This is a genomic window from Azospirillum sp. ST 5-10 (assembly GCF_051225715.1).
Classification (GTDB): domain Bacteria; phylum Pseudomonadota; class Alphaproteobacteria; order Azospirillales; family Azospirillaceae; genus Azospirillum.
Genome location: NZ_JBPJSP010000011.1, coordinates 89463 through 147133 on the forward strand (window position 1 = coordinate 89463; position 57671 = coordinate 147133).

The 57671-nt window shown below is 72.6% G+C and carries 44 protein-coding genes, 1 tRNA gene and 1 pseudogene; 20 read left to right on the forward strand and 26 right to left on the reverse strand.

What is annotated here, in order from left to right; translation table 11 throughout:
* The 10 genes and pseudogenes from ACSBPG_RS14600 to ACSBPG_RS14645 form a co-directional block, all read left to right on the forward strand.
* Positions 1 to 280, forward strand: a pseudogene (locus ACSBPG_RS14600) (ornithine cyclodeaminase); the annotation flags it as partial.
* A gap of 199 nt (positions 281 to 479) precedes the next feature.
* Complete coding sequence (locus tag ACSBPG_RS14605) at positions 480 to 1082, forward strand: helix-turn-helix domain-containing protein (RefSeq protein ID WP_435537909.1); 603 nt, start codon at positions 480 to 482, stop codon at positions 1080 to 1082.
* A 47-nt stretch (positions 1083 to 1129) separates the two neighbouring features.
* Positions 1130 to 1903 (forward strand): ABC transporter ATP-binding protein, encoded by a 774-nt coding sequence (locus ACSBPG_RS14610; protein WP_435537910.1) that lies wholly within the window; start codon positions 1130 to 1132, stop codon positions 1901 to 1903.
* A gap of 67 nt (positions 1904 to 1970) precedes the next feature.
* Complete coding sequence (locus tag ACSBPG_RS14615; protein WP_435537911.1) at positions 1971 to 2735, forward strand: transporter substrate-binding domain-containing protein; 765 nt, start codon at positions 1971 to 1973, stop codon at positions 2733 to 2735.
* 4 nt (positions 2736 to 2739) lie between these two features.
* Complete coding sequence (locus ACSBPG_RS14620) at positions 2740 to 3429, forward strand: ABC transporter permease (RefSeq protein WP_435537912.1); 690 nt, start codon at positions 2740 to 2742, stop codon at positions 3427 to 3429.
* The gene (locus ACSBPG_RS14625) at positions 3426 to 4115 is read left to right on the forward strand and encodes an ABC transporter permease (RefSeq protein WP_435537913.1); all 690 of its coding nucleotides are present in this window, start codon (positions 3426 to 3428) and stop codon (positions 4113 to 4115) included. The genes ACSBPG_RS14620 and ACSBPG_RS14625 overlap by 4 nt, the downstream gene beginning before the upstream one ends.
* A gap of 52 nt (positions 4116 to 4167) precedes the next feature.
* A complete protein-coding gene (locus ACSBPG_RS14630; protein WP_435537914.1) occupies positions 4168 to 5133 on the forward strand; it encodes an arginase family protein in 966 nt (321 codons plus the stop codon).
* 168 nt (positions 5134 to 5301) lie between these two features.
* The gene (locus ACSBPG_RS14635) at positions 5302 to 6492 is read left to right on the forward strand and encodes an efflux RND transporter periplasmic adaptor subunit (RefSeq protein ID WP_435537915.1); all 1191 of its coding nucleotides are present in this window, start codon (positions 5302 to 5304) and stop codon (positions 6490 to 6492) included.
* The gene (locus ACSBPG_RS14640; protein ID WP_435537916.1) at positions 6489 to 9572 is read left to right on the forward strand and encodes an efflux RND transporter permease subunit; all 3084 of its coding nucleotides are present in this window, start codon (positions 6489 to 6491) and stop codon (positions 9570 to 9572) included. Before ACSBPG_RS14635 ends, ACSBPG_RS14640 begins: the two co-directional genes overlap by 4 nt.
* Positions 9573 to 9702: 130 nt before the next feature.
* The gene (locus ACSBPG_RS14645) at positions 9703 to 10515 is read left to right on the forward strand and encodes a MipA/OmpV family protein (protein WP_435537917.1); all 813 of its coding nucleotides are present in this window, start codon (positions 9703 to 9705) and stop codon (positions 10513 to 10515) included.
* Positions 10516 to 10569: 54 nt separating this feature from the next.
* Here ACSBPG_RS14645 and ACSBPG_RS14650 read toward each other — a convergent pair whose 3' ends face one another.
* The 5 genes from ACSBPG_RS14650 to nirB all read right to left on the reverse strand — a co-directional run bounded on the left by ACSBPG_RS14650 (position 10570) and on the right by nirB (position 18506).
* Positions 10570 to 11910, reverse strand: coding sequence for a sensor histidine kinase (locus ACSBPG_RS14650; protein ID WP_435537918.1), 1341 nt, complete (start codon positions 11908 to 11910; stop codon positions 10570 to 10572).
* Entirely contained in the window at positions 11910 to 12581 is a 672-nt protein-coding gene (locus ACSBPG_RS14655) for a response regulator transcription factor (protein ID WP_435537919.1), read from the reverse strand. The genes ACSBPG_RS14650 and ACSBPG_RS14655 overlap by 1 nt, the downstream gene beginning before the upstream one ends.
* Before the next feature lie 330 nt (positions 12582 to 12911).
* Positions 12912 to 15518 carry a molybdopterin-dependent oxidoreductase gene (locus tag ACSBPG_RS14660; RefSeq protein WP_435537920.1) on the reverse strand — a complete coding sequence of 869 codons (2607 nt, stop codon included), beginning with the start codon at positions 15516 to 15518 and terminating at the stop codon, positions 12912 to 12914.
* 178 nt (positions 15519 to 15696) lie between these two features.
* The gene (gene nirD, locus ACSBPG_RS14665) at positions 15697 to 16047 is read right to left on the reverse strand and encodes a nitrite reductase small subunit NirD (protein ID WP_435537921.1); all 351 of its coding nucleotides are present in this window, start codon (positions 16045 to 16047) and stop codon (positions 15697 to 15699) included.
* A 5-nt stretch (positions 16048 to 16052) separates the two neighbouring features.
* A complete protein-coding gene (nirB, locus tag ACSBPG_RS14670; protein WP_435537922.1) occupies positions 16053 to 18506 on the reverse strand; it encodes a nitrite reductase large subunit NirB in 2454 nt (817 codons plus the stop codon).
* A gap of 653 nt (positions 18507 to 19159) precedes the next feature.
* Here nirB and ACSBPG_RS14675 point away from each other — a divergent pair.
* The 5 genes from ACSBPG_RS14675 to ACSBPG_RS14695 all read left to right on the forward strand — a co-directional run bounded on the left by ACSBPG_RS14675 (position 19160) and on the right by ACSBPG_RS14695 (position 25292).
* The gene (locus tag ACSBPG_RS14675; RefSeq protein WP_435537923.1) at positions 19160 to 20548 is read left to right on the forward strand and encodes a CmpA/NrtA family ABC transporter substrate-binding protein; all 1389 of its coding nucleotides are present in this window, start codon (positions 19160 to 19162) and stop codon (positions 20546 to 20548) included.
* A 38-nt stretch (positions 20549 to 20586) separates the two neighbouring features.
* Entirely contained in the window at positions 20587 to 21681 is a 1095-nt protein-coding gene (locus tag ACSBPG_RS14680) for an ABC transporter permease (protein ID WP_435537924.1), read from the forward strand.
* A gap of 12 nt (positions 21682 to 21693) precedes the next feature.
* The gene (locus ACSBPG_RS14685) at positions 21694 to 23370 is read left to right on the forward strand and encodes an ABC transporter ATP-binding protein (protein WP_435537925.1); all 1677 of its coding nucleotides are present in this window, start codon (positions 21694 to 21696) and stop codon (positions 23368 to 23370) included.
* A gap of 166 nt (positions 23371 to 23536) precedes the next feature.
* Positions 23537 to 24124, forward strand: coding sequence for an ANTAR domain-containing response regulator (locus ACSBPG_RS14690; RefSeq protein ID WP_435537926.1), 588 nt, complete (start codon positions 23537 to 23539; stop codon positions 24122 to 24124).
* Positions 24125 to 24137: 13 nt separating this feature from the next.
* A complete protein-coding gene (locus tag ACSBPG_RS14695) occupies positions 24138 to 25292 on the forward strand; it encodes a CmpA/NrtA family ABC transporter substrate-binding protein (protein ID WP_435537927.1) in 1155 nt (384 codons plus the stop codon).
* A gap of 276 nt (positions 25293 to 25568) precedes the next feature.
* On the opposite strand, the gene ACSBPG_RS14700 is transcribed toward ACSBPG_RS14695, so the two are convergent.
* The 6 genes from ACSBPG_RS14700 to ACSBPG_RS14725 form a co-directional block, all read right to left on the reverse strand.
* Positions 25569 to 25919, reverse strand: a complete 351-nt coding sequence (locus ACSBPG_RS14700; protein WP_435537928.1) for an HPF/RaiA family ribosome-associated protein — start codon at positions 25917 to 25919, stop codon at positions 25569 to 25571.
* Positions 25920 to 25952: 33 nt separating this feature from the next.
* Positions 25953 to 26393 carry a DUF3775 domain-containing protein gene (locus ACSBPG_RS14705; protein ID WP_435537929.1) on the reverse strand — a complete coding sequence of 147 codons (441 nt, stop codon included), beginning with the start codon at positions 26391 to 26393 and terminating at the stop codon, positions 25953 to 25955.
* Between the two features lie 38 nt (positions 26394 to 26431).
* Entirely contained in the window at positions 26432 to 26938 is a 507-nt protein-coding gene (locus ACSBPG_RS14710) for a BCAM0308 family protein (protein ID WP_435537930.1), read from the reverse strand.
* Positions 26939 to 27044: 106 nt separating this feature from the next.
* On the reverse strand, positions 27045 to 27602 hold the full coding sequence (gene hpt, locus ACSBPG_RS14715; RefSeq protein WP_435537931.1) for a hypoxanthine phosphoribosyltransferase: 558 nt from the start codon (positions 27600 to 27602) through the stop codon (positions 27045 to 27047).
* A 105-nt stretch (positions 27603 to 27707) separates the two neighbouring features.
* Positions 27708 to 28691, reverse strand: a complete 984-nt coding sequence (locus ACSBPG_RS14720) for an alpha-ketoacid dehydrogenase subunit beta (RefSeq protein ID WP_435537932.1) — start codon at positions 28689 to 28691, stop codon at positions 27708 to 27710.
* Between the two features lie 10 nt (positions 28692 to 28701).
* Positions 28702 to 29679, reverse strand: coding sequence for a thiamine pyrophosphate-dependent dehydrogenase E1 component subunit alpha (locus ACSBPG_RS14725; protein WP_435537933.1), 978 nt, complete (start codon positions 29677 to 29679; stop codon positions 28702 to 28704).
* Between the two features lie 224 nt (positions 29680 to 29903).
* Here ACSBPG_RS14725 and selA point away from each other — a divergent pair, with 224 nt between their 5' ends.
* The 4 genes from selA (at position 29904) to ACSBPG_RS14745 (ending at position 33917) form a co-directional block, all read left to right on the forward strand.
* Positions 29904 to 31310, forward strand: a complete 1407-nt coding sequence (selA, locus tag ACSBPG_RS14730; RefSeq protein WP_435537934.1) for an L-seryl-tRNA(Sec) selenium transferase — start codon at positions 29904 to 29906, stop codon at positions 31308 to 31310.
* On the forward strand, positions 31307 to 33232 hold the full coding sequence (gene selB, locus ACSBPG_RS14735) for a selenocysteine-specific translation elongation factor (protein ID WP_435537935.1): 1926 nt from the start codon (positions 31307 to 31309) through the stop codon (positions 33230 to 33232). The genes selA and selB overlap by 4 nt, the downstream gene beginning before the upstream one ends.
* 173 nt (positions 33233 to 33405) lie before the next feature.
* A tRNA-Sec gene (locus ACSBPG_RS14740) sits at positions 33406 to 33498 on the forward strand.
* A gap of 122 nt (positions 33499 to 33620) precedes the next feature.
* Positions 33621 to 33917, forward strand: coding sequence for a HigA family addiction module antitoxin (locus ACSBPG_RS14745; protein WP_435537936.1), 297 nt, complete (start codon positions 33621 to 33623; stop codon positions 33915 to 33917).
* Between the two features lie 16 nt (positions 33918 to 33933).
* Here ACSBPG_RS14745 and ACSBPG_RS14750 read toward each other — a convergent pair whose 3' ends face one another.
* The 14 genes from ACSBPG_RS14750 to argE form a co-directional block, all read right to left on the reverse strand.
* Positions 33934 to 34251, reverse strand: a complete 318-nt coding sequence (locus tag ACSBPG_RS14750) for a hypothetical protein (protein ID WP_435537937.1) — start codon at positions 34249 to 34251, stop codon at positions 33934 to 33936.
* Positions 34252 to 34255: 4 nt separating this feature from the next.
* A complete protein-coding gene (gene nrfD, locus ACSBPG_RS14755) occupies positions 34256 to 35143 on the reverse strand; it encodes an NrfD/PsrC family molybdoenzyme membrane anchor subunit (RefSeq protein ID WP_435537938.1) in 888 nt (295 codons plus the stop codon).
* Positions 35140 to 36054 carry a 4Fe-4S dicluster domain-containing protein gene (locus ACSBPG_RS14760; RefSeq protein ID WP_435537939.1) on the reverse strand — a complete coding sequence of 305 codons (915 nt, stop codon included), beginning with the start codon at positions 36052 to 36054 and terminating at the stop codon, positions 35140 to 35142. The genes nrfD and ACSBPG_RS14760 overlap by 4 nt, the downstream gene beginning before the upstream one ends.
* Positions 36055 to 36271: 217 nt before the next feature.
* Positions 36272 to 39421, reverse strand: coding sequence for a formate dehydrogenase (fdh, locus tag ACSBPG_RS14765; RefSeq protein WP_435537940.1), 3150 nt, complete (start codon positions 39419 to 39421; stop codon positions 36272 to 36274).
* Entirely contained in the window at positions 39418 to 39648 is a 231-nt protein-coding gene (locus ACSBPG_RS14770; protein WP_435537941.1) for a hypothetical protein, read from the reverse strand. Before ACSBPG_RS14770 ends, fdh begins: the two co-directional genes overlap by 4 nt.
* A 160-nt stretch (positions 39649 to 39808) precedes the next feature.
* Positions 39809 to 41935 (reverse strand): selenide, water dikinase SelD, encoded by a 2127-nt coding sequence (selD, locus tag ACSBPG_RS14775; RefSeq protein ID WP_435537942.1) that lies wholly within the window; start codon positions 41933 to 41935, stop codon positions 39809 to 39811.
* A gap of 168 nt (positions 41936 to 42103) precedes the next feature.
* Positions 42104 to 42724 carry a YdeI/OmpD-associated family protein gene (locus ACSBPG_RS14780; protein ID WP_435537943.1) on the reverse strand — a complete coding sequence of 207 codons (621 nt, stop codon included), beginning with the start codon at positions 42722 to 42724 and terminating at the stop codon, positions 42104 to 42106.
* Between the two features lie 23 nt (positions 42725 to 42747).
* Positions 42748 to 44166, reverse strand: coding sequence for a dipeptidase (locus tag ACSBPG_RS14785; RefSeq protein WP_435537944.1), 1419 nt, complete (start codon positions 44164 to 44166; stop codon positions 42748 to 42750).
* An 11-nt stretch (positions 44167 to 44177) separates the two neighbouring features.
* Positions 44178 to 45362 carry an amidohydrolase family protein gene (locus ACSBPG_RS14790; protein ID WP_435537945.1) on the reverse strand — a complete coding sequence of 395 codons (1185 nt, stop codon included), beginning with the start codon at positions 45360 to 45362 and terminating at the stop codon, positions 44178 to 44180.
* 141 nt (positions 45363 to 45503) lie between these two features.
* Positions 45504 to 47237, reverse strand: a complete 1734-nt coding sequence (locus ACSBPG_RS14795; protein WP_435537946.1) for a dipeptide ABC transporter ATP-binding protein — start codon at positions 47235 to 47237, stop codon at positions 45504 to 45506.
* 10 nt (positions 47238 to 47247) lie between these two features.
* Entirely contained in the window at positions 47248 to 48177 is a 930-nt protein-coding gene (locus tag ACSBPG_RS14800; RefSeq protein ID WP_435537947.1) for an ABC transporter permease, read from the reverse strand.
* A 13-nt stretch (positions 48178 to 48190) separates the two neighbouring features.
* A complete protein-coding gene (locus ACSBPG_RS14805; RefSeq protein WP_435537948.1) occupies positions 48191 to 49168 on the reverse strand; it encodes an ABC transporter permease in 978 nt (325 codons plus the stop codon).
* 115 nt (positions 49169 to 49283) lie between these two features.
* On the reverse strand, positions 49284 to 50891 hold the full coding sequence (locus ACSBPG_RS14810) for an ABC transporter substrate-binding protein (protein ID WP_435537949.1): 1608 nt from the start codon (positions 50889 to 50891) through the stop codon (positions 49284 to 49286).
* 57 nt (positions 50892 to 50948) lie between these two features.
* Complete coding sequence (argE, locus tag ACSBPG_RS14815) at positions 50949 to 52103, reverse strand: acetylornithine deacetylase (protein WP_435537950.1); 1155 nt, start codon at positions 52101 to 52103, stop codon at positions 50949 to 50951.
* Positions 52104 to 52264: 161 nt separating this feature from the next.
* On the opposite strand from argE, the gene ACSBPG_RS14820 reads away from it, so the two are divergent.
* Positions 52265 to 53200, forward strand: coding sequence for a LysR substrate-binding domain-containing protein (locus ACSBPG_RS14820; RefSeq protein ID WP_435537951.1), 936 nt, complete (start codon positions 52265 to 52267; stop codon positions 53198 to 53200).
* Here ACSBPG_RS14820 and ACSBPG_RS14825 read toward each other — a convergent pair.
* On the reverse strand, positions 53175 to 57476 hold the full coding sequence (locus ACSBPG_RS14825) for a response regulator (RefSeq protein ID WP_435537952.1): 4302 nt from the start codon (positions 57474 to 57476) through the stop codon (positions 53175 to 53177). The two genes, ACSBPG_RS14820 and ACSBPG_RS14825, sit on opposite strands and share 26 nt — an antisense overlap.
* Between the last annotated feature and the right edge of the window lie 195 nt (positions 57477 to 57671).

Below are 57671 nucleotides of genomic sequence, written 5' to 3' on the forward strand. Positions count from 1 at the left end.
CATCGAAGGGGAAATCCAGCAACTGGCGCAGGACCATCCCGTGACCGAGCTGTGGCGCGTGATCGCCGGCGAGGTCCCCGGCCGGCAGGACGGCCGCCAGATCACCCTGTTCGACTCCGTCGGCTTCGCGACGGAGGACTTCTCCGCCCTGCGCTACGTCCGCTCCAAACTCGGCGGCACCGCCTTCTACGAGGACCTCGACCTGCTGGCCGACCCCGACGACCCGCGGGACCTGTTCGGCATGCTGCTTCGCCGCGCCGCCTCGTTGCCCGCCGCGTAACCGCGCGCCCGGCAGAGTCTGCACACGGCGCGGGCAGTCCGCCGGGCAACCGCCCAATTCCCGGCCATATGTTGCTTATTCAGAAACCCCATTCCCTGGAAAACGGCGCATTTTTGTCTGGCATGGCGATTGCGAGTTTCGCATCATGCAACACGACACGCCGCCATCAGACATCGACGATCGGGGAGCGCGACCGGCCGTGACCGCCGACTCAAACGACGAACGCATGACGGGCGACGCCCCTGCGCCCTCCTCGCCCGACTTCAACGTCGGCGCCAGACTGCGGGCCTTCCGCCTGCAGAGCAAGCTGTCGATGGACGAGGTCGCGGCGCGGGCCGGAGTCAGCAAGTCCTTCCTCAGCCGCTTCGAGCGCGATCTCGTGCAGTCGTCCATCGCGACCTTGCTGCGCATCTGCGACGCGATCGGCGTGAAGCCGGCGGCGATCTTCGAGCCGCCGCGGACGAACTTCGTCCGCGCCAACGAGGGGGCTCCCATCAATCTCGGCGGCGTCGGCATGCGCGAGCGGATCATCGGCGGCGTCGACAACGAGCACATGATGGCCCTCCACTCCACCATCGAGCCCGGCGGCGGTTCGGGTGACGAGGCCTATTCCCTGCGGGCCGACCAGGATCTGGTCCACATCCTGACCGGCCGGCTGACCGTCACCGTCGGCGACGAGACCTACCTCCTCACCGCCGGCGACACCCTGAGCTTCGACCCCAAGACGCCGCACACCTGGTGCAATCCGTCGGAGACGGAAGCCTGCACGGCGATCTGGATGATCGTGCCGCCCCCCGGCTGACGCCGCCGATCGACCGCCGCCGCCCAGCCCCCGCGAGAACGCCCCCCATGCAGAAACTCTACGTCAGCGACATCCACAAGCGCTACGGCTCGACCGAGGTGCTGAAGGGCATCGGCTTGGAGGCCTCGGCCGGCGACGTCATCAGCATCATCGGCTCCAGCGGCTCCGGCAAGAGCACGTTCCTGCGCTGCATCAACCTCCTCGAGCGGCCGAACGCGGGCACCATCGTCGTCCACGGCGAACGGCTGGCGCTGGTCCCCGATCCCCGCGACGGCACCTTGAAGGCCGCCGACGCCAAGCAGCTCCAGCGCATCCGGGCCCGGCTGGCGATGGTCTTCCAGAACTTCTGCCTGTGGTCGCACATGAGCGTCCTGGACAACGTCGTCGAGGCGCCCATCAGCGTCCTCGGCGTGCCGCGCAGGGAGGCCGTGGAGCGGGCCAAGGAAAACCTCGCCAAGGTCGGGCTGACCGCCAACCGCTTCGACGCCTATCCCTCGCACCTCTCCGGCGGCCAGCAGCAGCGCGTGGCCATCGCCCGGGCGCTGACCATGGAGCCGGACGTCATGCTGTTCGACGAGCCGACCTCGGCGCTGGACCCGGAGCTCGTCGGCGAGGTGCTGCGCGTCATGCAGGCGCTGGCCGAGGAAGGGCGGACCATGGTCGTCGTGACGCACGAGATGGGCTTCGCCCGCCACCTCTCCTCCAAGGTCATGTTCCTGCACGCCGGCCGCGTCGAGGAGGAAGGATCGCCGACCCAGGTGTTCGACCATCCCGCAAGCGACCGGCTCCGCCAGTTCCTGGCGGGACGCCTGCACTCCTGACCGCCGCCGCGGCCCGCCGCCTACGGCGCCGCCGCGGCCCCTCCCCCCAGCCCCCATGAGACCACCCATGGCCAATTTCCGTTCCCTGTTCCTCGGCGGCCTCCTGGCCGTCGGCACGCTCTCCGCCGCCGCCGCCGACACCGTCAAAGTCGCGACCGACGCCACCTTCCCGCCCTTCGAGTACGTCGACGACAGCGGCAAGCTCGTCGGCTACGACGTCGAGCTGATGAACGCCGTCTGCGCCGCCGCCGAGCTCGACTGCGAGATCGTCGCCGCCGCCTGGGAGGGCATGATCCCGAGCCTGACGACGGGCAAGTACGACGCCCTGATCTCCCAGCTCACGGTGACCGACGCCCGCCGCCGGATCATGGCCTTCAGCGACATCTACGAACGACCGGTCTTCCGCTTCGTCGCCCGCAAGGACGCCGGCCTGGAGATCTCGCCCGACGGTCTGGCCGGGAAGGTCATCGCCGTGCAGACCGGAACGCCGATGGACGCCTTCGTCACCAAGACCTTTCCCAAGGCGACCATCAAGCGCTACGAGAGCGGCAGCGCGCCCTACCTGGAGCTGACGTCCGGCCGCGCCGACCTCCACATGAGCTACGAGGCGCAGATCAGCCACAGCTTCCTCGGCGCCGACAAGGGCCGGGACTTCGCGCTGGTGGGGCCGCGCTACACCGGCAAGGACGCGCCGGAGCTGGGCGAGGGCGTCGCCATCGCGGTGAACAAGAAGAACACCGAGCTGCTGAAGCGCATCAACGCCGGCCTCGCCAAGATCCGCGATGACGGCACCCTCGAGGCGCTCAACACCAAGTATTTCGGCGAGAACTGAAGCCATGTGGGACGGCTACGCCGGTTCGGTCCTGGCCGCGGGGTGGGTGTCGCTAGCGCTGGCGTTCGCCTCGCTTCTGCTGGCCGTCCTCATCGGCGTCGCCGGTGCGTTGGCGAAACTCTCCCACTCCAGGGTGCTCCGGGCGACGGCGGCGGTCTACACCTCCGTCGTCCGGGGCATTCCCGATCTGGTGATGATGCTGCTGGTCTTCTATTCGCTGCCGGCGCTGCTGAACCAGACCGCCCAGGGCATGGGGTTCGACGTCTATGTGGAGTTCAGCCCCTTCGTCGCCGGCACGGTCGCGCTGGGGCTGATCTTCGGGGCCTACATGACCGAGACCTTCCGCGGCGCGCTGATGAACATCCCCAAGGGCGAGATCGAGGCGGCCAAGGCCTACGGCCTCGGCCCGGGCCGCATCTTCTGGCGCATCCTGGCGCCGCAGATGGCCCGCCTCGCCCTGCCCGGCTTCACCAACAACTGGCTGGTGATGGCCAAGGCGACGGCGCTGGTGTCGCTGATCGGCCTCCAGGACGTCATGTTCCGGGCGCGCGGCGCGGCCGAGGCGACGGCCCAGCCCTTCACCTTCTATCTCCTGGCCGGCGCCTTCTATCTGACCCTGACCGCGGTGTCCCTGGCGGTCCTGCGGCGCGTCGGCAAGCGCTTCGACGCCCACATCCGCGAGGCCGCCCGATGAGCTGGGACATCATCGCCGACAACCTCGACCTGTTCGCCGAAGGCGCCCGGCTGACCCTGCTCCTGACGGCGGCGTCGCTGGCGATCGCCTTCGCCCTGTCGCTGCCGCTGGCCCTGGGGAGAAACTCCCATCACGCGCCGCTGCGCCACGCCATCGCCGCCTACACGCTGGTGTTCCGCGGCACGCCGCTGCTCGTCCAGCTCTTCCTCATCTACTACGGTCTGGCCCAGTTCGATTGGATCCGGACCAGCGTCGTCTGGCCGTGGCTGTCCAGCCCTCTGGTCTGCGCCCTGCTGACGTTCGTCCTCAACACCACCGCCTACACGACCGAGATCTTCGCCGGCAGCCTGCGTCACCTGCCGCCGGGCGAGATCGAGGCGGCCCGGGCCTACGGCATGGGCCCGTGGACCCGGGCGCGCCGCATCCTCCTGCCGGCGATGCTCACGCGCTCGCTGACCCTCTACGCCAACGAGGCGGTGATGATGCTGCACGCCACCTCGCTCGCCAGCACCGTGACGCTGCTGGAGGTGACGGGCGTCGCCCGCAGCATCACCCTCAACCACTACATCATGTTCGAGCCGTACGCCACGGCGGCGGGGATCTACCTCGCCCTGACGCTCGTCCTCGTCCTGCTCTTCCAATACGCGCAGGCCCGCTGGGCCCGCTACCTCCTGCCACGGCTGTGACCCGGCGTCCCGTGGCCGCATGTCCTCACGCCTCCTGAACCGGAAAGACCGCATGTCGACGACATCTTCCCCCGACCTGGGCGCCCTCTTCGGCGCGGCCGCTCAGACCGAAACGTTCCTGGGACTGGACGCCTGCCGGTCTCTCGGCGATCTGACCGCGCCGGTCGCCCTGATCGGCGCGCCGTGCGCCAGCCCCTATCCGTCGGTGGGAGCCTACTGCCGGAACGCTCCGGACGCCCTGCGCCGCGCCACGGCCGCCTTCACCGCCAACATCGACCGGCACGACTTCGAATTCGGCGGGCCGCTCTTCCCCGACCGCCGGCTGCGCCCGGTCGATTGCGGAAACCTGCCCTACGACGAGGCCGACGGCGCCGGCAACCGGGCCGTCATCCGGGACGCGGTGAAGACGATCGTCGGTCGCGGAGCGGTGCCCGTGGTGCTGGGCGGCGACGATTCCATCCCCATCCCGATGCTGGAGGCCCTGGCGCGCGACGATGGCCGGCGCTACACGGTGCTGCAGATCGACGCCCACATCGACTGGCGGGACATCCACATGGGCGAGCGCCAGGGCCTGTCCTCGACCATGCGCCGGGCCTCGGAGATGCCGCACATCGAACGCATCATCCAGGTCGGGGCGCGCGGCATCGGCTCGGGCGCTACGGCGGACTACAACGACGCCGTCGCCTGGGGGGCCCGCTTCGTCACCGCCCGCGAGGTGCACCGCGGCGGGGTCGGGCAGGCGCTCGCCCTCATCCCCGAGGGCAGCGAGATCATCGTCTGCTGCGATATGGACGCCATGGAGCCGACACAGGTGCCCGGCGTCATCGCCCGCTGCCCCGGTGGCCTGACCTATTTCCAGGTGGTCGACCTCATCCAGGGCGCCGCCGAGCGCGGCCGCATCGCCGCCATGGATTTCGTCGAGTTCATGCCCGAACGCGACATCGACGGCATGGGGGCGCTGACCGTCGCCCGGGTCGTCATGACGGCGCTGGGCACCCTGGCCCGCCAGGCGTCCTGAACCGCGCCGCCTTGCCCCGCGACGGCGCCGCGGGGCAAGGCGCAGCGATCGTGACGGCGTCCTGTTCGCAAAACCCGCCGTCGCCGGCACGGGCCCCGCCCCGTGCCAGACTGCCGCAACGCAGCCCGCCCATTCTCCGGCAAGGTGATACGAGCTGGAGAGAGAGGCATGACCCGCGCCACCCCCCGTCCTGCGGCCGTTGGGACGGGCGACCCCGCGCCCGGACGGCGGCGCCGGCCCTATGCCGTGTTCCTGGCCGGCCTGGGAGTCGGCATCGCCACGGGCGTGGCCGCGGGCGCCATCGCCACCGCGCCCGTCGCCGTCCATCCGCCGCCCGTCGCCGAGGCGACATCCTCCCCGCCGGCGTTGACGGTCACCGCGACGTCGCCGCGCCGCGTCGTCTGGCCCGTGACCATCGCGGCCTCGGGCACGATCGCCGCTTGGCAGGAGGCCAGCGTCGGGGCGCAGATCGGCGGCTACCGGCTGGTGGACGTGGCCGTGAACGTGGGCGACCGCGTCACCAAGGGGCAGGTGCTCGCCCGCTTCGACGACGCCCTGCTGCGCGCCGAGGAGGCCCAGCTGGCGGCCAGCCACGACCAGGCGGAGGCCGACCGCCGCCGCGCCCTCGCCCTGGAGCGGCGCGGCAACATCAGCGACAAGGATCTCCTGGGATACGACACGCGGGCGCGCGTCACCGCGGCGCAGCTCGCCGCCAAGCGGCTCCAGCTCGCCTACGCCGAGGTGGTCGCCCCCGACGACGGGGTGATCAGCGCGCGCGCCGCCACCCTCGGCGCCGTGGTCCCGGTCGGCGAGGAGCTGTTCCGGCTGATCCGCCAGGGCCGGCTGGAGTGGCGCGGCGAGCTGACCGCCGCGCAGCTCGCACGGGTGGCCCCCGGCCACAGCGTCGCGCTGGTCCTGCCCGACGGCGGCAGCGCGACCGCGACCATCCGGCAGATCGCTCCCGCGCTGGACGAACGGTCGCGGCTGGGCGTCGTCTACGCCGACCTCGCGCCGGGCGGTTCGGCCCGCGCCGGGATGTACGCCGACGGCCGCATTGCGGTCGGCCGGCAGCCCGGCCTGGCGGTTCCGGCGGAGAGCGTGGTGATCCGCGACGGGCGCGCCTATGTGGCCGCGCTCGATCGGGACGGGGACGGGGACGGGGCGTCGCCCGCCGTGTCGTTGCGCGCGGTCGCCACCGGGCGCCGCCAGGGAGACGACGTCGAGATCGTCGGCGGCGTCTCGCAGGAGGACCGCCTGGTCGTCCGCGGCGCCGGCTTCCTCGACGACGGCGACACCGTGCGGCTCGCCGGGCCGGAGCGCGGGAGCGAGGTCGCCGGCCGGGAGGGCGCGCGGCCATGAACTTCGCCACCTGGTCCATCCGCAACCCGATTCCGGCGGTCCTGCTGTTCGTCCTGCTGACCCTGGCCGGCCTCTCGGGCTTCCGTTCGCTGCCGATCCAGCGCCTGCCCGACCTCGACCTGCCGCGGGTCAGCGTGACCCTGAGCCAGCCCGGCGCGGCGCCCGCCCAGTTGGAGACGGAGGTGGCGCGTCCGGTCGAGGATTCGCTGGCGACGCTCGCCGGACTGAAGCACATCCGCACCGCGATCACCGACGGGCAGGTGGCGGTCGACGTCGAGTTCGTCCTGGAGAAACCCCTGTCCGACGCCCTGGTCGAGGCCAAGGACGCGATCGACCGCGTCCGCTCGGACCTGCCGGCGGACCTGCGCGAACCCACGGTCAGCGCCGTCACCATCGGCAGCCGCCCGATCCTGGTGTTCGCCGTCGCCTCGGACCGGCTGGACGAGGAGGCGCTGTCCTGGTTGGTCGACGACAGCGTGGGCAAGGCCGTCCTGGCGGTGCCGGGCGTCGGCCGTTTCGAGCGGGTCGGCGGCGTCCAGCGCGAGGTGCGCGTCGACGTCGATCCGGTGCGCCTCGCCGCCCTCGGCGTCACCGTCGGCGACGTGTCGCGGGCGCTGCGCCAGACCCAGCAGGAGTCCTCGGGCGGCCGCGGGCAGCTCGGCGACGCCGAGCAGTCCGTGCGCACGGTGGCGACGGTGCCGCAGGCCGCCGACCTCGCGGCTCTGCCGGTCGTGCTCGGCGACGGCCGGCACCTCCGCCTGGACCAGGTGGCCGTGGTCGGCGACGCCGTCGCCGACCGCACCCAGGCGGCGTTGCGCGACGGCGTTCCCGTCGTCGGCTTCAAGGTGTACCGCGCCAAGGGCTTCGACGAGGCGGGCATCGCCGACGGCGTGGCGCGCGCGCTCGCACGGCTGGCGGCGGCCGATCCGTCCCTGCGCGTCTCGCTCGTCTCCAGCACGGTCGCCGACACGCTGGAGCAGTACGACGGCTCGATGGACATGCTGTACGAGGGCGCCATCCTCGCCGTGGTGGTCGTCTGGTGGTTCCTCCGGGACTGGCGGGCGACGCTGATCGCCGCCGCCGCCCTGCCGCTCTCCATCCTGCCGGCCTTCGCGGCGATGGCGTGGCTCGGCTACTCGCTCAACACGCTGACCCTGCTGGCGCTGGCCGTCGTCGTCGGCATCCTGGTCGACGACGCCATCGTCGAGATCGAGAACATCGAGCGCCATCGCCGCGCCGGCACGCCGATGCCGCAGGCCGCCGCCGACGCCGTCACCGAGATCGCGCTGGCGGTGATCGCGACGACGCTGTGCCTCGTCGTGGTGTTCCTGCCCACCGCCTTCATGAGCGGCGTGCCCGGCCTGCTGTTCCAGCAGTTCGGCTGGACCGCGGTCATCGCCGTGCTGGCCTCGCTGCTGGTCGCGCGCCTGCTGACGCCGATGATGGCGGCCCACCTCCTCGTCCCGCACGCCAAGGACGAGCCGGAAGACGGCCGCGTCATGGGGTGGTACCTCGGTGCCGTGCGCTGGTGCCTCGCCCACCGCGCCGTCACCATCGCCGCCGCCGTCGCCTTCTTCGTCGCGTCGCTGGCGCTGCTGCCGCTGATCCCCCGCGGGCTGATCCCGCCGGCGGACGGCGGCTACGTCACCGTCGACTTCGAACTGCCGCCGGGCAGCGCGCTTGAGAACAGCCTCGCGGTGGCCGAGGAGGCCCGTGCGGCCCTGGCCGACGTCACCGGCGTCGGGAGCGTGTTCGCCACGGTCGGCGATGCGCAACAGGCGGGGGGCGGGTCCAAGGCGGCGGGCGAGGTGCGCAAGGGCAGCCTGACCCTGACGCTGGCGCCGCGCGACGAGCGCCCGCGCCAGGGGGAGGTCGAGGCGGCCGCGCGCATCGCCCTGCAGCGGGTGCCGGGCGCGCGCTTCGCGGTCGGCGAGGGAGTCGGCACCAAGCTGGAGCTCATCCTCGCCAGCGACAACGCGGCGACGCTGACGGCCAGCGCGCGGGCCCTGGCGCGCGAGCTGCGCGGCGTCGACGGCCTGTCGAACATCGCCTCGAGCGCCAGCCTGGAGCGGCCGGAGATCCTCGTCCGGCCGGATCCGCAGCGGGCCGCCGAACGGGGGGTCACCACCGCCGCCATCGGCGAGGCGGTGCGCATCGCCACCAGCGGCGACTTCGACGCCCAGGTCGCGCGGCTCAACCTCGACACCCGCCGCGTCTACATCCGCGTGCGGGTCGCCGAGGCGGCACGCCGCGACATCGACGTCCTCGGCAACCTGCGGCTGAGCGGACGGGGTGGCGCCCTGGTCCCGCTGTCCAGCGTGGCGTCCTTGTCGGTGGCGAGCGGGCCGACCCGGATCGACCGCTACGACCGCCGCCGCTACGTGACGGTGGACGCCGACCTCGGCGACCTGCCGCTGGGCACGGCACTCGCCACCGTCGGCGGGCTGCCGTCGGTGCGGGGGATGCCGTCGGGCGTGGCACTGATCGAGGCCGGCGACGCCGAGATCGCGGGCGAGCTCGCCGCCGGCTTCGGCATGGCGATCGTCGTCGGCGTGCTGTGCGTGCTCTGCGTGCTGTGCGTGCTGTTCAGCGACGTCTTCCAGCCGCTCACCATCCTGTCGGCCCTGCCGCTCTCGCTCGGCGGCGCCTTCGTGGCCTTGCTGGCGGTGGGCAGCGAGCTCGACGTCCCGTCGATGATCGGGCTCGTCATGCTCATGGGGATCGTCACCAAGAACTCGATCCTGCTGGTGGAATACGCCATCACCGGGCGGCGCGACCGCGGCCTGTCGCTGCACGACGCGCTCGTCGACGCCTGCCACAAGCGCGCCCGGCCGATCGTCATGACCACGGTGGCGATGGCCGCGGGCATGCTGCCGATCGCGCTCGGCCTCGGCGCCGACGCCAGCTTCCGTCAGCCCATGGCGGTGGCGGTGATCGGCGGCCTGCTGACCTCCACCGCGCTCAGCCTGCTCGTGGTGCCCGTGGTGTTCGTCCAGGTCGACCGTGCCGAGCATGCCCTGGCGCGTCTCGTCCGCCGCGCGCGGCACGGCGGGACGGACGCCCGCGGCGCCCTGCCCTGAGGCGCCGGCGCCGCCCGGCCGACGGAAAAAGATGCGGCGGCGCCCGCCCTGCCAGCCTGCGGCAATGTGGCAAGCGTCAACTGCACGGGATCGGGAAGCCGTTCCCACCACCGCAGAGGACACCAACCGTATGCCGTTGCACCACACGCGTGCCCCGGGCCGGGCGCTGACCGGGCTCGCCGCCGTGATCCTCACCGCCGGCGCCGCATGGGCGCAGGACAAGCCGAACGAGATGGCGCCCGGCGACTGGTCGGCGAGCCTCGGCGTCGGCGGCGTCGTCGCCCCGGAGTATCTGGGCAGCGACGAGATGTCCATCTCCCCGGTCCCGCTGGTCGATCTCCGCTACCGGCTGGGATGGACCGGGCTGGACACCGTCTTCCTCAACACCGGCGACGGCCTCGGCGTGACCGTGCTGCGCCGGGGGCCGTTCTCTGCGGGCGTCAGCGTCAACTACGCGTCCGGCCGCGACGAGGACGACGGCGACCGGCTGCGGGGCCTCGGCGACATCGACGGCGCGGCGCGCGGCCGGCTGTTCGTGCGCGCCGACTTCGGTGCGCTCGGCCTGTCGCTGGACGCCGACCGCGCCTTCGGGGCGCAGGACGGCACCACCCTCACCATGGAGGCGTCGTACAGCGTCGACGTGACGGAGGCGCTGACGGTCACCGGCCGCGTCGGCGCCACCTTGGCCGACGAGGACAGCCAGCGGCAGTGGTTCGGCGTCACCGCCTCCCAGGCCACCCGGTCGGGCCTCGCCGCCTACCAGCCCGACGGCGGGCTGCAAAGCGGCGACGTCAGCATCACCGCCGCCTACGCGCTGACGCCGCACTGGAAGCTCACGGCCCGGGTGGGCGCCGTCCGGCTGCTGGGCGACGCCGCCGACAGCCCGATCGTCGAGGACGAGACGCAGCCCTACGGCTTCCTCGGAGTCTCCTACCGCTTCTGATCCGCTGCGGCAGGCCGGATCCGTTCGCGGCCGGCCTGCCCGACCCCCGCGACGTCAGGCACCCTTCCCCAGGACGTCCGCATCCGCGGAGGGTGGCGGGAAGCGTATGCGGAACACGGCGCCCGGCCGCCCGTCCCGCAGATCGATCGACGCCCCGTGCGCCCGCAACACCTCGCGGACGATGTACAGGCCGAGTCCGGCGCCGCCGCCGCCGCCGGACCGCTGGAAGGCCTCGAACACGCGGTCCCGCGCATCGGCGCCGACGCCGACGCCGTTGTCCGCCACCTCGACCGCCCCGTCGGCGCGGACGCGCACCTCGATCGCGACGTTCGCCCCGCCGTGGGTCAGCGCGTTGCTCACCAGGTTCAGGAAGACGCCGCGCAACGCCTGCTCGTCGCCGCACAGTTCCAGCCGCGGCAATGCGGTATCGAACGCAAGGGCGCTGCCGAGGCCGATGGCCAGCGGCCCCATCTCGGCCACCACGTCGCGCGACAGCGCCACGACGTCGACCGGCCGGCGCCCGTCGCCGCCGCCGTGGTGCAGACGCTCCACGTCGAGAAGCTGGTCGGCCAGCATGGACAGCCGCTTCACGTCGTGGCGCAACGCCAGCTTCGCGGCACTCTCCGGCAGCTCGTCCAGCCGGACGCCGAGGATGGCGATCGGCGTGCGCAGCTCGTGGGCGGCGTTGGCGATGAAGCGACGCTGGCGCTCGTGCTCCTCGTCCAGCCGGGCGAAGGCGGCGTTGGTGGCGGTGACCAGGGGAAGGATCTCCGCCGGCACGCCCTCCTCCGGAAGCGCCGGCACCGGCTGCCCGGGCGTCAGCGCGGCGGCGGCCTGGGCCGCGCGCTGCACCGGCCGCAGCAGGAAATGAACCAGGCCAATGGTGACCAGCGTGGTGCAGACGGCCACCACGATCAGTGCCCGAAGCCACCGCCCCAGCCGATCCGTCAGCCAAGCCTGCACGCCGTCCCACAGGTCGCCCTGATATCCGCCGAACAGCACGCCGACCCGGCCGTGCCGGGTGAAGATGTGGAAGATCGCGCCATGCGAATTGGCCCGGTCGCCGTCGAACACTTCGATCGAAGAGGCTGCCCCCCCTTTGGTCTTCGTGACCCCGTCGGTGGCCAGGAACCAGAACCCGGGATTTTTCTCCATGTACGCGGCCATGCCCGGGGACGGGACCAGGACGAGTTGGCCGGTCGCGTCGTGGACGAGGGAGGCGGCCAGCAGCGGCTTGACCTCCTCGCTGGCCAACCACTCGGCGACGGACACCCGGTCCGCCGTCACCGGCTCGGCCAGCATCACCAGCAGCCCGATCAGGGCGACGAACGCCACCAGCCCCAGGATCATCCGGCGGGCGAGCGATGGCGCGCGGCGGCCCCTCGCGGCCCCCATCACTCCGCCTTCGCCATGTAGCCGACGCCGCGCAGGGCGTGGATCACCACCCCGGCACCGCAGTCCGCCAGCCGGCGCCGCAGGCGCGACACGTGGGAGTCCACCGTGTTGGAGGTCGGCGCGTCGTCGAATCCGAACAGCGCCGCCTCGATGGTCTCGCGCAGGACGACCCGGCCGGCGCGCCGCAGCAGGAGGTCGAGCAGCGCCAGCTCGCGCCGCGGCAGCGACAGGGGCACGCCGCCGACCAGCGCCTCCCGGTGCACGGGGTCGAAGGTGAGGGCGCCCAGCACCAGCGGCTCCGCCGGGACGCCCGCCCGCCGCCGGGTCACCACGCGCAGCCGTGCCAGCAATTCGTCCAGCTCGAAGGGCTTGGCGAGATAATCGTCCGCCCCGGCGTCCAGGCCCTCCACCCGCTCGCCGGTCTGACCGCGGGCGGTCAGGACGATCACCGGCGGCGGCTCCGGGAGCTGGCGCAGCGCCGGCAGCAGGTCGATGCCGTCGCCGTCGGGCAGCCGGCGGTCCAGCAGCACGGCGCGCAGCCCGGCATCACGGACCGCCTCCCGGGCGTGCGCCAGATCCGCCACCCAATCGACGACAAACCCGCGCCGGCCGAGCGCGGCGCGCAGAACGGAGGCCAGCTCGACCTCGTCTTCAACGAGCAGGATTCGCATCGGGCCCAAAATCCGGTCACACGCCACGACTGTGCCAGCGGAACATTGCCACAGTCTGACGGAGGGGCCCAGGTTGTCGGATTCACACGTTTGGGCCGGGAGGGTGGGGGCAAGGTGTCGGCGAGTGAGCCGGCGTTCCCGCTGCGAACCGATGGGCGTTCGATCGTCTTGCCGGACCTTGCCCCCACCCGGCCGCTGGCGCGGCCACCCTCCCCCGGCGAAGCCGGGGGAGGGTCAATCCGGATCGCCCGTCAGGTGATGCGTGAAGACGATGGCGAGGGAGAGGGAGGAAAACGACCGCATGCGGCCACGCTGCGATTCCGCCCCCTCTTACCCGGCACCCGCCGCCTGGGCCAGCACCTCCTTCAGCTCGGGCACGCAGGACCCGCAGTTGGTACCGGCGCGCAGGCTGCCGCCGATCGCCTCGACGCTGGTCAGGCCGCCGTCGCGGATGGCGTCGAGCAGGCGGTTGACGCCGACCCGGAAGCACGCGCAGACGATGCGCCCCTCCTCGGCCACCGGCACCGGCGCCCGGCCCGACAGCACGGCGAGCCGGGCGGCCAGGTCCAGCGACTCGCCGGCCAGCAGGCGCAGCAGCCAGTCGCGCGGCGGCAGGGCGCCGTCGGACGCCACGAACAGGCAGGCGGCCAGGCGGTCGCCCGCGATCCAGGCGCGCCGCAGCACGCCGCGCCCGCGGTCCTGGTAATCCACCGTCTCGGCGTCCGCGCCGACGAGGCCGGGAAACAGCGCGTCCACCATCGCCGCGTCGGGAGCGTCCCCCTCCCCCGCCAGCAGCACGGCGTGGCCGCCCGGCACCGCGTGGCGGGCCCAGTAGCCGCCGTGGCGCGGCTCCACCGGGGCGCGGCTCAGCAGGCAGGCGGCCCAGCGGGTCGCCACCGGCTCGACCCGGGCCGGCATGGCCTTGGCCTCGGGCTGGCCGGACAGGGGATCGACGACGCCGTCGATCAGGGCGCCGACGACGCAGCCGGCGGTGAAGCGGTCGGTCCAGTGCATGGGTAGGAACGCCTCGCCCGGCCGCAGTCCCGGCCGGAGCGCCGCCCGCGCCAGGGCCGAGCCGGCGGCGGTGACGATGCGCACCAGCCCGCCCTCGGCGATCCCGTGGCGCGCCGCGTCGTCCGGATGCAGCTCCAGACAGGGCTCCGGCGCGTGGGCCGACAGGCGGGGCGCCCGGCCGGTGCGCGTCATGGTGTGCCAGTGGTCGCGGCTGCGCCCGGTGTTGAGCCGCAAGGGGAACGCCGTATCGCAGGCCCGCGCCGGCCCGCGGTGGCGGACCGGCAGCAGGCGCGCCTTGCCGTCCGGCGTGTGGAACCGGCCGTCGGCGAACAGGCGCGCCGCCGGCTCCTGCCCGGCGCGGCGCGGCCAGGGCGCCGGCTCCAGCGCATCGTAGGCGGCGTCGCCGATGCCGGCCAGCGCGCCCAGGTCGAAGTCGCGGGTGCCGCCGTTCTCGAAGGCGGAGAGGGCGGCGTGCTCGCGGAAGATGGCGGCCGGGCCGTCGTAGGCGAAGGCGTCCGCCCAGCCCAGGGCGCGGCCGACGGCCGAGACGATCCACCAGTCCGGCCGTGCCTCGCCGGGCAGCGGCAGCACCGCGCGCTGGCGCGAGACGGTGCGGTCGGAGTTGGTGACGGTGCCGTCCTTCTCGGCCCACAGGGCGGCGGGCAGCTTCAGGCGGGCGAGCCGCGCGGTGTCGGTGTCGGCGAAGCCGTCGGAGACGGCGACGAAGTCGCATTTGGCGAGCGCCGCGCGCAGGCGGCCGGCGTCGGGCATGCTGACCGCGGGGTTGGTCGCCATGATCCACAGCGCCCTGATCCGCCCCTCCTCGACCGCGCGGAACAGGTCGACGGCCTTCAGCCCCTCGGCAGCCGCCACCCGCGGGGCGTTCCAGAAGCGGCGCACCCGGTCCACCTCGTCGGGGGCGAAGCCCATGTGGGCGGCGAGCTGGTTGGCGAGCCCGCCGACCTCGCGCCCGCCCATGGCGTTGGGCTGTCCGGTCACCGAGAACGGCCCCATGCCGGGCTTGCCGACGCGCCCGGTGTAGAGGTGGACGTTGAGGATGGCGTTGACCTTGTCGGTGCCCGCGGACGACTGGTTGACGCCCTGGGAGAAGACGGTCACCACCCGTTTGGTCGCGGCGAACAGCTCGTAGAAGCGCTGCACCGCCGCCGGGTCGAGGTCGCACAGCGCGGCGGCGCGCTCCACCGTCGGCGTGTCCGCCAGGGCGGCGGCCAGCGCCGCCCGGGTGCCGTCGGCATGGGCCTTGAGGAAGCCGGCGTCCTCCCGCCCCGACAGGTAGAGATGGGCGAGCAGGCCGTTGAACAGGGCGACGTCGCTGCCGGGCCGCAGGGCCAAGTGCAGGTCGGCCTCGTCGCAGGTCGGGGTGCGGCGCGGGTCGACGACGACGATCGTCGTGCCGTGGGCGCGGCGCGCCGCCAGCAGGCGCTGGTGCAGCACCGGGTGGCACCAGGCGAGGTTGGAGCCGACCAGCACCACCAGGTCGGCCAGCTCCAGGTCCTCGTAGGTGCCGGGCACGGTGTCGCTGCCGAACGCCCGCTTGTGGCCGGCCACCGTGGAGGCCATGCACAGGCGCGAGTTGGTGTCGATGTTGGCCGAGCCGACGAAGCCCTTCATCAGCTTGTTGGCGACGTAGTAGTCCTCGGTCAGCAACTGGCCGGAGACGTAGAGCGCCACGGAATCGGGGCCGTGCCGCTCGATCGTGTCGCGCAACGCGCCGGCCAGGGCGGCGACGGCCTCGTCCCAGGACACCCGGCGGCCGTCCAGCTCGGGGTGCAGCAGGCGCCCCTCCAGGCCGACCGTCTCGCCCAGCGCCGCCCCCTTGGAACACAGCCGGCCGCGGTTGGCGGGGTGGTCGGGGTCGCCGCGCACCTCCAGCGTGCCGTCCGCCGCGCGCCGCGCCAGCACGCCGCAGCCGACCCCGCAATAGGGGCAGGTGGTGCGGACGGCGGTCGCTGCGGTCCCCCCTCCCGACCTCCCCCCATCTTCGACGGGGGGAGGAACAAGGCCCTCCCCCGCGACGTGGGGGAGGGTTGGGTGGGGGCCCGACGCGGCGACGTCCGCCTCCACCACGCCGCGCAGCTCGTCAGGCACCCGCCGCCTCCGCGTAGAGGGGGTTCTCGATCTGGATCGTGCCGTCGACCACCCGCACCGGCACGGTGGTGGCCACACAGCGATCCGGCCCGACCGCTTGGCCCGTCGCCAGGTCGAACACCATGTTGTGCAGCGGGCAGGTGACGCGGCTGCCGTGGACGATGCCGTTGGACAGCGGCCCCGCGGCGTGGGGACAGCGGTCGCGCAGCGCATAGACCTCGTCGGCGCCGGTGCGGAAGACGGCGATGTCGCCGCCCGGCGCCTTGACGACGCGGGCGCCGCGCGGCGGGATGTCGGCGACCGTGCCGACGGCGATCCAGGTCTGGGCGTTGATGGCGTTCATGACGGTCACTCCGCGGCGGCAGCGTACTGGGTGAGGTTGGCGAGCGGCGCGAACTCGTTGGCGTCGACGCCGTCGGAGGCGCGGGCGGCCCAGGGGTCGTCCTGGACGAAGCTCTGGGAATGCAGGAAGCGGGCGTGCAGCGACCGGCGGCTCTGCTCGTCGAACAGGCGCTCGCGGACGTGGTCCATGCCGACCCGCTCGATCCACGGCGCCGTGCGCTCGAGATAGCGGGCCTCCTCGCGGTAGAGCTGGAGGAAGGCGCCGGTGTACTCGAACAGCTCCTCCTCGGTCTCCACCTTGCACAGGAAGTCGGTGGCGCGGACCTTGAGGCCGCCGTTGCCGCCGACGTGGATCTCCCAGCCGCTGTCGACGGCGATGACGCCCAGGTCCTTGATGGTGGCCTCGGCGCAATTGCGCGGGCAGCCGGAGACGGCCATCTTGAACTTGTGGGGGGTCCAGGTGCCCCAGCACATCTTCTCCAGCTTGACGCCCATGGCCATCGACGCCTGGGTGCCGAAGCGGCACCATTCGGAGCCGACGCAGGTCTTCACCGTGCGCAGCGCCTTGCCGTAGGCGTGGCCCGACACCATGCCGGCCCTGTTGAGGTCGGCCCAGATCGCCGGCAGATCCTCCTTGCGGGCGCCCAGCATGTCAATGCGCTGGCCGCCGGTGACCTTGAGGGTGGGGATGGCGAACTTCTCGGCGACGTCGGCGATGGCCCGCAGCTCGCGCGGGTTGGTGAGGCCCCCCCACATGCGCGGCACCACCGAGAAGGTGCCGTCCTTCTGGATGTTGGCGTGCACCCGCTCGTTCACGAAGCGGGACTGGCCGTCGTCCACGTACGTGTCGGGCCAGGCGCACAGCAGATAGTAGTTGAGGGCCGGCCGGCAGGAGGCGCATCCCTCGGCCGTGCCCCATTCCAGCGTCTGCATCACCTCAGGGATCGACGTCAGCCCGTTGGCGGCGATCAGGCGGCGGACGTCGTCGTGGCTGTGGTGGGTGCACTTGCACATCGGCTTCGGCCCGGCGTCGGCCACGTAGCCGTCGCCGAGCGTCATCGCCAGCAGCTTCTCCACCAGCCCGGTGCAGGTGCCGCAGGACGCCGAGGCCTTGGTGTGGGCGCGCACGTCGTCGATCGAGGCGCAGCCCTTCTCGCGGATGGCGCCGACGATGGTGCCCTTGCACACGCCGTTGCAGCCGCAGATCTCCGCCGTGTCAGGCAGCGCGGCCAAGGCCGCGAAAGGGTCCTGGGCGCCGGCCCCGGCCCCCTGCCCGAAGATGAGGGTGTCGCGGAACCCGGCGATGCTCTCGCCGTCCTTGAGGAGCTGGAAGTACCAGGAGCCGTCGGCGGTGTCGCCGTAGAGCACGGCGCCGACGATCCGGTCGTCGCGCAGCACCACGCGCTTGTAGACGCCGCGGGCGGCGTCGCGGAAGACGATGTCCTCGGTGCCGTCGCCGCCGAAGGCGCCGGCGGAGAACACCTCGACCCCCGTCACCTTGAGCCGGGTGGCGGTGACCGTGCCGGTGTAGGCGCTGCCGTCCTCGCCGGCCAGCCGGTCGGCGCAGACCTTCGCCATGTCCCACAGCGGCGCCACCAGCCCGTAGACCTGGCCGCGGTGCTCGACGCACTCGCCCACCGCCAGGATGGCCGGGTCGGAGGTGGTCATGGCGTCGTCGACGACGACGCCGCGCCTGACCTCGAGCCCCGCTGCCGCGCCGAGCGCCGCGTCGGGGCGGATGCCGACGGCCATGACCACGAGCTCGGCCGGCAGCTCGCGCCCGTCGGCCAGCCTCACCCCGCGCGCCCGCTCCTCGCCGAGGACGGCCTCGGTCTGGGCGCCGGTCAGCACGGTGATGCCGCGGCCTTCCAGTTCGCGCCGCAGCAGCCAGCCCGCCGCCTCGTCGAGCTGGCGCTCCATCAGCGTGTCCATGAGATGGACGACGGTGACGTCCATGCCGTGCACCCGCAGGCCGTTGGCCGCCTCCAGCCCGAGCAGGCCGCCGCCGATGACCACGGCGCGCGCCCCGGGCCGGGCGACCGCCAGCATCGCCTCGACGTCGGCGAGGTCGCGGAAGCCGACCACGCCGGGCAGGTCGCGGCCGGGCACCGGCAGGATGAAGGGGGTGGAGCCGGTGGCGAGCAGCAGCCGGTCGTAGGCGACGGTGCGTCCCGACACGGCGGTCACCGTGCGCGCGGCGCGGTCGATGCTCTCCACCCGCTCGCCGGTGTGCAGCGCGATGCCGTTGGCGTCGTACCAGGCGCGGTCGTTGAGGACGATCTGTTCGAACGTCTTCTCGCCGGCCAGCACCGGCGACAGCATGATCCGGTTGTAGTTGGGATGGGGCTCGGCGCCGAAGACGGTGATGTCGTAGCGGTGCGGCGCCCGCGCCAGGAGCTCTTCGACGGTGCGGATGCCGGCCATGCCGTTGCCGATGACGACGAGGCGTTCCTTGGTCATGCTCGATTCCCTCGCATAGAGGCGGTTCCATCGGGCTCGGGCCTCCGGGGCGGCACGGGCAACAAAAAAGGCGTCCGCGACGGCCCGGGGCTTGAGCCCCGGTCGTCGTGGACGCCTTTGTCCGGTTCGGTCCGGCATCGGACCCGGAACGGCGCGGCACCCCGGTGCCGCCCGTCGACATCTTCGGCAGCGACGCCATTGCCGCTGCGCTGCACCCGGATCTATCGCAAGAAACGGGCCAAGCGGCGGCAACCGCGCGAAACCCTTGCGCGGCGGGACGTGGCCGGCGGTCCGCCGGTTTGTTGAGGGGGCCAACGACCGCGTCCGGATGCCCAAATCGTCGGCACCACGGTTGCAGGGCGCCAATTTTTGTGCAGTCGCAGCACGGCGTGCCAAGCATCGGAGGGTCGCACCCCGCGCATTCCGCGGATTCCGGCGGTTGGCACGTGAATTGCGAATAGTGGGTCAGCTTGCGTCAACGATGGCGCACCCCATCAATCGCCCACCGTCGGGCCGCTCGGCAACGCCGCTGACCATGACCTCCCAGTCCGGGGATCTGGCGCGTTGCCGTTTGCGCCATCGTGTCCGGCAGGCGAAGCACCGGTCCTGGTCAGCACAGCCGAGGGGTTCGGCCGACCGCAAGGAGTGACCCGGTGATTCGACTCCCCCAAGCCGCTCTCTCCGCCGTGTGCGGCGCCGCCTGCGCGCTGCTGCCGCTGGGCGGCGTCGCGGGCGCCGCCCCGCTCGACCTGGAGAAGGAAGAGCTCAAGCTCGGCTTCATCAAGCTGACCGACATGGCGCCGCTGGCCATTGCCTACGAAAAGGGCTTCTTCGAGGACGAGGGGCTCTACGTCACCCTGGAGCCCCAGGCCAACTGGAAGGTGCTGCTCGACCGCGTCATCTCCGGCGAGCTGGACGGCGCCCACATGCTGGCCGGCCAGCCGCTGGGCGCCACCATCGGCTTCGGCACCCAGGCCCACGTCGTCACCGCCTTCTCCATGGACCTCAACGGCAACGGCATCACCGTCTCCAACGAGGTGTGGGAGAAGATGAAGCCGCACGTGCCCATGGGGCCGGACGGCCGGCCGGTGCACCCGATCAAGGCCGACGCCCTGAAGCCGGTCGTGCAGCAGTACCGGGCGGAGGGCAAGCCCTTCACCATGGGCATGGTGTTTCCGGTCTCCACTCACAATTACGAATTGCGCTACTGGCTGGCCGCCGGCGGCATCAACCCCGGCTACTACAGCCCGGACAACGTGACCGGCCAGATCCAGGCCGACGTCCTGCTGTCGGTGACGCCGCCGCCGCAGATGCCGGCGACCATGGAGGCCGGCACCATCTTCGGCTACTGCGTCGGCGAGCCGTGGAACCAGCAGGCGGTGTTCAAGGGCATCGGCGTGCCGGTGGTCACCGACTACGAGATCTGGAAGAACAACCCGGAGAAGGTGTTCGGTGTGACCGCCCAGTGGGCGGAAGCGAACCCCAACACCCACCTGGCCGTGGTCAAGGCGCTGATCCGCGCCGCCCAGTGGCTCGACGAGAACGACAACGCCAACCGGCCCGAGGCGGTGAAGATCCTGGCGAAGTCGCAGTACGTCGGCGCCGACGCGGCGGTGATCGCCAACTCCATGACCGGCACCTTCGAGTACGAGAAGGGCGACAAGCGGCCGGTGCCCGACTTCAACGTCTTCTTCCGCCACCACGCGACCTATCCCTACTACTCCGACGCCGTCTGGTACCTGACGCAGATGCGGCGCTGGGGCCAGATCGCCGAGGCCAAGCCGGACTCCTGGTACGACGAGGTCGCCCGCAAGGTCTACCGCCCCGACATCTACCGCCGGGCGGCGCAGATGCTGGTGGACGAGGGCAAGATCAAGAAGACCGACGTGCCCTGGGACAGCGACGGCTACCGCGCCCCGCAGAGCGAGTTCATCGACGCCATCCCCTTCGACGGCCGCACGCCCAACGCCTACATCGACTCCCTGCCGATCGGCCTGAAGGGCAAGCAGACGATCGCCGGCAACACGGTCGCCGGCGGCTGATCCCCGCCCCTGCCGCCCCCGAAGAGACGGACACCGCCATGAGCAGCATCAGCGACGCCGCCGGTCCCGCCGCCGGCGCCCCCTCCCTCCCCGAGCGCCTGCGCGCCCGGCTGGCCCAGGCCACCGCCCGCGCCGCCGGCCCCCTCACCGCCGTCGGCCTGGCCTGGCTGGTTCCTCTGCTGCGGCTGGCGGCGGGCGAGAGCCCGGCCCAGCAGGCCAAGGAGCTGTGGCGCCTGCTGGGCGTGCCGCTGGTCGCCATCCTCCTGTTCCTGGCCGCCTGGGCGCAGCTCGCCCCGCAGGTGCAGACCAGCCTGGGCGCCGTGCCCGGCCCCGCCGAGGTGTGGGAGCAGACCCGCGTCCTGTGGGCCGACCACAAGGCCGAGCGCGCCAAGGAGGCGGCCTTCTACGAACGCCAGGAGGAGCGCAACGCCGCCACGCTGGCCAAGGACCCGGGCGCCGAGGTGAAGATCCGCGCCTACACCGGCAAGCCCACCTACGTCGACCAGATCGTCACCAGCCTGCAGACCGTGTTCCTGGGCTTCCTGCTGGCGGCGGCGGTGGCGGTGCCGCTCGGCGTCGCCTGCGGCCTGTCGCGCACCGCCAACGCAGCCCTCAACCCGCTGATCCAGGTGTTCAAGCCGGTGTCGCCGCTGGCCTGGCTGCCGATCGTCACCATGGTGGTCAGCGCCGTCTACGTCTCCGACGACCCGATGCTGTCGAAGTCGTTCCTGACCTCGGCCATCACGGTCACGCTGTGCTCGCTGTGGCCGACCCTGATCAACACCGCGGTCGGCGTCTCCTCCATCGACCGCGACCTGATGAACGTCGGCCGGGTGCTGCGCCTGTCGGCCCCGACCATGGTGCGCCGCCTCGTCCTGCCGTCGGCCCTGCCCTACATCTTCACCGGCCTGCGCCTGTCGCTGGGGGTGGGCTGGATGGTGCTGATCGCGGCGGAGATGCTGGCGCAGAACCCGGGGCTCGGCAAGTTCGTCTGGGACGAGTTCCAGAACGGCTCCTCCTCCTCGCTCGCCCGCATCATGGTGGCGGTGTTCACCATCGGCATCATCGGCTTCCTGCTCGACCGCCTGATGCTGGCCCTGCAGGCCCTCGTCACCCACGCCCCCAGCCGCTGAGGACGACGACCCATGCCCATTCTCGAACTGTCCGGCGTGTGCAAGGGCTACGGCGCCGGGGCCGCCCGCACCGAGGTGCTGCACGGCATCGACCTCGCCATCGAGGACGGCGAGTTCGTCGCCATCGTCGGCTTCTCCGGCTCGGGCAAGACGACGCTCGTCAGCCTGCTGGCCGGCCTGATCGCTCCCGACGCCGGCACCGTCGCCATGAACGGCGCGCCGGTGACCGGGCCGGGGCCGGAGCGCGGCGTCGTCTTCCAGAACTACTCCCTGATGCCCTGGCTGACGGTGGAGCAGAACGTGGCGCTGGCCGTCGACGCCGTCATGGCCGGCCGGCCGCGCGCGGAGCGGCGGGAGCGGGTGCGCCACTATGTGTCCATGGTCGGCCTCGCCCATGCCGCCGAGCGCCGGCCGGCCGAGCTGTCGGGCGGCATGCGCCAGCGCGTGGCGGTGGCCCGGGCGCTCGCCATGAAGCCGGACGTGCTGCTGCTGGACGAGCCGCTGTCGGCGCTGGACGCCCTGACCCGCGCCAAGCTGCAGGACGAGATCGACGCGATCCGCGCGGTGGAGGGCAAGACCATCGTGCTGGTCACCAACGACGTCGACGAGGCGATCCTGCTGGCCGACCGCATCATCCCCCTGACGCCGGGGCCACGCGCCACGCTCGGGCCCGCCTTCGCGGTGGACATCCCGCGCCCGCGCGCCCGCACCGGCATCAACCACGACCCCGCCTTCAAGCGCCTGCGCGCCGCGGTGACGGGCTGCCTGATGGACCTCGGCCGCTCGCGCGCCGCGGCGGCGGCGGACGAGGGCCTGGTGCTGCCCAACATCGTGCCCATCGACGTGATGGAGCCGCCCCGGGCCTACCGCAAGGCCCAGGCCAGCCCGCTCGCCGACCGCTACCTGGAGTTCAGCCGGGTCGACAAGGTCTACCCCACGCCCAAGGGGCCGCTGAAAGTGGTCGACGGCTTCGACCTCAAGATGAGGAAGGGCGAGTTCGTCTCGCTGATCGGCCATTCCGGCTGCGGCAAGTCCACCGTGCTGTCGATGGTGGCCGGCCTGACCGAGACGTCGGGCGGCGGCATCGTGCTGGACGGCAAGGAGGTGACCGCCGCCGGCCCCGACCGCGCCGTGGTGTTCCAGGCGCCCAGCCTGTTCCCCTGGCTGACCGCGGCGGAGAACGTGGCGCTCGGCGTCGACCGCGTCTATCCCCACGCCGCCAGGGCGGAGCGGCGCGACATCGTGCAGTACTACCTGTCCCGGGTCGGCCTGGGCGACGCCATGGACAAGCGGGCGGCCGACCTCTCCAACGGCATGAAGCAGCGGGTCGGCATCGCCCGCGCCTTCGCGCTGTCGCCCAAGCTGCTGCTGCTCGACGAGCCGTTCGGCATGCTCGACAGCCTGACCCGCTGGGAGCTGCAGGAGGTGCTGATGGAGGTGTGGGCGCGCACCCGCGTCACCGCCATCTGCGTCACCCACGACGTCGACGAGGCGATCCTGCTGGCCGACCGGGTGGTGATGATGTCGAACGGTCCGAACGCCCGCATCGGCCACGTCATGGAGGTCGACATCCCCCGCCCGCGCACCCGCAAGGCCCTCCTGGACCACCCGCGCTACTACGCCTACCGCGAGGAGGTGCTGGGCTTCCTGGAGGCGTACGAGCGCGGCGGCGCGCGCAAGGCGGCGTGACCGTCGTCGCGTCGGCCCCCCACCCAATCCTCCCCCACGTCGCGGGGGAGGGCTCATTCCTCCCCCCGCGAAGTGGGGGGAGGTCAGGAGGGGGGTCCGCCCCGACCACCCCTCGGCACGAAACCTGCATAGAATTCGGGCAATCCTCAGCGAGCCGCACGCCATCATGCCCGACAAGGACCTGTCCATCCTGGTGATCGACGCGAACGCCGACCGCGCCCGCATCGTCGAGGAAGGGTTGGTGGAGGAAGGCTACACCCGGGTGATGACCATCCACGCCACCGCCAACCTGCTGGCGCGCATCCAGGCGGTCGCCCCCGACGTCGTCATCATCGACCTGGAGAACCCCGACCGCGACACGCTGGAGCAGATGTTCCAGGTGTCGCGCGCCGTGCAGCGCCCCATCGCCATGTTCGTCGACCGCTCCGACAGCTCCAGCATCGCCGCCGCCGTCGAGGCGGGGGTGAGCGCCTACGTGGTCGACGGGCTGAGGAAGGAGCGGGTGCGGCCGGTCATGGAGATGGCGGTGTCGCGCTTCGCCGCCTTCGACCGGCTGCGCCGCGAGCGCGACCAGGCGCTGAGCGCGCTCGCCGAGCGCAAGCTGATCGACCGCGCCAAGGGCATCCTCATGAACCAGCGCGGCCTGACCGAAGAGCAGGCCTACGGCGTGCTGCGCCGGACGGCGATGAAGCACGGCCGCCGCATGGCCGAGATCGCCGACAGCATCATCACCGCCTCGCAGATCGAGATCTGAGCCGATGGACCCCATGCCGCCCCCCAGCCCCGCCGCCCCACGCCCCGTCCGCGTCGGCTTCATCCCGCTGATCGACTGCGCCATTCCCGTGGTCGCCGCCGCCAAGGGGTTCGCCGCCGCCGAGGGGCTCGACCTGCAGCTCTCGCGCGAGGCGTCCTGGGCGGCGGTGCGCGACAAGGTGGCGTTCGGCGGGCTCGACTGCGCCCACATGCTGGCCGGCATGCCGATCGCCGCGACCCTGGGGCTCGGCCAGGTGACGGTGCCCATGGTGGCGCCGATGAGCCTGGGGCTGGGCGGCAACGCCATCACCGTGGCCGCCGACCTCCACGCCGCCATGCGCGCCGCCGATCCCGCCGCCATGGCCGGCCCGCCCGGCCATGCGGCCCGCGCGCTGAAGGCGGTGATCGAGGCGCGCCGGGCCCGCGGGCTGGAGCCGCTGGTGTTCGCCATGGTCTTCCCGGTGTCGAGCCACAATTACGAGCTGCGCTGCTGGATGGCCGCCGCCGGCATCGACCCCGACGCCGACGTCGCGCTCGTCGTCGTGCCGCCGCCGCGCATGGTGGAGAGCCTGGAGGCCGGGCACATCGCCGGCTTCTGCGTCGGCGAGCCATGGAACCGGGTGGCGGTCGACCGCGGCCTCGGGCGGGTCGTCGCCACCAAGGCCGACATCTGGCCGGCCAGCCCGGAGAAGGTGCTGGGCATGCGCGCCGACTGGGCCGAGGGCAATGGCGCCGCCGTGGCCGCCCTGGTGCGCGCGTGCGTGCGCGCCGCGGTGTGGGCGGACGCGCCGGAAAACCGGGCCGAGCTGGCCGCCCTGCTGGCCGAGCCGCGCCACGTCGGCGCGCCGGCCCGGCTGATCGAGGCGGCGGTCGCCGCCCATCACGTCTTTTACCGCTCCGCCGCGACGTTTCCCTGGGTCTCCCAGGCGGAGTGGGTGATCGGCCAGATGCGGCGCTGGGGCCAGATCGGCGCCGGTGCGGCGGCCGAGGCCTGCGCCGCCCGCGTCTTCCGCCCCGACCTCTACCGCGCCGCGCTGGCCGGCACCGGCCTGCCGGCGCCGCGCCACGACCGCAAGGAGGAGGGGGCCCACGCCACGGGCTACACGGTGGAGGGGACCGGCGGCGAGGCGATCCCCATGGCGGCCGACCGCTGGCTGGCGGTGGCCTGACGAAAAGAACCCCTCCGCAAAGGGGGCGGAGGGGCCGAGGCCAATGCCGGAGACACGACGTTTGCGCCATGTCCTACGCAAACGCCGGGCCATGTCGCAGGCCTTGGATTTTCCGGAATTCCGGCGCCGTGGATGCCTTGCGCAAAGGCAGGACGCCGGGGGAATGGGCAGGTGCCCAATTTTCGGCGGGCTGGCCGCGCCGGTCCCCCCTCCCGACCTTGCCCACTCACGCAGGGCGAGGGTCCGGGTGGGGGGACCGACGCGGCGGCCCTCCTCCTACTCCGCCGCCAGCATGGCCGGTGCGAGGGTTTCGCGGCGCTTGCGGTTGAAGTCTTCCAGCCGCCGCCGCGCCACGTCGAAGGCGTTGCGGACCGCCACACGCACGTTCTCGTCCGCGTTGCTCTGGTCGCCGCGCACGACGAGTTCGCCGCCGGGCACCGTCAGGTCGATGCGCACGTGGTAGAGGCGGCCCTTGCGGCGGTCGTGGTGCGGCGTCTCGACCACCACGTCGCAGCGGGTGATCTGGTCGCAGACCCGCTCGAGCTTCGCCGCCTTCTGGCGGATCGTGTGCTCCAGGGCGTCGGACGCGTGCATGTTGCGGAACGAGATCTGGAGAGGAAGCTGCATGATGCGCTCTCCCTTGGGGTGAAAGGTCGGTCGTCAGATGCGATCGAACGCGTTGTCGGCCGAGGACAGGCCGAGCTGCTCCATCCCCTCCTCCAGGCAGTCGCCCAGGTTGGGGATGCCGACGAGATACTCGGCGGAGCGGTCGTTGTGGCGCTCGCGCGCCAGCTCGACCGCCTCGGGCCAGTCTTCGCGCGTGAAGTCGCCGCGGCCGAGCCAGGCCAGGGCGATCACCTCGACGGTCTCGTCGTCGTCGAGGGTCTGCAGAACCCCCATCAGCTCCGCCAGCGTCGGGTCTTCCTCCGCCGACGGGTCCTCGAAGTCGTCGTCGGGCGGCTCCGTGCCATCGAGGTCGTCGGACGCCACGCCGGCGTCGTACGCCTTCGCCTTGCTGATGATGTAGCACAGTCGCTTGAGCCCGATGTTCAACTCGGGCGGGTCGAGGACCAGGATGTCCGAAACCAGCGTCTGCGTCATGGCGTGCCTCCCGCGTCGGGGGCCTGCGGTCGCGTGCCTCAGGCGTCGCAGCGCCAGTGCACGATGACCAAGTATTGACCGTCCGCGGGGCGGATGTCCAGAGCCCCGTGGTGGGTCTCGTCGAGCGCCTTGCCGAGGCGCGCCGGCATGTGGATGTCCGTGGTGGTGACGACCAGGGCGCCGTTGCGCTCCTCGATGTCCATGATGCGGCGCATCGGGTGCTCCTGGCGCTCCAGCCCTTCGTTGTGGCGCAGGGTGAAGAGGATCTCGTCCTTGTGGGCCTCGACGTAGCGGCCGGAGAGGACCAGCGTGCCGGCCGGCGCGTGGTCGGCGGCGCGGCGGCAGGCGGGGCAGACGCCCTGGGTGGCGTCGATGTAGAGGAGGCCCCAGCGCCAGCGCCCCTCCAGGAACAGGGCGCCGCATTCGGTGCAGCGCATGGGGTCGTCGGGCGACGCGCGCAGGGCGTAGGGATCGTGCGTCTTCTGGCGGGTCGGGCGGTGGCCGTGCGGTTCCTCGGAAACGCCGTGCAGGGGTGTGGCCGTCATGGTCACCTCCTGTCGGTAACGGGGACGATTCTGCTCTCATGCAAAGTTTACGCTTGGCCGCCGCGGAAGGGCATGCGGCATCGCGCCTCTCCCCCGAACGGCAGGGTCAGGCTTCGACCTGCCCGACGAAGGGCAGATGGCGGTAGCGCTCCGCCCAGTCGATGCCGTAGCCGACGACGAAGACGTCCTCGACGGTGAAACCGACGAAGTCGACCGGCACCGGCACGACGCGCCGGCTCGGCTTGTCGAGCAGGGCGCAGATCCGCACCTCCGCCGCCCCGGCGTCGAGCAGCAGCCGGCGCACGGCGTCGAGGGTGCGGCCGCTGTCGGCGATGTCGTCGACCAGCAGCACCGGCCGCCCCGCCAGGTCCTCGGGCAGCGGCCCCAGCACCCGCACCGTGCCGGAGCTCTCGGTGCCGATGCCGTAGCTGGAGATGCGCAGGAAGTCGACCCGCGGCGCCGCCCCGGCGCGGCCGAGGGCGCGCACGAGGTCGGCGGCGAAGACGAAGCTGCCCTTGAGCAGCGCCACCATGGCGAGATCGCCGGGCATGACGCCGGCGATCTCGGCGGCCAGCTCGTCCAGGCGCCGGGCGATCGCCGCCTCCTCGATCAGCGGCACGACGGTGCCCCGGGTCGGCGTCGGGTCGGTGGCGGCGGTGGTCATCAGGGCCTCGGCGGCAGGGGAAAGCGCCTGTCTTGCCGAAGAGGCGACGGGTTTGTCAACGCGGGCGCCCGGATCGGTCCTCTTCCCACAGCGGGAGAGGGAGGATCACGCCGGTGCCAGGACGCTTTCGCCGGGATGCACCAGCCCGCCGGCCGCCGCGACGATGTCGCCCACCTGGGGCGCGAAGGCCTGCTCCAGCGGGAAGCTGGCGGGGGCCGGGGCGTCCGGACCGGTCAGCCGCAGCACCGGGGCGCGGAGCTGGCCGAAGGCCTTCTCCGCCACCAGGGCGGCCACCTCGGCGCCGACGCCGCACATGCGGCTCGCCTCGTGCACCACGACCACCCGGCCGGTCTTGCGGGCCGAACGCAGGATCGCCTCCTCGTCGAGCGGCTTCAGCGTGCGCAGGTCGATCACCTCGGCCGCGATCCCCTGCCCGGCGAGTTCGTCGGCGGCGCGCAGGCAGGTGTCGACGGTCTTGGCGTAGCTCACCAGCGTGACGTCGCCGCCCTCGCGCCGCACCGCCGCCCGGCCCAGCGGCACCACGACGTCGCCGTCGGGCACGTCGCCGGCGGTGTAGCCCAGCGCGATGTCGGTGAAGAACAGCACCGGGTTCTCGTCGCGGATGGCCGCCTTGAGCAGCCCCTTGGCGTCGGCCGCCGTCGACGGCATGACGACCTTCAGGCCGGGGCTGTGGACGAACCAGGCCTCGACGTTGTGGTTGTGCTGCGCCCCCACGGCCCAGCCGCCGCCGGTCATGGCGAGCACCACCATGGGGAAGGCGAACTGGCCGCCCGAGATGTAGCGCAGCTTGCCGGCGCTGTTGACGATCTCGTCCATGGCGTAGCACAGGAAGGGCGCGAACAGCAGGTCGACCACCGGCCGCAGGCCGGTCGCCGCGGCACCCGCCGCCGTGCCGGCGATGATCCCCTCGGCCAGCGGCGTGTTGCGCACGCGCGCGGCGCCGAACGCGGCGACCAGCTCCGCCCGCTTGGTCGCCACCCCCTCGCCGAGCATGAGGACCCGCTCGTCCCGGCGCATCTCCTCGGCCAGCGCCGCGGCGATGGCATCGTTGACGGTCATCGTCTGCATGGTCGGCTCCTCAGGCGTAGACGTCGGTGGTGAGGTCCCGGAGCTCCGGGTAGGGGCTGGCGTCGGCGAAGGCGAGCGCCTCCTCGACGGTGCGGCGCACCGCGGCTTCCAGGTCCGCCAGCGCGGCGGCCGAGAGGACACCCTCCTCGAGCAGGCGCCCCTTCGCCGTGGCGACGGGGTCGCGCGCCCGCCAGCGGGCCAGCTCGTCGGCGTCGACGTAGGCCTGGTCGTCGGGCTCGAAGTGGCCGCGCAGGCGGTAGGTCCGCAGCTCCAGCAGGAAGGGCTTGCGGGTCCGCCGGATCGCCGCCACCGCCTGCGCCGCGGCGTCGTGCACCGCGGCGACGTCGTTGCCGTCGACCGTGGCCCAGGCCATCCCGTAGGCGGCCGCCTGCGGCGCCACGCTGTCGGCCAAGGTCGTCTCGCGCCGGTGCACGAAGGCCTGCCACTGGTTGTTCTCGCAGACGTAGAGGATCGGCAGGCTCCACACGGCGGCGAGGTTCAGGGATTCGTGGAAGCGGCCTTCGCAGGCCGCACCGTCGCCGAAGAAGCAGGCGACGATGCCCTCACCGCCCAGCATGGAGCGCGACAGGGCGACGCCGGTCACCAGCGACAGCTCGCCGCCGACGATGGTCGAGGTCAGCATCACGCCGAGGTCCTTGACCGAGATGTGCAGCGACCCGCTCTTGCCGCCGCAGTAGCCGTCCCGCTTGCCCATCACCTCGGCGAGCATCCGGCCGGGATCGGCGCCGCGCGCCAGGAGATGCCCGGCGCTGCGGTGGTTGGTGAGGATCAGGTCGTCGGCGGTCAGGGCGGACACCACGCCGACGGCGGCGGCCTCCTGGCCGACGGCGGTGCAGGTCCCCGCCGCGCGCTGCTCGGCCTGGAGGCGCACCGTCGTCTCCTCGTAGGCGCGGATCAGCATCATCTGGCGCAGCGCCTCGACCGGGTCGGTGCCGGCGGCGCGGGGGACGGTGGCGGGGACGTCCATGGGGACCGGTTCCTCGTCTGTGATGGGGTCTGTGAAGGGCGGCCGGACTGTAGGTCCGGGCGGATCGGCGCGCTTGCTAACTCTTCCCTCACGCAATCCTAAAACAATCGTAAGCAGAGCAATCGGCGCCGGGGAAGGCCGTGACGCGCCGCAAGACGGCCCCGCGACACCCCGGAGGGGGTATGGCCGCGGTCCGGACGGTCCCCCATACTGCCGTCATGTCCATGGTCCACACGCCACCGCCGCGCGAGGCACCCGCCGACGCCTTCCGCCGCCTGCCGCAGGTGCAGCGCCTCCTGGAGACCGCCGACGCCGGCGCCCTGGTCGCCGCGCACGGGCATCGCGCCGTCGCCGCCGCCCTGCGGGCCGAGCTGGAGGACGCCCGCGCCGCCATCCGCGCCGGCGCCGGCGCCCCCGCCCCCGCCGCCCTCCTCGCCGCGGCGCGAGCGCGGCTGGCCGCGTCCCGCCGCCCCGCCCTGCGCCCCGCCATCAACGCCACCGGCGTGGTGCTGCACACCAACCTGGGCCGCGCCCCCCTGGCGGCCGAGGCGGTGGAGGCCGTCGCCGCGGTGGCCGGCGGCTACGCCAACCTGGAGCTGGACCTGGAAACCGGCAGGCGCGGCGGCCGCGCCGACGCCGTGGCCGCCCTGCTGTGCGAGCTGACGGGGGCGGAGGCGGCGCTGGCGGTGAACAACAACGCCGCCGCCGTGCTGCTCGCCCTGTCGGCGCTGGCGGCCGGCGGCGAGGCGGTGGTCTCGCGCGGCGAACTGGTGGAGATCGGCGGCTCCTTCCGCATCCCCGACGTGGTGCGCCAGGGCGGCGCCCGGCTGGTGGAGGTGGGGGCGACCAACAAGACCCGCCTGTCCGACTACGAGGCCGCCATCGGCCCCGACACCCGGGTGCTGCTGAAGGTGCACCAGAGCAACTTCCGCATCGTCGGCTTCACCGCGGCCCCGGCGACGGCGGAGCTCGCCACCCTCGCCCGCCGCCGCGGCCTGGCGCTGGTGGAGGACCTGGGCAGCGGCACCCTGGTGGACCTCACCGCCTACGGCCTGCCGTACGAGCCGACGGTGGGCGACGCGGTGGCCGCCGGGGTCGACCTCGTCACCTTCAGCGGCGACAAGCTGCTGGGCGGGCCGCAGGCCGGGCTGGTGGTGGGCCGGGGCGATCTCGTGGCGCGGCTGAAGGCGCACCCGCTGATGCGGGCGCTGCGTCTGGACAAGCTGGGCCTCGCCGCACTGGAGGCCACCCTGCGCCTCTACCGCGAGCCCGAGCGCCTGGCCGCAAGGCTGCCGGTGCTGACCATGCTGGGCGCGACGCCGCAGGCGCTGGAGGATCGGGCGGCGCGTCTGGCCGGGCTGCTCAATGGGATCGACGGGCTGGCGGTGGAGCCCGGCGAGGCCGAGGCGGCGGCCGGCGGCGGCGCCCTGCCCGGCGTGGCGATCCCGACCCGCACCCTCGCCCTGCGCGCGGCGGCCTTGAGCGCCGGGGCGCTGGCGGCGCGGCTGCGCGCCGGACGGCCGGCGGTGGTGGGGCGCCTCTCCGGCGACCGGCTGCTGCTCGACCTGCGCACGGTCGCCGAGGCGGAGCTGCCGGCCCTGGCGGCGGCGGTGCGGGAGGCGGTGGCGTGAGGACGGTTGTGGCGGGCGTGCTCGGCCACATCGACCACGGCAAGACCGCGCTCGTCCGGGCGCTGACCGGCACCGACACCGACCGGCTGCGGGAGGAGAAGGCGCGCGGCATCTCCATCGCGCTGGGCTTCGCCCGGCTGGCCTTGCCGGACGGCGAGATCGACCTGGTGGACATGCCCGGCCACGAGCGCTTCGTGCGCACCATGGTGTCGGGGGCGACGGCGCTGGAGGCCGCCCTGCTGGTGGTCGACGCCGGCGAGGGCGTGCGGCCGCAGACGGTGGAGCACCTGGCGATCGCCTCCCTGATCGGCGTGCGCCGTGCGGTGGTCGCCGTCGCCCGCTGCGACCTCGCCCCGCCGGAGCGGGCGGCGGCCGCGGCCGAAGCGGCGCAGGAGCTCTGCGCCCGCCTCGGGTTCGCCGCCGCGCCCGCTGTCACCGTCTCGGCCGTCACCGGCCAGGGCCTGGCGGAGCTGACGGAGCGCTTGGCCGCTCTGCTGCGCGACCCGGCGGAGCGGCCCGACCATGGCTTCGCCTGGCTGCCGGTCGACCGCGTCTTCGCCGTCGCCGGCTTCGGCACGGTGGTGACCGGAACGCTGCGCCGCGGCCGTCTCGCCGTCGGCGACGCGGTGGAGCTGCTGCCCGGCGGCCGGCCGGCCCGGGTGCGCAGCCTGCAGATCCACGGGCGGGCGGTGGCGGCCACCGGCCCCGGCCGCCGCACCGCCGTCGCCCTGCGCGGGGTCGAGCGCGCCGACGTCACGCCGGGCATGGCGCTCGCCACCCCCGGCGCGCTGGCGCCGGCGGACTGGCTGGACGTCGCCGTGCGGGTGCCGCCCGGCGCCGCGCGCCCGCTGGAGACCGGCGCCGCGGTGCGCCTGCTGTTCGGCACGACGGAGGCCGAGGCGCGGGTCCGCCTGCTCGACCGCGAGAAGCTGAAGCCGGGGGCGGAGGCGGTGGCGCAACTGCGCTGCACCACCCCTGTGTGGCTGCCGGCGGGGGAACCGTTCGTCCTGCGCGCCGGCTCCCCGCCCGCCACCCTGGCCGGCGGCCGCATCCTTGCCGCCGCGGCGGGGCGCCGGCGGCGCAACGACCCGGACACGCTGGCCCTGCTGCGGGCGCTCTCTGCCGCCGCGCCGGCCGAGGCCGCGGCCCTGCACCTGCGGGCGGCCGGTGCGGCGGGGATGCGGCCGGACGCGCTGGCCCGCGCCGTCGGCCTCGCCCCCGGTGCCCTGGCCGTGGCGGAGGCCGAGGCGCTGCCCGACGGCACGCTGCTGCACCGCGAGGCGCTGCCGGCCCTGGCGGAGCGCCTGCTGGCCCTGGTGGCCGAGCACCAGCGCCAGGCCCCCACCGACCCCGGCCTGCCCCTCGAGCGCCTGCGCGCCCTGCCCGGCGTGCCGTCCGCGGTGGCCGAGGCGGTGGCGGCCCGCCTCGCCGCCGCCGGCCGGCTGGTGCGCGAGGGGACGGCGCTGCGCCTGCCGCGGCCCGAGGCCGAGCGCCTGCTGTCCGACACAGACCGCGCCCTGCTCGCCGCCCTGGAGACGACCTTCCGCCGCGCCGGCCTGACGCCGCCCGACCCGGCCGCAGCGGCGGACGGCAGCCGGCGCCGGGCGCAGGCGCTGCGCCACCTGGTCCGCCGCGGCACCCTGGTGCGCACCGTCGACCGGGTGCAGAAGCGCGAGATCCTCTTCCACCGCGAGGCGCTGGCCCGCGCCCGGCGCATCCTGACGCACCATCTGGCCGACCGCCGCACCGGCTTCCCGGTCGGCGAGGCCGGCCGCCTGCTCGGCATCTCCCGCAAATACTGCGTGCCCCTGCTGGAGCACCTGGACGCGACCGGCTTCACCCGCCGCGACGGCGACCGCCGCATCCTCGCCGAACCGGGCACCCCGAAGGAACCGGCGGCCGGCGACGGCGGGGTGTGCTAAGCAGACACCCGTCCTCCCTCTCCCGCCCCGGGAGAGGGAAGGGGCCCACGCGGAGCGTGGGAAGGGTGAGGGCCCGGCGCGGAGAAGCAACGCATCCTTGGACACCTCACCCGGCCGCTGCGCGGCCACCCTCTCCCGGGGCGGGAGAGGGTCACGGCCACGCGCGGCACGTCGGAGGCGACAAGGGTCTGGTGGCCCTCCTGGTCTTCAAAACCAGCGGATCGCCAACAGCGATCGGTGGGTTCGATTCCCATCCGCCTCCGCCACTCACAGCGGAACGAGACCGTCCAAGTCTGCGCCAATACCGCATACGTATTATGTCGAAGCCGGTTGCTGAGCGGGACTATCATGATGCTCTCCTTCGCGAATCAGAACTCCAGTGAACCCCATGCGAACCACGGATCCCATCCACCCCGGCGTCACTCTACTGGAGGACTTCATGGAGCCGCACGGGCTGTCCGCCAACCGGTTGGCGACCCGGCTCGGCGTCCCGCAGAATCGGATCAGCGACATCGTCCGCGGCCGGCGCGGAATCTCCGCCGACACGGCGCTGCGCCTGGAGAAAGCGTTCGGCGTCTCCGCCCAGTTCTGGCTGAACCTGCAACAACAGTACGATCTGATTCAGGCCTACATGACGGCCGGGGACCAGATCGAGAAGATCGAGCGCTTGGGCGAAGCGGCGTAGCGCGATCGCACGCTCGTCATCGCCCCTCTCCCAACAGCCCCGCCAGGCACGCCCGCGCCTTCTCCAGCCGCTCGTGCCGCACCCCCACCATCGGGAAGGTGCCGGACTGAAGCACGCTCAGCACCGCGTTGACCTGGTGCAGGTCCTCGGCCAGGCCGGCGGACTCGTCGCCGGCGCGGCGGCGGGCGATCAGGTAGTCGCGCATGGTGACGAGGCAGCGCAGGCCTTCCATCAGAGAATCATGAAGGCGGTCCGGCTTCTCCGACAGCACGCGATCAAGCTGGCGGAGGGCGCTGCGGCAGTGGGCGTGTTCGGGGGAGTCCTGGGGCAGCATGGCGTCACCGGCGGGGCGGCAGGCGGGCGGGTTCGGGCGGGCGGGTCAGGCGGAAATAGTCGCCGGGGCGGTCGGCGGAGCGGTTGCCGCCCTGGATGACGGCGTGGCGCAGCAGGGCGCCGCCGGCCAGCGCCGCCAGCGAACCGATCACCGACAGGGTCCGGGAGCGGTGGCCCGACAGGCGGTTCACGGCGTGGCAGGCGAGCGGCACCGCCACCCCCAGCGCCAGGGCGCCGGCGACGCCGGGCGTCCGGTGCCCGGGACCGGCGGCGGCCGTGGCGGCGATCTCGCCGGCGGCGGCGACCGCGGTGATCGTGTCGAGGGTGGCCGCCGTGTCCGGCCGGCCGGCGACGTGCTCGGCGAGCGACAGGGCGGCGGCGGCGCCGGCCACCGAGGAGCAGGCGAACTGCACGGCCAAGGGCTTCGGCGCCTCGGCCCACAGGGGCGTGCTGGTGGAGGCCAGCAGGCTGGCGGTGTAGGTCGCCATGCCCGCCCCCAGCACGGCGGCCGGGAGCTGGGCGGCGGTGGCGGCGCGGCCGGGCAGCACGGCGGTCAGCGCGCTGAAGGCGCCGAAGCCGGTGAGGATGTAGGAGCCGACCGACATGGGCGAGGTCGGACGGGCGATGCGCAGCATGTTGTACCAGCGCTGCGGCGTCTTCAGGTCGGCCACCAGGAAGGGCGGGCCGGCGACGGCACCGGCCAGCGCCAGCCAGCGGCCGTGCCGCACCACGCCGCGGGTCCCGGCGCCGCCGGCCAGGTTCGCGGCGGCCGAGAGCACCTGCGCCGCCCCGGCGACGCCGCCGATCTCCACATAGGCCGCGATTTTCCAGTCGAACGGGCTGGCCTTGACGACCGGGCGGCCGTAGTAGCCGATGGCGGCCTCGTCCCTCATCGCCGGCCTCCCGCGCCGTTGCCGAACAGGGCGGCAGCGGCCAGGGTCAGGCCGGCCATGGCGGCGAGGCCGGCGGCCAGGCCGGGGGCGAAGCGGCGGGCCGGCCGCGTCGGGTGTTCGGGCAGGTTGTAGACCTCCGGCCGGTCGGTCAGCAGGAAGAAGGCGTTCAGCCGCTCGATCCCGCCGGTGGCGCCCGGCGTGCCCGGAGCGCCGTAGAGATAGGCGTCGTCGCGGCCGAGGTCCCGCAGCTCGGCGACGCGGGCGTGGGCGCGCTCGGTGAGGTCCTCGATCTCGCCGAACTGGATGCTGTCGGTCGGGCAGGACTTGGCGCAGGCCGGCTCCAGCCCGCCCTTCAGCCGGTCGTAGCAGAGCGTGCACTTGTGCGCCTTGCCGTCGGCGGTGCTGAGGTCGACCACGCCGAAGGGACAGGCCGGCACGCAGTAGCCGCAGCCGTTGCAGATGTCCTGCTGCACCACGACGGTGTCGAACTCGGTGCGGAACAGGGCGCCGGTGGGACAGGCCTCCAGGCAGGGGGCGGGATTGCAGTGCTTGCAGACGTCGCTCATCATCAGCCAGTTCGACTGGAAGGGCGGCATCGCGGTGACGCGCTCGCCGCCGGGGCGGTCGGCGACCTTCTCGACGAACAGCACGTGGCGCCAGGTGTCGGCCGACAGGTCGACCGTGTTGTCGTAGCTCATGCCGGTCAGCCCGTCGCTGTCGGCCGGCAGCGCGTTCCACTCCTTGCACGCCACCTCGCAGGCCTTGCAGCCGATGCAGAGCGTGGTGTCGGTGAAGAAGCCGTAGCGCCGCCCGGGCCGCACCGTGGCGCCGGCGGTCAGCTCCGCCTCGTCCGGGATCGGGCCGGGCAGGAAGGAGGAGGCGTGGTCGAGGGCGCGGGCTGGGACGGTCATGGGGCTGCGTTCTCCTTGTCCCTCCCCCGGCCCAGCCGGGGGAGGGAGGGACCCGCGGAGCGGGAGGGTGGGGGCAAGGTGCCGCGGGATGGGCCGGCGCGCCGGCCTCGCCGCGAGGGGACGGCAGGTTCCGCGCGAAACCTCGCCCCCACCCGGCGCCAGCGGCGCCACCCTCCCCCGCCGGAGGCGGGGGAGGGTCTTTCCGGCCTCGTCCCCCTCATCGCCGCAACCTTCCCTTCCTCAACGCGCAGGTCAGCGCCTTGTTCTCGTGCATGCTGGTGTTGGGGTCGCCGACGCAGGCGGTCAGCACGTTGGCGATGTCGCCGGTGGCGTAGCCCTGCCAGCCGAAGTGCCAGGGCATGCCGATCTGGTAGACGAGGCGTCCGTCGATCCGGAAGGGGCGGAGGCGGTCGGTCACCAGGGCGCGGGTCTCGATGGCGCCGCGGGCGGTCTCCAGCACCACCCAGTCGCGGGTGGCGATGCCGAGCTCGGCCGCCAGCTCCGGCGGGATCTCGGCGAAGCCCTCGGGCTGCAGCTCCGCCGTGTGGGGGACGGAGCGCGTGGGCGTGCCGCCGGAATGGTGCTCGGTCAGGCGGTAGGTGGTCAGCGCGTGGGGATGGGTGGGGTCGCCCGGGTCGTGCAGCTCGTTGCTCTCGTGCTCCCAGCGCTTGGCGGTGGGGTTGCCCTGCTGGCGGTAGAGCGGGTTGTGGACCGGCGATTCCAGCGGTTCGTAATGGGTGGGAAGCGGCCCGTCCTTGAGGCCGGAGGGCACGAAGAGCGAGGCGCGGCCGTCGGCGATCATGATGAAGGGGTCGGTGCCGGACAGCGCGTCCATGCCCTGCGGGTCCTTGGACCAGTCCGGCCGGTAGTCCGGCGCCTTCTTCTTGGAGAAGTCGGGGGCGTCGTGGCCGGTCCACTTGCCCTTGCCGGCGTCCCACCACACCAGCTTCTTGCGCTCCGACCAGGGCTTGCCGTCGGGGTCGGCGGAGGCGCGGTTGACCAGCGTGCGGCGGTTGGACGGCCAGGCGAAGGCCCAGCCGAGGTGCGTGCCGGGGCCGTCCGGCCCGTCGGCGCGGCGGTCGCGCGTCTTGTTGTGGTCGTCGGCCGGGAAGGCGCCGGTGTAGATCCAGCAGCCGCAGGCGGTGGAGCCGTCGTCCTTCAGCTCCTTGAAGTCGGCGATCTGGTCGCGCCCGGGCCAGGTGTAGCCGTTGATCTCCTTCAGCACCGCCTCGGCGTCGGGGTCCCGGTTCGGCCCGTGCTCGGGATAGTCCCAGGTCAGGTAGCGGACCGCCAGGTCCTTGGGGTCGGTGCTGCTGGCGTAGAGCGCCTTGACCCGGCGGGCGAGGTGGTGGACGAACCACAGCTCCGACCGGCTGTCGCCCGGCCCCTCCACCACCTTGTCGTGCCACTGCAGCAGACGGTGGGTGTTGGTGAAGGTGCCCGCCTTCTCGCCGGCCAGCGAGCCCGGCATCAGGAACACCTCCGTCCCGACCTCATCGGGGTTCAGGTCCTCGTGCTGCCAGAAGGTGGCGGTCTCGGTCTCCGCCACGTCGCGCACCACCATCCACTCCAGCTTCGCCAGCCCGCGCCGCACCATGCCGGCGTTGGAGGACCCGACGGCCGGGTTCTGTCCCATGACGAACAGGCCCTTGATGAGGCCGTCGCGCACCGCCAAGGTCAGCGGCAGCTGCGAATGGTCGCCGACGATCTTGGGCAGCCAGTCGTAGCCCCAGTCGTTGTCCTTGGTCGCCCTGTCGCCGTACCAGGCCTTCAGCAGGCTGACCGCGTATTTGGGGAAGTTGCTCCACCAGCCCGTCGGCGTCTGCTCGACCTCCAGATACGCCTTGAGGGTGTCGTGCGGCTTGTAGGCGTGGGGCTGCGGCAGGTAGCCCGGCAGCATGTTGTAGAGGGTCGGGATGTCGGTGGAGCCCTGGATGCTGGTGTGGCCGCGCAGGGCCAGGATGCCGCCGCCCGGCCGCCCGACGTTGCCGAGCAGCGCCTGGATGATCGCCGCGGCGCGGATGATCTGCACGCCCGTGGAGTGGTGGGTCCAGCCCACGGCGTAGCAGATGGCCCCGGTGCGCTCGCGCCCCGAATTGCGGACCAGCGTCTCGCAGACCTTGAGGAAGGCGTCCTGCGGGCAGCCGGTGACCCGCTCCACCATCTCCGGCGTGTAGCGGGCGTAGTGGCGGCGCATGATCTGGTAGACGCAGTTCGGGTGCTGCAGCGACGGGTCGTGCGGCACGTCGCGCTGGGTCAGGCGCTTGGTCTGGTCGTTGAAGGATTCGGTGGTGTTGACGTAGTGCTCGGCGAGCGACGTCGGCACCGTCATCCCCTCGTACTGCCAGCTGTCGTAGGTGTAGCGCTTGCCCTCCTCGTCCCAGCCGGAGAACAGGCCGTCGAGCTGCTCCGGGTCCTGGTAGCGCGGGTCGATGATGGTGGCGATGTTGGTGTAGTGGAGCGCGTACTCCTTGAACCAGGCGTCGGTCTCCAGGATGTGGCGGATCACCCCGCCGAGGAAGGCGATGTCGGTCCCGGCGCGCACCGGCGCGTAGAGGTCGGCCAGCGCCGAGGTGCGGGTGAAGCGCGGGTCGGCGTGCATCACCGTCGCCCCCTTCTGCTTCGCCTGCATGACGAAGCGGAAGGCGATCGGGTGGTTCTCGGCCATGTTGGACCCCATGATGAGGACGCTGTCCGCGTTCACGAGGTCCCATTGGGGCAGCGTCGCCGCGCCCCTTCCGTAGGTGGCACCCAGACTGGGCACCGAGCTGGAGTGTCAGACCCTGGCCTGGTTCTCGATCCACACCATGCCGAGGCCGGCCGAGAAGAACTTCTTGATGAGGTAGTTCTCCTCGTTGTCCAGGGTCGCCCCGCCGAGCGAGGCCATGGCCAGCGTGTGGTTGACCGTGGCGCCGCCGGGCAGGGCGCGCACGAAGGTCTCGTCGCGGGTGCGCTTGACCAGGCGGGCGATGCGGTCCATCGCCCACTCCAGCGGCCGCACCTCCCAGCGGTCGGAGCGCGGCGCCCGGTAGAGCACGGTCTGCAGCCGCTTCGGGCTGGTGATCAGGCCGAAGGTCGTGGCGCCCTTGGGACAGAGCGTCCCCTGGTTGATCGGGCTGCGCGGGTCGCCCTCGACGTGGATCAGCCGGCCCCCCTTGGCGTAGAAGAGCTGGGCGCAGCCGACGGCGCAGTAGGGACAGATGCTGGTGCCGATCCTGTCCGCCTCTTCCAGCCGCGGGCGCAGCGCGCGCGACAGTCCGCTCTCGGCGGCCTTGCCGTGGTGCGATTGGCCGGCGAGCTGGCGGGGGACCGACCACTCCCGCAGGAAGCCGCGGGCGCGGTCGGCGATGGTGCGGCGGCGGGTCATCGGCTCCTCCCCAGGGGCGTCACATGGTGGGCGACGGCGGCCCCCAGGGTCCCCAGATCCTCGTAGCGGACGGCCACCCGGGCCTGGGCATGCTGCAGGGCCGGCAGGTCCTGCGGCTCCAGGTCGGCGCCGTGCGACAGCACGAACAGCCGCGACGGACCACCGTCCGTCGCCAGCCGGAAACGCCCTTCCTGGACGAGCACGATGGTGCCGGTGGCCGTCTGCATGCCCGGGTCAACGGGAGGACGAGCGGAGTGGTTCCGTCGCCGGGCCGAGAGCGTGGCGGCAGCGGACCCCCACCCAACCCTCCCCCACTGCGCGGGGGAGGGCCCAGTTCCTCCCCCCGCGAAGTGGGGGGAGGTCAGGAGGGGGGGCCGACGCGGCGGCTCACCCGATCGCCGCCCGCGCCCCCTCCCCCGCCCGCACCGTCACCGTGCCGATCACCGCGGCGTCGGCGCAGCCGAGCGCGCGCAGCGCCGCGACGCAAGCGTCGGCGCGGTCGGCCGGCAGGCCGGCCAGCAGGCCGCCGGCGGTCTGCGGGTCGAACAGCAGCGCCGCGCGGGGGCCGTCGGCGTCCAGGCGGCGGCCGGCCGCGTTGGCGGGATGCAGGGTGCTGAGCCAGCCGGCGGCCAGCGTGTCGAGGGCGCCGGGCAGCGCCGGCACCGCGTCGAGGTCCAGGACGGCGTCGGTGCCGGAGGCCTCCAGCATCTCCATCAGGTGGCCGTGGAGGCCGAAGCCGGTCACGTCGGTGGCGGCGGTGGCGCTGTGGGCCAGCAGGCAGGCGGCCGCCGGGCCGGCCGGCTGTTGCATCGCCGCCAGCGCCGCGGCGACGGCGCGGGCCCGCACGCCGCCGCGCATGGCCGCCGCCAGCAGGGTGCCGGTGCCCAGCGCCTTGGTCAGCACCAGCCGGTCGCCGGGCCGCAGGCCGCCCTTGCGCAGCAGGCGCGCCGGGTCGGCGACACCGGTCACCGCGAAGCCCAGCGCCGTCTCCGCGGCCTCGGCGCTGTGGCCGCCGACCAGGCGGGCGCCGGCCGCCTCCAGCACCGCCCGGGCGCCGGCCAGCATGTGGAACAGGTCCTCCTCGACGAGCTCCGGCGCGTGCGGCGGCACCCCGGCGATGGCGAGCGCCACCAGCGGCTCCGCCCCCATGGCGTGGATGTCGCCCAGCGCATGGGTGGCGGCGATCCGGCCGAAGACGTAGGGATCGTCGACGAAGGCGCGGAAATGGTCGACCGTCTGCACCAGGACGCGACCGTCGCCCGGCGGCTCGATCACCGCGGCGTCGTCGCGCTGGTCGATGCCGCCGAGGCGTTCCAGGACGCGCCCCAGCGCCGCCGCCGGCACCTTGGCGGCACAGCCGCCGCAGCGCATCTCCGCCGTCGCCATGGAGGCGGGCGGCATCTCCGGCAGGTCCTGGAAGGCGCGCATGAAGCGGCGGTCGATGCGGTCCTTCCACCACCACACCCAGCGTCCCTCGGCGCACAGGCGCCCGCGCGAAGCGACGGCGGAGCGGTCGCCGGTGGCGATCAGGCCGAGGAACCGGGTCTGCGGCACGAACGGGCGCAGGGGCCGCCCCCGCAAGGCGCGGCGCAGGTTCTCCGCCAGCGGCGGGCCGTGGCGGACGGCGAAGACGCCGGCCTTGTCGCGGGGGTGCCCGTCCATGGAGGCGACGTCGCCGGCGGCGAACACCCGCTCCTCGCCGACCGCGCGCAGGGTGGTGTCGACCCGCACGAAGCCGTCGGCGTCCAGCGCCAGCCCGGTGTCCGCCAGCCAGGGGGCGGCGCCGGCCTGGGTGGTCCACAGCACCCGGTCGGCGGCGAGCCGCCGGCCGTCGGCCAGCCGCAGCGCCCCCGCCTCCACCGCCACCACGGCGGCATCCGTGTGCAAGGCGACGCCGCGCGCCGCCAGGACCCGGCAGAGCGCCGCGCGGACACGGCCGTTGTGGCGCTCCAGCAGGCCGCCGCGGGTGACCAGGGCGAGGCGCACCCGCGGCCCCAGCCGGTGGCCGATCGCCAGCGCCAGCTCCACCCCGGCCGCCCCGCCGCCGACCACCGCCACCGTCAGCGGGCGCGACGCCGCCTCCGCCTCGGCCACCAGCGCCTGCCAGCGCGCCGCCAGCCGGTCGACCGGCTTGACCGGCACGGCGTGCTCGGCCGCCCCCGGCACCTCGTCGGCCCTGGGGGTGGAGCCGATGTCGAGGGACAGCAGGTCGTAGCGGACCGGCGGCCGGCCGCGGCACAGCACGCGGCCGGCGGCGCGGTCCAGCCCCACCGCCTCGTCGTGGATCAGCCGGGCGCCGGCGAAGCGGGCGAGGCGCAGCAGGTCGATGTGGATGTCGTCGTGCCGGTAGTGGCCGGCGACGTAGCCCGGCAGCATGCCGGAATAGGGCGTCTCGACGTCGCGGGCGATCAGGGTCAGCCGCACGCCCGGTTCCGGCGTCATGCCGAAGCGCTTGAGCACCTGGACGTGGGCGTGCCCGCCGCCGACCAGGACGAGGTCTCTGTCGGCCACCATGACGACCTACCTTGGGGACCGGGAGACGGCACCCGTCTGTGCGCCGTGGCCGGACTCTCCTCTCCCCGTCTGCGAGAGGCCGGCCTCGGCCAGCACGGCGCCGAGGGGATGGGAGGCGGTCATCGAAGGGCCTTTCACGGCGAATCGTGGCGTGGTCGAACGCTCAGGTCACCGCTCTGTCGCACCTTTCCCCGACAGGATGTTGCCGCGGAACCTGGCGATGCGGGCGACGCGTGTTGCGGACTGCTTCGCCGAGGCGAGATTGATCACGTAGCTTCTCTGCCGGCCCGGCGTCAGGCTGTGGAACGCCTCCGCCAGTTCGGGATCGGCATCCAAGGCCTCGACCAGCTCGTCCGGCAGGTCGATCGCGCGCTCCTCCTTCGGCGGCTTGACCCCGGCCTCCGCATAGCCCATCGCTTCGTTCAGATAGGACCGGATGACTGGCGCCATCTCCGCCACCTGCGTGCTGTCTGTGAAGCGGATCGTGCCGGGATGCCGCGTGTTCGGCCCCTGCTTCTCGAGAACGCCTTCGGGGTCTTTCAACAACGCGGCGTCAAAGAAACTGAGGCGGAAGTCGCCGCGAAAGGCGCCGAGGATCGCGATGTTCCTGCCGGCCTTCATGTAGCAGGGATGCCCCCATTTCACCGTCTCCACGAGCCCGGAGTCGCGGCATAGGCTGCGGAGATCGTCGAGACCGCGCGACCACAGCCGCGCCGAACAGTCGGGCGTGGCAAAGCGCTCGCAACGTCCGCATCCCTTGGAAAAGAAGTCGTCGACGTCGGTGATCACGAGTGTCCCCCTGCGGCTGGCGCCTACCCCTCCAGCGCCGCGAAGCGCGCCAGCATGGCGGCGTGGGCGCGGATGCCGTTGTGCAGGCACTTCAGCTCGAACTTCTCGTTGGGCGAATGGATGCGGTCGTCGTCCAGGCCGAAGCCCACGAGGATGGTGTCGTAGCCCAGCACGTCCCGCACATAGCCGGCCACCGGGATCGAGCCGCCGCTGCCCAGCAGCACCGCCTTGTTCTCGTAGACGTCGCCGAGCCCGGCCATGGCCGCGCGCAGGTAGGTCGAATCCGCCGGCACCCGGAAGGCCGGGGACTGGCCGAAGGTGCGGATCTCCCAGCGGCCGTCGGGCGGCGTCCGCTCCTCCAGGAAGGTGCGGATGCCGGCGAGGATCTTCGCCGGGTCCTGGTCGCCGACGAGGCGGCAGGAGAACTTGGCGGTGGCCTTGGCGGCGATCACCGTCTTGGCGCCCTCGCCGGTGTAGCCGCCCCAGATGCCGTTGATGTCGCAGGTCGGCCGCGACCACAGCCGCTCGGGCAGCGAACGCCCGGCCTCGCCGGCCGGCGCGCTGAGGCCGACGCCGTTGAGGAAGGCCGCCTCGTCGAAGCCGAGCTCCCGCCACATCGCCAGCTCCTCGGCCGAGGGCTCGCCGACGTCGTCGTAGAAGCCGGGGAACCGCACCCGCCCCTGGTCGTCGTGGATCTGCCCGAGGATGCGGGTCAACGCGTTGATCGGGTTGAGCACGGCGCCGCCGAACAGGCCGGAATGCAGGTCGTGGCTCGGCCCGTGCAGGGTCGCCTCGACGTAGAGCAGGCCGCGCAGCCGGGTGGTGATGGCCGGCGTCTCGATGTCCCAGGAGTTGGTGTCGGTGATGACGCAGACGTCGGCCTTCAGCTCCGCGGCGTTCGCCTTCAGGAACGGCACGAGGCTGGGGCTGCCGGTCTCCTCCTCGCCCTCGAGGAGCACGCTGACCCGCACCGGCAGGGTGCCGTGGACCGCGTGCCAGGCGCGGAAGGCCTCCAGGAAGGTCATCACCTGGCCCTTGTCGTCCACCGCGCCGCGGGCGACGAGGCGGCGGCCGTGCTGCGCCTCGACGATGGCCGGCTCGAAGGGCGGGCTGTTCCACAGCTCCAGCGGCTCGGCCGGCTGCACGTCGTAGTGGCCGTAGTAGAGGAGGTGCGGGCCGCCGGCCGTGCCGGGGCCGGGATGGTGGGCGACCACCATGGGGTGCCCCGCGGTGTCGCGCACCGAGGCCTCGAAGCCGAGGCCGGCCAGCTCGCCGCGCAGCCACGCGGCGGCGCGGCGCACGTCCGGCGCGTGCTCGGGCTTGGTGGAGACGCTGGGGATGCGCAGCAGGTCGCAGAGGCGGCCGACGGAATCCTCGAACGCGCGGTCGACCTCTGCCAGGACGGGGGCGAGCACGGCGTCGACGGGAAGGGAGGCGGTCATCGAAGGGCCTTTCACAGCAAAGCGTAGGGCGCGCCGTTCTTGTAGACGGCGACATGATTGGCCGGATCGGCGGCGGCGGCAATCTCCTCCATGGGGTTGCCGCGCACCAGCAGCAGGTCGGCGGCGGCGCCGTCGATCAGGACGCCGCGGTCCTCCAGCCCCATGAGCTCGGCGCCGCGTGCCGTGCCGGCGACCAGCGCCTCGGCCGGGCTCATGCCCCACTCCACCATCCAGGCCAGCTCCTGGGCGTTCTCGCCGTGGCGGTTGAAGGGGGTGCCGGCGTCGGTGCCCATGGCGATGGGGCCGCCGGCGCGGTGGTACATGCGGAAGGACTCGCGGTGGTGCTCGGCGACGGCGCGGGCCTTCTCCACGACGTAGGGCGGGATGGCGCCGGAGGCGGCGTTGCCGACGATGTTCTGCACGGCCGACACGGTGGGCACCAGGAACGTGCCGGCGGCCAGCATCTCCTCCAGACAGCGCTCGTCCATGTAGATGCCGTGCTCGATGGAATCGATGCCGGCGCGCACGGCGTTGAGGATGCCCTCGGTGCCCTGGGCGTGGCTGGCGGTCTTGCGGCGGAAGCGCTTGGCCTCGTGCACGCCGGCCTTCATCTCCTCGGCGGTGTAGTGGGCGTCGCGCGGGTCGACGCCGGGGGTCATGACCCCGCCGGTCGCCATGATCTTGACGAGGTCGCAGCCGGCGTGCACCTGCTCGCGCACCGCCTTGACCACCTCGTCGCAGCCGTCGGCGACCCGGGCCAGGGTGTTGCCGTGGCCGCCGGTCATGCAGATCATGCGCCCCGCCGCGCGGATGGTCGGACCGCGGAAGGTGCCCTGCTCCACCGCGTCGCGCACGGCGAACTCCAGGTGGTCCTTGCCGCCGCAGTCGCGCACCGCCGTGACACCGCCGGCCAAGGTCTTCTGGGCGTTGGCCAGCATGGTCAGGACGAGCTGGCCGGTCGACATCTTCTGCATGGTGCCGCGCGGGTCCGGGCTGCCGACGTAGCAGAGATGGACGTGGCAGTCGATCAGGCCGGGCAGCAGGGTGCGGCCCGTGGTGTCGACCACCGGCCCGGCGTAGCCGGCGAACTCCGCCGCCGGCGCCACCCGGGCGATGCGGGCGCCGTCGAGCAGGACGGCGAAGCCGTCGTCGAGGGCCCGGCGGCCGTCGAAGATGCGTCCTCCGCGGAACAGCATGTCTCAGGATCTCCAGTGGATGGTGTGAGAGCGGTCGCGCCGGTCCCCCCTCCTGACCTCCCCCCACTTCGCGGGGGGAGGAAAGAGCCCTCCCCCGCGCAGTGGGGGAGGGTTGGGTGGGGGTCCGCGGCGGCCACCGCCCTAACCCACGTCGCGCGCCTTTTCCGTCAGGCCGCCGAAATGGGGCATCAGGGTCAGCAGCTCGCGGGTGTAGGGATGCTGCGGGCGTTCGAACAGGTCCTCGGTGGCCGCCACCTCGAGAAGCTGTCCGTGGCGCATCACGCCGACCCGGTCGCACATCTGGCGGATCACCGGCAGGTCGTGGCTGATGAACAGCATGGTCAGCCCCAGCTCGTCCTGCAGGTCCTTCAGCAGGTTGAGGATCTGCGCCTGGATCGAGACGTCGAGCGCCGAGGTCGGCTCGTCGCACACCAGGAAGCGCGGCCGGGTGGCGAGCGCGCGGGCGATGCAGATGCGCTGACGCTGGCCGCCGGAGAACTCGTGCGGGAACTTCTCCGCCGCCTTCGCCCCCAGGCCGACATGGTCGAGCAGGTCGCGCACGATGCGCTCCACCTCGGCCCGGCTGCCGGCGAGGCGGTGGAAGCGGATCGGCTCGGCGACGATGTCGAGCACCCGCATGCGCGGGTTCAAGGACGAGTAGGGGTCCTGGAAGATCATCTGGATCTGCCGGCGGAACGGGTTGAGGTCGCGGTCGCGGCGGATCGCCGTCAGGTCGGTGCCGTCGAACAGCACCCGCCCCGCGGCCGGGCGGTAGAGGCCGGTGATCAGGCGCGCCACCGTCGACTTGCCGCTGCCGCTCTCTCCCACCAGGCCGAAGGTCTCGCCCGGCCGGATGGCGAAGTCGACGCCCTTCACCGCGTCGAGGTAGCGGCGGTTGCGCTCCAGCCACGCGTTGTTCATGACGAAGCGGATGCCGAGGTCCTCGACCGCCAGCAGCGGCCCGTCCCCCTTGGCGCCGAAGTCGCGGGCCTTGCCCAGCCAGTGGTCGCGCAGGTCGATGGCCGGCGGGCGGGCGGCGATGCCCTCGATGTAGTCGACGTACGGGAATCGCTCCAGGCGTACGTCCGGGCGCGGCACGGCGCCGATCAGGGCGCGGGTGTACGCGTGGTCGGGGTCGCCGAGGATCTTGGCGGTCGGCCCCTCCTCCACCAGCCGGCCGCGGTACATCACGGCGACCCGGTCGGTGATCTCGGCGATCACCCCCATGTCGTGGGTGATGACGATCATGCCGACCTTGCGCTCCCGGCACAGGCGCTTCAGCAGGTCGAGGATCTGCGCCTGGATCGAGACGTCCAGCGCGGTGGTCGGCTCGTCGGCCACCACCACCTCGGGCTCGGCGCACAGCGCCAGCGCGATGACGACCCGCTGGCGCATGCCGCCGGAGAACTGGTGGGGGTACTGCTTGACCCGCAGCTCCGGCTCGGGGATGCCGACCCGGCGCAGCAGGTCGACGGCGCGCCCCGCCGCCGCCTTGGCGTCGAGGCCGAGGTGCAGGCGGATCGTCTCGACGAGCTGGCTCTCGATGGTCTGCAGCGGATCGAGCGAGGTCAGCGGGTCCTGGAAGATCATGCCGATGCGGCGGCCGCGGATGCGCCGCTTCTCGGCCTCGCTCAGGTCGTCGATGCGCCGGCCGTCGAGGCGGATGGCGCCGGCGCCGATGCGCCCGGGCGGCTCCAGCAGGCCGATCACGGCGTTGCCGATGGTCGACTTGCCGGCCCCGGACTCGCCGACCACACCGAGGATCTCGCCGGGGCGGACCGCCAGGGTGACGCCGTCGACGGCGACGAAGACGCCGCGGCGGCTGGGGAACTCGACCCGCAGGTCGGCGATGTCGAGCAGGGCGGGGGATGGCATCGGCGGCACCTCAGCGTAGCTTCGGGTTGAGGGCGTCGCGCAGCCAGTCGCCCAGAAGGTTGACCGACAGCACCAGGAGGACCAGCACGATGCCGGGGAAGATGGAGATCCACCATTCGCCGGAGAACAGGTAGTCGTTGCCGATGCGGATCAGGGTGCCGAGCGACGGCGTGGTCGGCGGCAGGCCGACGCCGAGGAAGGACAGGGTCGCCTCGGTGATGATGGCGAGCGCCAGGTGGATGGTGGCGATCACCAGCACCGGCCCCATGACGTTGGGCAGGATGTGGCGCCACAGGATGGTGGCCGGACCGATGCCGATGATGCGGGCGGCCTGCACGTACTCCTTGCGGCCCTCGACCATGGCGGCGCCGCGCACGGTGCGGGCGTACTGCACCCAGCCGGAGATGCCGATGGCGAAGACCAGCACGTACAGCGCCATGTCCTCGTGCATGTGGCGCGGCAGCAGGCCGCGCGCCACGCCGTCGATGAGCAGGGCGATGAGGATCGCCGGGAAGGAGAGCTGGACGTCGGCGACGCGCATGATGACGGCGTCGACCCGCCCGCCGACGTAGCCGCTGACCAGCCCCAGCCCGACCCCCAGCACCACCGAGAACACCACCGAGGCGAAGCCCACCAGCAGCGAGATGCGCGAGCCGTAGAGGATCGCCGAGAGCACGTCGCGCCCCTGGTCGTCGGTGCCCAGCGGGAACGCGGCATCGCCGTCCGCCTCCCACACCGGCGGCAGGTTGGCGTTCATGATGTCGAGCGACGCCAGGTCGAAGGGGTTGTGCGGGGCGATCCAGGGGGCCGCCAGCGCCGCCGCCACCAGCACCAGCGCCAGCACCGCCGAGGCGACGGTGACGGGGGACGACTTGAAGCTGTGCCAGAGGTCGCTGTCGGCGACGCCGGCGGCCCAGGCGGTCATGCGCAGGTCGGCCATGGTTCCCTCTCCTTCAGCCGTGCGCCCGGCCGACCCGCAGCCGGGGATCGACCGCGAAGTACAGCAGGTCGACGATCAGGTTGATGACGACGAAGAAGAAGGCGATCAGGCACAGGTACGCCGCCATCACCGGGATGTCGACGGTGTGGATCGCCTGGATGAACAGCAGCCCCATGCCCGGCCACTGGAAGACGCTCTCGGTGATGATGGCGAAGGCGATGATCGAGCCGAGCTGCAGGCCGGTGATGGTGATGACCGGCACCAGCGTGTTCTTCAGGGCGTGGCGGAAGTTGACCAGCCGGTCCGGCAGGCCGCGGGCGCGGGCGAACTTGATGAAGTCGGTGCGCAGCACCTCCAGCATCTCCGAACGCACGAGGCGCATGATGAGCGTCATCTGGAACAGCGCGAGGGTGATCGCCGGCAGGATCAGCGCCTCCAGCCCGGAGCGGGTGAGCAGCCCGGTGGTCCAGCCGCCGAGATCGACCACCTCGCCGCGCCCGAAGGTGGGCAGCCAGCGCAGCCACACGCCGAACACCAGGATCAGCAGGATGCCGATCAGGAAGGTCGGCAGCGACACGCCGACCAGCGACACCGTCATGAAGGTCTTGGCCACCACGCCGTGCCGCTTCAGCGCGGTGTAGACCCCCATGGGCACGCCGAGCGCCAGCGCCATCACCATGGAGACGATGGAGAGCTCCAGGGTCGCCGGCAGCCGCTCGGCCAGCAGCTCGCCGACCGGCCGGCGGTGGCGGTAGGACATGCCGAACTCGCCCTGCGCCGCGTTCACCACGAAGCGGCCGTACTGGACGAGGAACGGGTCGTTGAGGCCGAGCCGCTCCTTCAGCGCCTCGCGCTGCTCCAGGGTGGTGTCCTGGCCGACCATGGCGTTGATGGGATCGCCGACGTAGCGGAACAGCGAGAAGGCGATCAGCGCCACCGCCAGGATGACCAGCACCGACTGCAGCAGACGCTTGAGGATGAAGGTGGGCATGGGGGCGTTCCCGCGTTGGCCCCCCACCCAACCCTCCCCCACTCACGCGGGGGAGGGCTCTTTCCTCCCCCCGCGCGAGTGGGGGGAGGTCAGGAGGGGGGTTCGATGGCCGAACTTACTTCACCACCACCGAGCGCAGGTCGAGCACGTCGTCGGCGCGCTGGACCACCTCGACGCCGTCGCGCACGCCCCAGGACAGGGGCTGGGCGTGCAGCGGCAGGTAGCCGTACTCGTCATGGACGATGGTGAACGCCTCCTTGATCATGGCGTCGCGCTTGGCCTGGTCGGTCTCGGAGCCGACCTTCTGGGTCAGCTCGTCCACCTTCGGGTTGCAATAGCCGCCGAGGTTGAAGAGGCCGGCCTGGGTCTCCTTGTTGCGGCAGGCCGCCAGGTTCAGCAGCGCGTTGTGGGCGTCGATCGAGGACGGGGTCCAGCCCAGCAGGTACATGGAGGTGTCGTAGCCCGCCTGGGCCAGCACCTTGCCGAAATACTTGCCCTTGGTCTGCGCCAGCAGGTCGACCTTGATGCCGACCTTGGCCAGCATGCCGGCCACCGCCTGGCAGACCTTCTCGTCGTTGACGTAGCGGTCGTTGGGGCAGTCGAGGGTGACGGTGAAGCCGTCGGGATAGCCGGCCTCGGCCAGCAGCTTCTTCGACTTCTCGGGGTCCGGCGCGTAGGGCGCGCCGAAGCTCTCGGCGTAGCCGTTGATCGGCGGCGCGATCAGCGAGCCCAGCGGCTGGGCGGCGCCGCGCATGATCTTCTGGTTGATCGCCTTGATGTCGACGGCGCGCACCACCGCCTCGCGCACCCGCGGGTCCTTGAACGGGTTCTTGCCCTTGACGTCGGAGTAGAGCAGCTCGTCGCGGACCTGGTCCATGCCGATGAAGACGGCGCGCGCCTCGGCGCCGGTCAGCGGCCTGACGCCGGGGGCGCTCTCCAGGCGGTCCCAGTCCTGCACCGGCACGGGCTGGATGATGTCCATCTCGCCCGACAGCAGCGCCGCCACCCGGGTGGCCGGCTGCGACACCGGCGTGAAGACCACCTCCTGCACGTTGGTCTTGATGCCCTTGTCCCAGTAGTCGGGGAAGCGCTTCAGCACCGTCTTCACGTCGGGCTGCCGCTCCGCCAGCATGAACGGCCCGGTGCCGTTGGCGTGCATGTTGGCGTGGTTGCCCTGGTTGGAGCCCTTGACGTTGGTGGATTCCGTGGTGTTGTTCGCCTCGGCCCACTCCTTGTCCATCATGTAGAGGAACACCCACTCGCGCGGCAGGATGGGGTTGGGCGACTTGGTGATCACCTCGACCGTGTGGTCGTCGATCTTGTTCACCGCCTCCGCCTTGGCGCCGTACCCCTTCATGTCGGAGCCCTCGGTCAGCGAGCGCTTCCACGAGAAGATCACGTCGTCGGCGGTGAAGGGGTTGCCGTTGTGGAAGGTGACGCCCTTGCGCAGGTGGAAGACCCACTTCGTCGGCTCCGGGTTCTCCCACGACTCGGCGAGCAGCGGCGCCAGCTTCAGGTCCTTGTCGTAGCCGACCAGCGGCTCGTAGATGTTGCCCTGGAAGCCCAGGGTGAAGGTCTCGTTGAGACCGTCCGGGTCCATCGTGGTGGCGTCGCCCTGGTAGGACCAGCGCAGGGTCTGCGCCTGGGCCCCGCCGGCGGCGGCGAGGGCGCCGGCCAGCGCGACGGCGGCGGCGGAGCGGAGAAGAAGCGGCGTGCGCGTCATGTCGTGAGATCCCCTGCTGTTGGTCGTCGGGTTCTTGTCGTTGCGAACCGCCTCCCGTCAGGCCGCGAGGCGCTGGATGAGGCCGCGCAGGAATCGTTCGCACGCGGCGACCTGGGCGGTCTCGATGAACTCGTTGGGCTGATGGGCCTGGTCGATGGAGCCGGGGCCGCACATGACGGTGGAGAAGCCGGCCTCCTGGAACTGCCCGGCCTCGGCGCCGTAGGGCACCACCGCGGTGTCGTTGCGTCCCGTGAGCGCGCGCACCAGCGACGCCGCCTCGCTGTCGGGCTCGGGCGCCAGGCCGGGGGCGCCGGCCAGCACCTCGGTGCGGATGGTGCAGCCCGGCGCCACGCGCCGCATCTCCGGCAGCACCTCGTCACGGCAGAACGTCTCGAAGCGGGCGAGGTAGCGGCTCCAGTCGTCGCCGGTGACGGGACGGATGTCCCACAGGAACTCGGCGTGGCGGGAGATGATGTTGAGCGCCGTGCCGCCGGAGAAGGTGCCGACGTGCAGGGTCGTGTAGGGCGGGTCGAACGGGCTGTCGGGATCGGCGCTGGCCGCGTTCTCCGCCGTCATGTCGGCGATGAAGCGCACCAGCCGGGCCGCCGTCATCACCGCCGAGACGCCGCGGTCGAGCTGGCTCGAATGGGCCTCGTGGCCGGTCACCGTGGTGCGCAGGGCGTAGGTGCCCTTGTGGGCGATCACCGTGCGCATCGAGGTCGGCTCGCCGACGATCACGGCGGCGGGGCGCGGCAGCTCCGCCACCATGCGGCGGATCATGTGCGGGGCGCCGAAGCAGCCGACCTCCTCGTCGTAGGACAGCGCCAGGTGGATCGGCCGCTTCAGCCCGGCGTCGCGCATCTCCGGCAGCAGCGCCAGGGCCACCGCGGGAAAGCTCTTCATGTCGGCGGTGCCGCGGCCGTAGAGCCGCCCGTCGCGCTCGACCACCGCGAAGGGATCCGTGTCCCAGGGCTGGCCGTCCACCGGCACCACGTCGGTGTGGGCCGACAGCACCACCCCGCCCTCGGCCGGCGGGCCGATGGTGGCGAACAGGTTCGCCTTGGTGCCGTCCTCGTTGGGGACGAGCCGGCTGGCGACGCCGAAGCCGTCCAGGTAATCCCGAACCCAGTCGATGAGCGCCAGGTTCGAACGCGACGACACCGTGTCGAACGACACGAGCCGCCCGATCATGTCCTTCGATCGAGGCTCCACGCGGTCTCTCTACCCTGTTCCTTGCCTCCCGATGGCGGCCCGTGCGCCGGGCTCTTCAGGCATGTTCGACGACAAAACGATGACAAGCCGCAAGGCAGAGTGTCAAATAGCTTTTTGCCAGCGCGTCATGCGCAAATACTATGGGCGGCGGGAGGACGGCGATGCGGTTCCGGCAGGTCGAGGCGTTCCGGGCGGCCATGTTGACGGGTTCGGTGACCGGGGCGGCGGCGATGCTGCGGATCGCCCAGCCCTCGGCCAGCCGGCTGATCGCCGACCTGGAGGACGCCGTCGGCTTCCGGCTGTTCAGCCGCAGCGGCGGGCGCCTCACGCCGACCACCGAGGGGCTGCGCTTCTACACCGCGGTGGAGCGCTCGTTCGTCGGCATGGAGAAGCTGGAGCGGGTGGCCGAGCAGATCCGCGGCGCCCAGACCGGCCATCTCACCGTCTGCGCCCTGCCCGCCCTCTCCTCCTCGGTGATGCCGGGGGCGATCCGCCGCTTCCTCGACCGCCACCCCGCGGTGACGGTGAACCTGGAGATCCTGCACCCGACCGAGATCCTGGAGAGCCTGCAGGCCCGCCAGGCCGACGCCGCCATGTCGGTGAGCTTCGCCAACGTCCCCGGCGTGCTCCAAGAGCCGCTGATCGAGGCCCGCTTCATCTGCGCCCTGCCGGCGGGCCATCCCCTGTGCGCCAAGGCGGTGATCGAGGTGGCCGATTTCGACGGGCAGGACTTCGTCGGCGTGCTGCCCTCGACGCCGATCGACTGGAGCCGCATCGACCACCTCTTCGAGGAGGCCGGCGTCCGGCTGCGCCGGCGGGTCGCCACGCCCCATTCCCACACCGCCTACAGCCTGGTCGCCGCCGGCCTCGGCATCGGCCTGTTCGAGCCGTTCGCCGCCAAGGCCTGGTCGGCCAACGGCGTGGAGGTGCGCCCCTGCGCGGCGGAGCTGCGCTACACCTACTCCCTGTGCCTGCCCGACACCCGAGCCGAGGCGCCGCTGGTCCAGGAATTCGCGGACTGCCTGCGCGCCGAGCTGCGCGAGGACCCGCCGGCACTGAACGCGGCACCCGTCAGGGACGCGCTGCCGGCGTCGTGAGCCCGTCGACCGCCTCGCGCAGCAGCGCCGCCGCCTCGGCGAAGCGCAGACCGTCGACGGCGTCGGCGATGCGGTGCGTCCGATCGGCGCCGGCCACCGCGGCAACGGCGGGGCGCAGGGTGGCGAACAGGTCGACCGCGTCCATGGCGCGGCGGTCGAGGCGGTCGAGCAGGGCGCTCAGATCGGCACCGTCGGCTTGCCGGGCGCCGGAGGCCTCGGCGGCCCCTGCCGTCCGGATCGCCGCGAACAGGGATGCCGACGCGCCGTCGAGACGCGCCAGGCGATCGTCCACGGCGTCGCGGTCGCCGCTCCGGATCGCCGCCTCCGCGTCCAGGGCCAGGGCGGCGACCGCCACGGCGCCGACGTTGCCCGCCGCGCCGCGCAGGGTGTGCAGGCGCCGCAACGCCGCCGCCGGATCGCCCGCCGCCAGGAGGTCGCGGACCGCGGCGACGGTGCCGTCGAACTCGCGCACCAGACCGGCGAGCAGGGCACCGAACAGGGCCGCGTCGCCGCCCAGGCGGTCGAACGCCTGCCGCCCGTCGATGCCGGAAACGGCCGGCCACGGGGCGGGCGGCGGCACCGGACCGGGGCCTGCGGCGCCCGGCGCCGCCCCGGCGAGATGGTGGCGGACGGTGCGGATCATCGTGGCGACGTCGAACGGCTTGGTGACGAAGCCGTCCATCCCGGCGTCCTGCGCCCTCTGGCGCTCGGAGGCGAGGGCGCCGGCGGTGAGCGCGATGACGGGCAGCCCGGCCAGATCGGGCATGCGGCGGATGCGCCGGGTCGCCTCGTAGCCATCCATGACCGGCATCTGGATGTCCATGAGGACGGCGTCGAAGCGCCGGGGCGAGGCGGCGAGGAGGGCAACGGCCTCCTCGCCGTTGTTGGCGACCGTGACCTCCGCTCCTTCGCGTTCGAGGATCCGCCGCGCCACCTCCTGGTTGATGGCGTTGTCCTCGACCATCAGCAGCCGGACGCCGTCGAGCGCGGGGCCCCGGGACTCGGCCGCCCCCGCGGCACGGACCAGGAAGTCCGTCCCCTTCTCCCGCGCCGCCCTGGCCGCCAACACCGCGTTCAGCAGGGCCGAGGCGGTGAGCGGCTTCACCAGGATCGCGTCCACGCAGCCGGCGTCAGGGCTCTTCGTCACCTCGTCCCGGCGGAACGCCGGCACCGTGAGGACGATCGGCGTGCGCAGCGGCCCGTCGGCGTCGCGGACCGCCCGGCCGAGGGTCAGACCGTCCATGCCGGGCAGGGTCCAATCGACGATCAGCAGGTCGTAGGGCCGGGACCGGCCGCGGCGCTCCCACACCCGCGGCAGGGCCTCCTCGGCCGAGCCGACGCACTCCGCGTGCCAGCCGAACCCGGAAACGGCGGCGGCGAGCGCCTCGCGGGCGCCGTCGTGATCGTCGACGACGAGGACGTCGAGGCCGCGATCCGCGACGGGCGGGACCGATTCCTGCGGCGGGGCGGGCGCGAAGGGAACGGTGAAGCGGAAGGTGCTGCCCTTCCCCTCCTCGCTCTCGACCTCGATGCTGCCGCCCATCAGGTCGACGAGCCGCCTGCTGATCGCCAGTCCGAGGCCGGACCCGCCGAAGCGGCGGGTGGTGGAGCTGTCGGCCTGGGAGAAGGCGTCGAACAGCCGGGCGCGATCGGCGGCGGCGATGCCGATGCCCGTGTCGGCGACCTCGAACCGCAGGACGACCCGGTCGCCGTCGCCGCCGGCGCGGTGGACGCGCACCACCACCGCGCCGGCGTTGGTGAACTTGATGGCGTTTCCCGTCAGGTTGATGAGGATCTGCTGCAGCCGCAGCGGGTCGCCCTGGAGATGGCCGGGCACGTCGGGATCGACGCGGATGATCAGTTCGAGGTCCTTGGCCGCCGCGCTGACCGACATCACGGTGGCGAGGCCGTCCATCAGATCGGCCAGCCGGAAGGGCGAGCGTTCCAGCTCCAGGCGCCCGGCCTCGACCTTCGAGAAGTCGAGGATGTCGTTGATGATGCCCAGCAGCGAGCGGGCGGCGGAGTCGATCTTGGCGACGTAGTCCCGCTGCAGCGGCTCCATCCCGGTGCCGGCGAGAAGGTGGCACAGCCCCATGATGGCGTTCATGGGGGTGCGGATCTCGTGGCTCATGTTGGCGAGGAACTCGCTCTTGGCCCGGCTCGCCAGCTCGGCGCGCACCTTGGCCTCGGCGAGCGCCCGCTCGCCCTCGCGCAGCGGCGTGATGTCGTAGTTGACGCCGACCATCCGCCCGGTGGCGCTGTCGGCATCCTTCTCCAGCAGCGCCGCGGCCTTGATGTGGCGGACCTCGCCGGCCGGGGTGACGACGCGGAACTCCGTGTCGAAGGCCCCCGCCCCGTTCAGGGCCGCCGAGAACTCGGCGTCCACCCGGTCGACGTCGTCGGGATGGCAGCGCGCGCGCCACAGCGCGTAGGTCGCATGGTCGTCCACCGGCGCCACGCCGTAGAGGGCGAACATGCGGTCGTCCCAGACCAGCGTGCCGTTGCCGGGATCGTAGTCCCACACGCCGATCCCGCCGGCCCGGGTCGCCAGGGCGAGGCGGCGGCTGACCGCCTGGAGCCGCACCTCCGCCAGCTTCAGCGCCGTCACGTCGGTGACCAGCACGAAGAAACCGGCGACCCGGCCGCTGTCGCGGTCGACGTCGGGGATGTAGTGGGCCCAGGTGTAGCCGACCTCCCCGCCGGGTTTGGTCAGGGTGCGCTCGAAGACCTGCGGCTCGCCGGCCAGGGCGGCGCGGATGTACGGCTCGTTGAGGGCGAACAGGCGGTCGCCCAGCAGATCCCGGATCGAACGGCCGAGGATCGCGCCGGCGTCCCTCCCGAACCATTCGAGATAGGCGCGGTTGGCGAAGCGGCAGCGCAGGTCGGCGTCCCAGTAGCCGACCATGCCCGGGGTGTTGTCGGTGACCGCCTTGAGGAACCTCTGGCTCTCCAGCAGTTCCCGCTCCACCGCCAGGCGGTCGGTCATGTCCATCCCGAAGAACAGCGAGGCGAGGCGGCCCGTCGGCGTCCAGGAGATCTGCCAGGCGATGATCCGCTCCGCGCCGCCCCGGGTCAGGATCGGGCCTTCGAACCGCTGCAGCCCCGGCCGCCCCTGGCGGATCGCGTCGAAGAACGGCTCGTCGCCGTCGGGGAAGCGGTCGCGCGGCATCAGGGTCTCGAACCAGGAACGGCCGAGCACCTCGTCCTTGCGGTAGCCGCTCAGCGCTTCGGCCGCCCCGTTGAAGACGATGATGGCCCCCTCGCGGTCGAGCCCGACCACCATGGCGTTGGCGGACTCGATCAGGTTGGTGGCGAAGTTGCGCTGGACCCGCAGGTCCCGCTCGCGCTTGAAGAACAGACGCAGCACGACCGCCATGAACACCGCGAGCGTCGCCAGCACCGTGCCCTTGACGACGGCGTGGCGGCGCCACCCGGCGAGCGCCGTGTCGGTGCTCAGGCCGACGGCGACCAGCAATTCGGGAACCGCGGTCGAGCGCGTCACGACGAACCGGCTGTGCGGGTCCAGGGGCTTCAGGTCCGCATAGGCGCGGGTCATCCGCTGTCCCGACGCCAGGTGATCGGCAAAGCCGCTGCCGGGACCGACCTTCACGCCGAGGTAACGGTCCTGGTCGGGAGCGCCGGCGACGATGGTGCCGTCGGCCGTCATCAGGGCGGCGAAACCGTCGTCCTGCGGACGGATCGTCTCCAGGATCGACGCGAAATAGGCCGGCGGCAGGCTCGCCACGACGACGCCGTCCCACCGACCGTCCGCCGTCTCCTTGGCGCGCGAGGCGAAGATGAACACCGCTCCCGTGCTGGCCTTCATCGGTCCGATGACGAACAGGCGGTCACGGTCTCCGGCGTTCAGCGGCTCCCGGTAATAGGGCCGTTCGCGGGCATCGAACCCCTTGATCTCGGGAAGGGTGGTGTGGGCGATCACGCCGGTGCGGTCGGTGACCGAGAGGTTGCGCACCTCCTCGAAGGAGGCGGCGCGGGCCTTCATGTAGGCGACCAGGGCCCCCTCGCCGGCCGCGGAGCGGGCCGTTCCGGACTCGCGCCCGACGTCCTGCAGCATCAGGTCGACGGCGCGCATCCGCCCGGATATGCCCTCGTCGACGATGCGCGCCAGGTTCTCGAGGCGGGAATAGGCCGCCTCGACGGTCCTCTGGTGTTCCAGATAGATCTCGGCGGCGCCGAGCATGCTGATCAAGGCGATCAGAAACGTGCCGAGGGAGACGATGGCGCGGCTGGCGTCTCTGGACCAGGTGAACGGCATGCGGGCTCCGCACCAACAGGCTGCGCTTGGTGTCGGCCGACCATAACGGAACCGGGCGCGCACCGCCACGCCCGCCGTGGCACGCAAAAGGCGGGGCGCCGGCCCGTCGGCCGGCGCCCCGTTGCCGCGCGGTGCCGGTCGCACCGCCCGCCCCACCCCATCCGCCTCGCCCCTGCCAAAGGGCAGCGAGATGGG

Bases quoted from the DNA above. Each gene is read 5' to 3' on its own strand.
- ACSBPG_RS14610 (WP_435537910.1), top strand. From the start codon at position 1,130: ATGCAGAAACTCTACGTCAGCGACATCCACAAGCGCTACGGCTCGACC.
- ACSBPG_RS14615 (WP_435537911.1), top strand. From the start codon at position 1,971: ATGGCCAATTTCCGTTCCCTGTTCCTCGGCGGCCTCCTGGCCGTCGGC.
- ACSBPG_RS14620 (WP_435537912.1), top strand. From the start codon at position 2,740: ATGTGGGACGGCTACGCCGGTTCGGTCCTGGCCGCGGGGTGGGTGTCG.
- ACSBPG_RS14625 (WP_435537913.1), top strand. From the start codon at position 3,426: ATGAGCTGGGACATCATCGCCGACAACCTCGACCTGTTCGCCGAAGGC.
- ACSBPG_RS14630 (WP_435537914.1), top strand. From the start codon at position 4,168: ATGTCGACGACATCTTCCCCCGACCTGGGCGCCCTCTTCGGCGCGGCC.
- ACSBPG_RS14635 (WP_435537915.1), top strand. From the start codon at position 5,302: ATGACCCGCGCCACCCCCCGTCCTGCGGCCGTTGGGACGGGCGACCCC.
- ACSBPG_RS14640 (WP_435537916.1), top strand. From the start codon at position 6,489: ATGAACTTCGCCACCTGGTCCATCCGCAACCCGATTCCGGCGGTCCTG.
- ACSBPG_RS14645 (WP_435537917.1), top strand. From the start codon at position 9,703: ATGCCGTTGCACCACACGCGTGCCCCGGGCCGGGCGCTGACCGGGCTC.
- ACSBPG_RS14650 (WP_435537918.1), bottom strand. From the start codon at position 11,910: ATGGGGGCCGCGAGGGGCCGCCGCGCGCCATCGCTCGCCCGCCGGATG.
- ACSBPG_RS14655 (WP_435537919.1), bottom strand. From the start codon at position 12,581: ATGCGAATCCTGCTCGTTGAAGACGAGGTCGAGCTGGCCTCCGTTCTG.
- nirD (WP_435537921.1), bottom strand. From the start codon at position 16,047: ATGAACGCCATCAACGCCCAGACCTGGATCGCCGTCGGCACGGTCGCC.
- nirB (WP_435537922.1), bottom strand. From the start codon at position 18,506: ATGACCAAGGAACGCCTCGTCGTCATCGGCAACGGCATGGCCGGCATC.
- ACSBPG_RS14680 (WP_435537924.1), top strand. From the start codon at position 20,587: ATGAGCAGCATCAGCGACGCCGCCGGTCCCGCCGCCGGCGCCCCCTCC.
- ACSBPG_RS14685 (WP_435537925.1), top strand. From the start codon at position 21,694: ATGCCCATTCTCGAACTGTCCGGCGTGTGCAAGGGCTACGGCGCCGGG.
- ACSBPG_RS14690 (WP_435537926.1), top strand. From the start codon at position 23,537: ATGCCCGACAAGGACCTGTCCATCCTGGTGATCGACGCGAACGCCGAC.
- ACSBPG_RS14695 (WP_435537927.1), top strand. From the start codon at position 24,138: ATGCCGCCCCCCAGCCCCGCCGCCCCACGCCCCGTCCGCGTCGGCTTC.
- ACSBPG_RS14700 (WP_435537928.1), bottom strand. From the start codon at position 25,919: ATGCAGCTTCCTCTCCAGATCTCGTTCCGCAACATGCACGCGTCCGAC.
- ACSBPG_RS14705 (WP_435537929.1), bottom strand. From the start codon at position 26,393: ATGACGCAGACGCTGGTTTCGGACATCCTGGTCCTCGACCCGCCCGAG.
- ACSBPG_RS14710 (WP_435537930.1), bottom strand. From the start codon at position 26,938: ATGACGGCCACACCCCTGCACGGCGTTTCCGAGGAACCGCACGGCCAC.
- hpt (WP_435537931.1), bottom strand. From the start codon at position 27,602: ATGACCACCGCCGCCACCGACCCGACGCCGACCCGGGGCACCGTCGTG.
- ACSBPG_RS14720 (WP_435537932.1), bottom strand. From the start codon at position 28,691: ATGCAGACGATGACCGTCAACGATGCCATCGCCGCGGCGCTGGCCGAG.
- ACSBPG_RS14725 (WP_435537933.1), bottom strand. From the start codon at position 29,679: ATGGACGTCCCCGCCACCGTCCCCCGCGCCGCCGGCACCGACCCGGTC.
- selA (WP_435537934.1), top strand. From the start codon at position 29,904: ATGGTCCACACGCCACCGCCGCGCGAGGCACCCGCCGACGCCTTCCGC.
- ACSBPG_RS14745 (WP_435537936.1), top strand. From the start codon at position 33,621: ATGCGAACCACGGATCCCATCCACCCCGGCGTCACTCTACTGGAGGAC.
- ACSBPG_RS14750 (WP_435537937.1), bottom strand. From the start codon at position 34,251: ATGCTGCCCCAGGACTCCCCCGAACACGCCCACTGCCGCAGCGCCCTC.
- nrfD (WP_435537938.1), bottom strand. From the start codon at position 35,143: ATGAGGGACGAGGCCGCCATCGGCTACTACGGCCGCCCGGTCGTCAAG.
- ACSBPG_RS14760 (WP_435537939.1), bottom strand. From the start codon at position 36,054: ATGACCGTCCCAGCCCGCGCCCTCGACCACGCCTCCTCCTTCCTGCCC.
- ACSBPG_RS14770 (WP_435537941.1), bottom strand. From the start codon at position 39,648: ATGCAGACGGCCACCGGCACCATCGTGCTCGTCCAGGAAGGGCGTTTC.
- selD (WP_435537942.1), bottom strand. From the start codon at position 41,935: ATGGTGGCCGACAGAGACCTCGTCCTGGTCGGCGGCGGGCACGCCCAC.
- ACSBPG_RS14785 (WP_435537944.1), bottom strand. From the start codon at position 44,166: ATGACCGCCTCCCTTCCCGTCGACGCCGTGCTCGCCCCCGTCCTGGCA.
- ACSBPG_RS14790 (WP_435537945.1), bottom strand. From the start codon at position 45,362: ATGCTGTTCCGCGGAGGACGCATCTTCGACGGCCGCCGGGCCCTCGAC.
- ACSBPG_RS14795 (WP_435537946.1), bottom strand. From the start codon at position 47,237: ATGCCATCCCCCGCCCTGCTCGACATCGCCGACCTGCGGGTCGAGTTC.
- ACSBPG_RS14800 (WP_435537947.1), bottom strand. From the start codon at position 48,177: ATGGCCGACCTGCGCATGACCGCCTGGGCCGCCGGCGTCGCCGACAGC.
- ACSBPG_RS14805 (WP_435537948.1), bottom strand. From the start codon at position 49,168: ATGCCCACCTTCATCCTCAAGCGTCTGCTGCAGTCGGTGCTGGTCATC.
- ACSBPG_RS14810 (WP_435537949.1), bottom strand. From the start codon at position 50,891: ATGACGCGCACGCCGCTTCTTCTCCGCTCCGCCGCCGCCGTCGCGCTG.
- ACSBPG_RS14820 (WP_435537951.1), top strand. From the start codon at position 52,265: ATGCGGTTCCGGCAGGTCGAGGCGTTCCGGGCGGCCATGTTGACGGGT.
- ACSBPG_RS14825 (WP_435537952.1), bottom strand. From the start codon at position 57,476: ATGCCGTTCACCTGGTCCAGAGACGCCAGCCGCGCCATCGTCTCCCTC.